Source organism: Burkholderia sp. 22313, assembly GCF_052045245.1.
GTDB lineage: Bacteria > Pseudomonadota > Gammaproteobacteria > Burkholderiales > Burkholderiaceae > Burkholderia.
Map to the genome: position 1 here is coordinate 1 of NZ_JBQEON010000039.1, position 54,619 is coordinate 54,619.

Consider the following 54,619-nt stretch of genomic DNA (forward strand, 5'->3'; position numbering starts at 1 on the left):
AGAGTCAAGTGCAACGTTTTGCTAACCCCTCGGCTGCCAGTTCCATGGCCATGGCTTCCTCGGGCGTTTTCCAACCGAGCGTCTGGCGAGGACGTCCATTGAGCAGCTTGGCGATATCGTTCAATTGCGTCTGCGTGACGCCCGAGAGGTCCATGCCCTTTGGCAAGAACTGGCGTAGCAGGCCGTTTGTGTTCTCGTTGCTGCCGCGCTGCCACGGAGCGTATGGATCCGCGAACCAGATATCGAGGTTCAGTCGCTCGGCAAGCTCGACATGACAGGTCATCTCCGATCCACGGTCGTACGTCAGGCTCTCACGCAGGAAGGCCGGCACCTTCTTCATCTGGCGCGTGAAGCCCTCGAGTGCGTCTTGGGCGGTACAGCCGTCCATGCGGCACAGCACGACGAACCGTGTTTTACGCTCGACCAGCGTTCCAACGCAGGATCGATTGAACGCGCCTTTGACGAGGTCGCCCTCCCAATGTCCCGGCCATTGCCGCGTTTCAATCTGCTCAGGCCGATGAATGATGCGCAATTCATCCGGCACGAAGCTCTTGCGCGCAAGGGTTCGACGGGTGGTGCCGCGCGCAGGCTTCTCTTGGCGAAGCGCCTCGATCATCGCCTGCTTGAGTCCACCTCGGGGATGGGTATAGATCGCGGCGTAAATCGTTTCGTGGCTGACGCGCTGGTCAGGATTGTCTGGATGCATGTCGCGGAGTCTGGCAGCAATTTGCTGCGGCGACCAGCGTCGATAGACCAGTTGATGATGCACATGCCAGTACAGCGTACTGCCTTCGCTCAACTTACGACGCCGTACGCAGCGCCGACGGCGAAGCCGATAGGACGAGGCCGCCTGGGTTGCTTCGTAGCGCGGCGTTGCCGCATTCCGATTACGAGCCAGTTCGCGAGAAACCGTCGAAGCGCTGCGCCCCAATCGCCGTGCGATCTCTCGCATGCTGGTTCCCCGCTGACGTTCGATCATGATTGCCGCGCGGTCCTCCGCGCTCAGATGCTGGTACTTCTTCATCACAACACCTTACTTGATTCAAGGTGTTGCACTTGGAACTAGAGATTAAGTAGTTTGCTCGACCCCAATAGTCCGCTTGCGCGGAATCGGAGCTTGCGTCCTTGGAACGTTGAGGTGTTGCGCTTCAACGGGGCGAATCATTGCACAAATTGGGGTCGGTAGTCAAGCGGGTCTCTTCGCAGCCTGGATACTTAGCCTCTGCTGCTGCGCAACACATCCTAAACAATTCAACGATTTCATCAATTTTCAGAAAATTTTCTCTATCTCTTCTTCTATATAAAAACTTTCTAAAAACAAGAAAAATTGTTTAATCGTTTAAAGAGCCGTTCCCTTCTGTTGGATGTGAAGAAATTTCATCCCCACAACGCGGGGGCGGTCGGCGACGGCGCGAGCACGCGGACCGGCCGGGATGGCCCTACGGCAGAATCTAGGAAAGCTGATGATCTGGGTCTGAAAGATCTGTTAGATCAAAGAGATAGGGGCGGGCCGCTGAGGGTGACGTGAAAACTGTCACTGTTGCTCGTTGAACTGTCGATTTCTTCATCACTCGTCGTCGTCCTCTTCTTCGCACAGTTTTTTTGCGTAACCTTTGATCTGTTCCACGGTGAGTCGTTGTCTCACCACATGGATCGAGGTTGGAGCGACAATTTCCATTGGAGCTTTCAGTTGATCCGCGTGCGCCGTGATTCGAATCTCGGAGAGATTTTCCGGTGGGTGAACGAGAAATAGCTTGGAAGAAAAGCACGTTTCGCCTGCTTGGATTTTGCCGAGGAAGAATGTAGCAGTCTCGGCACCTCGCCCAGATTCAAACGTAATGGTGTCAAACGGGCTCTTATTGCGTGAATGGATGCGCGGCAAGATGAAATTGCGTTTTTTATCCGGCTTATTCGGTAAGCCTTCGGCGTCACAGATGCGAAATCCAGGCGCTGATGGGACGGTCAACTTTACGGTCACGTCCGACGCGTACGCATCGCCGATATTCTGAACCTCCAGTTTGAAGCCAACTGTACCCGCGCTTTCTCGAATAAAGGTGGCGAGCTGCCGATAATAGTTTTCATTCTTGTCAAACAATGGCGACAGAATAGCCGTACCAAAGGGCGACCGGACCGGCTCTGGGTAGTTGGGGATACTCTCTTCGTCTGGGCATTCAACGTCCATTATCTCCCTATCTAGAGACTCAAGAGGCGTTGCATCGGCGTCAAGTTTGACGAGCCTTATTCGGAGCCTCGGGGCGTGCGATGGACCGGCTGCCGCTGCGCCCATTCGTGCGATCTCTTCCGGTTTGGCTTCAGCGGTGGACGAGCCGCGACGTACATACACCGTGTCGGCCTTGACTCTGCCCACATTCTTGGTCGCATAGATCGGCCGCTCCAGTAGAGGGATTGTGTATAGACCGAGGATGCGGCCATCGAACTCTACGGACCGGTAAGAGAAAATCAGCGGTCGGTTGAGCTTGCCGTTGATGAATTGCTGTAATCGCGAATCGTCGATATCCTTGTCGAGGCCAATGATCTCGCGTGTACCATCACGAACTCCGATCAGAATGTATGCTGGCCCGTCACGCCATGCATTTGCAAATGCGAGGATGTCCTTCAGTAGGATGCTTTTTTTATCGTCATCGGCGTTTTCGAACTCGTACTGCTGCAGTTTGAAATCAAGGGTGTCCCCTTCACCTCGATACAGTAGCGTCGCGATTAGATTTTGATCGTCCATATATGGGGGTACGTGCGGAAGTCTGAGATCTAATGAAACCACTGCGATGCCTTTCCATCGCTGATGGCTTCCGGTACTGGATACTTCAGATTGTCCCCAATCTATGGGCGTTCGTCCAACAACTGTTTGTGCGTCTGTTCCGGGAGAGTATGAAATGCGGCGACCTCATCGGAACGGTTCGCGGTTGGGACAAGAATGCCCGCGGGAAGCAGGCCCTACGGCAGAATCCTAGAAAGCTGATGATCTGATTCGGAAATCCCCGACAGATCAAGGGGATAGGAGAGATGCGGACGAGGGTGGCGTGAAAACTGTCACTGTTCCTCCTCGGATTTCATGCTGGTAGCTGTCGTGTCGGCCGTGACTGCTCGTCGCCGTTGCCCCGAAGGTCGATCGGTCGGACCCTGGGCGCACTTTCAACGAACGGAGTGCGATCATGGTCGATCAGAAGCAAGGTGCGACGGGCAAGGACGAGAAAGCTGGCAAGCCGGTTGTTGTTGATCAGAAGCAGGACGCGGCCTCGAACTGGACGGGGAACGATACCGCAGTGAGGGCGGCACGGGCGACGGCGGCCGCGCCGACGAAGATGGAACTGGCGACCGAAATCTACAAGCGGATGCGGACCGTCAAGGATGTGGCCCGGAAGGACATCATCGAAAAGTTCGTCGCCGAGGTGAAACTGACGAAGGCCGGCGCGAGCTCCTACTATCAAATGATCAAGGACAAGCACGAGCCGCAGGGTAAGAAGTGATGCCCTTCGGGCAGCGAAAAGAAGCGGGCTCCGGTGGGAGCCCGAATCGTTTCGTCGTTGATCAGTCGAAGTTGAAACTCAACTGACCGGGTGCCGACCGCCAGTGCGAGCACACATGTTCCAGATGGCCGAAGCGAATCCGGGTGTAGTTACGCACGAAGACGGTCTTTGCCTGCTCGTGAGCGAGGTTGGGCATAAACCCCTCCATGTAAGGAGGTTGAAAGCGATTCTTGCCCTCAGTTCCCTTGTCGCGTAGACTACAAGGGTTATCTAGCCGATAACTGTGGGTGACAGAGGCACGCTCGAACGCGCTGTCTTCTGCTCACTGGCGCCCCCAACGTTTTAATCTCCTGGCCGAGATTGAGATGTTGGGGGCGTTGTTTTTTCCGGCCCGGCTACTGCGAGCTATGTAACCGGGGCCGAGTCAGCTTCTCATCTATTGGGCATCCCTTGCCTATGTTCCGCGGGTCTAGTTGGCAGCAGGTCTCCGAGCCGCCCCCATTATCATGGGTAGCCAATCTACCCATGAGGCATGATTGCACACTTCCTCGGCTAACGCAAATTTATTCCCCGCTAACCCGTAAAAACTTTTCCCCTTATCTGCGCCGCTTTCTTGACGCGGGTGGCCGGTTCGGTTACTTTGAGGGGTTACTAGAGAGGTGTCACTATGGCCAAGGCTCGAAGCCCTAACTACCCGGCGTTAAGTTTGCGCAAGTCGCTGGAGTTCGCGGGAAAGGTTTACGCGAAGAATCACACGCACAAGGCGGAGCCGATTGTGGTGGCTCAGGCGATGGGTTATTCGGGGTTGAATGGGAAGTCGTTGTCGGCTATCTCGGCATTGAAGAAGTTTGGCCTTTTGGAGGATGTCGACAAGCAATTGCGGATTGCGCGATCTGCATTGACGATCCTTGTCGAGCCCAGCACGTCTGCCGAGAGAGCGGAAACGCTGGTCGAGGCGGCGTTCCTGCCTGATCTCTTCGCGGAACTGCGTGCGGAATACGGAGATGTTGCGCCCAGTGATGAACTTCTCCGCTCATACCTGCTTCGGCGCGGCTTCTTGCTTGCAACCGTAGATTTGCCTATCCGTGCTTACCGTGAAACGTTGGAGATGGTGGCCGAGGTGAGGGAGTTGTGTAGGGGGGATGTCGGAAAGACAAATCTAGATTCCTCAATGTCAGATGACTTGGGGACGGTAGGATCGACAGCAGTCAAACCGAACATCGAGGTTGGGGATCTCGTGCAGTGGGAGGTAAATGGCTCTCCGCAGTTCGAGAGGCCGCGATCCGTGAGGGCGCTTCGTGTGTTGGACGGACAGAACTGGGTATTTGTAGATGGTCGAGAATCGGGGTTGCCGCTTCAAGAGGTAATCTTGGAGCGGAAGAATGTCACGGATCTTGGTCCGGAGCGTACTAGCCCGCCAATGATGCCGGATTTCGGGCGTAGTCTTCAGGTCGGAGAAGGTGAGCGGGAGTGGCTTCGCGGGCCGCTCTCGAAAGATGTGAGCTATCGACTCCTTGTATCCGGGGATATGGGGGCGAAAGAAATTGGCAAGCTCATTAAGTTGTTAACCGCGCAAAAATCCGTGCTTGAGGATAGCGACGACGATTAACCGATGCCTGCGCCAAGGGCGCGGGCCGCTTGGCGCACCGATGTTATGTGGCGACCTGTACTCGCAGCTTATTGAGATTATCGCTGGCGTGAAAACTGGCATCGCAGTGAATCCCGCATGAACAACGGTTCTTCAAGGAGCCGGGGGAAATTATGACGTGAGAGCGCGCGTGATTAGTGGTTCTAATTAACGCGCTGGGGCTTGGGAAGCTGAGGTAATGGCCATTATACGACGCCCGCAGAACGCGTAATTCTACAGGGTTTGGCGGCGATGTTGCAAGTGAGGCGTTTTGGGCCGCTGGCAAACGGCTTCGCGTTCCGCGAGGGTGGCCCATCTCGATGCGCCGGCTGCTGCACACACAAGCCCGTGTCGAAATTAGACGAGTCGGTGTCGGAACCATGCAAGCCCCGGTACGGCTTTCGAACTAACGTGACAGACCTCTTACCCGATCGTCAATCTGGAGCCGACATGTCCGATTTCATCACCGTTCTGCGTAAAACCTGCCCGACCCCGGTCGTCGATGCGACCAAGTGGAAGCGTATCGGCGGCGATCCGCACACCGTGAACCTCAACGCCTACCTGTCCAAGGACGGCAGCAAGATCATGGGCACCTGGATCTGCACGCCGGGCAAGTTCGAGGTGAACTACGAGAAGTGGGAGTACTGCCACTTCCTCGACGGCTACTGCATCATCACGCCGGAAGGCGAGGAAGCTGTGCACCTGAAGGCCGGCGACGTGTTCGTGATCGAGCCCGGCATGAAAGGAACGTGGGAAGTGGTGGAGACGGTGCGCAAGTACTTCGTGTTCGCCTGAGCGAATTGATCGGAACGACCCGCGCAAAGGCGCCGGTCGTTCCGGCACGCGTTGCGCCGAAGCTCCCCGATACCGACGAGCAGGGCGTTTCGACCGGGATTGCCAGCAGGGATGCCCGCTCCTCAATAAAACTCGTTCCGATTCGGAAACAGCTCGCCGGGCGTGGTCGCACGTTCGGCCGGTTCCGACATCCCGCCGATCGCGCCGGGCGCCTGACGCTCACGATAGGCGCTCGGCGACATCCCGAACGCCCGCCCGAGATGCGACGCACCGGCAAATCCACACGCCGCAGGCCAGATACTGCTCCATGCGGTTCGACGGCATGAGCATGCAATTCACGTGTCGACGCTCAGCGCCTTTTCGATCGCGGCAATCAACCTGAACGCATCGTCGCGGCCGATCATCAGGCCGCGACTGGTGTACTCGCAGCCGAACGCGTAGAAGCTTGGCAGAAGCGTGATCGCGTCGTTCTTTCGATCGAAATCGACTTCGCATTTCGTCAACGGAAAGAACGGAGGGTCTTCGACGGTCGGCTGGTACACGGCGTTCTCCTAGTACATCTTGCGAGGCGGCAGCATGCGTTTTGCGCGCAGGCGCTGCCTCGCGACGGCGCTGGCTTTCTTGCGCTTGCGCTCGGTCGTCGGTTTTTCATAGCCGGTGCGACTGCGCAATTCGCGGATCAGGCCCGTCTTCTCGATGTTACGCCGGAAGCGCCGGAGCGCGACATCGATGGGTTCGTTGGGCTTGAGGATGATCGTTGTCATGCAGGTCCTGTTTTTAAAGCGTGAAGGAAAGTTAGCCGAGCCGGGTCATGACGGCACTCGCTATCTCGTCGGACTCGAATTCGGAATATCCGGCGCGAATCGACAGTGCGCGCACGGCGGCGAACATCTGCAACTCCGGTTGATGGCGCAACGCAGAACCGGCGAGGCCGTCGTTCGGCACTGCGTCGGTCGGGGAGATCTCGTGCCGTTCGATCAGGCCCATGAATTCATCGATGATCATTTCGTGCTCCGAATCGGGCGGCGACGCTCGTTGCCGCGGCGCGATGCATCAGTGAGAGTCGGCGAAGAGGGGCTGCTTGCCGCGATCGCCGTCGATGATCTCCTCCGCATAGCGAAGGGACGCCCGACGCGCTGCGCCCGCCGATTCGAACGGCGCATGCTCGAGCAGCCGGAATGTTTCGCTGCGGGTCAGTGTGTCGGTGGTGCCGCGCTGGCAGATCTTCACGGCGGCGTCGAAGCCACCGTCGTAGTTGTGCGGATTGCCGTTCTGCGACGGAACGTGCGGGTAAATCAGTGGATAGATTTCGAAGCCGCGATAGAGATGCATGCTCATGATGAACTCCTGGGTCCGGTCGCGACAAGTCGCGTGGACGAACGCATCCAGCCGGTATCGCCGCCGTGCGGCGCGACGGGTGGGGTGAAAAGGGCGGCAATGCGTGCGGATGAAGGCGCGACGCAGCAAAGGGGGGCAGACGGCGGGGCGAGCGGTCAGAGGAATGACGCGTGCTCGGACAAATTCATCATACGCGCTTCGTATCGGATGTCCATCTTATTCTCGGCCGGGCTAGCGGTGGCGATGAACGGATTCGAGATGCACAACGCGTGCCGCACATGACGAAAAATTAGTTTGCACTCCGATTCAGTGCGGCGCGATTCGGGCCATTGTCAATGTTCGGTGCGGCGTGCCGTCACGCGCATCCCGTATTCCCGTCGGCCCACTCGGGCCGGCGTCCGGGCGCATCGAACAGCGCGACGATTTTCGCTTTCACCTTCTGCACTGCATGGCTGACGAGCGCCGTGTCGCGTGCACGCCGACCATCAGCAACGCGCCGATGACGCCGCGTCACGGCGCTCGAACGGGCGTATGATCGCGCGACGCGCCTCGCGCACCGTTCGACGCCACCGCTGCTCCATCATGCCGCTTGCCGATTCGCCCGATTCCGCCGATTCCAGCGCCGCCGGCGCGCAACTGCCGGCTCATCTCGTCGCGTCCGCCGTCGAGGCGCTCGCGCGCGCCGATGCGCTGCTCGTGACGGCCGGCGCCGGCATCGGCGTTGATTCGGGGCTGCCCGATTTCCGCGGCACGGACGGCTTCTGGCGCGCGTATCCGGCGCTGCGCCACGAGCGTTTCGAGTTCCACGAGATCGCATCGCCGCAGGCGTTCCGTGCGCATCCCCAACTCGCGTGGGGCTTCTACGGACACCGTCTCGAACTCTACCGGCAGACGCTGCCGCACGCGGGCTTCGCGATCCTGCGGCGCTGGATGGACGCGATGCCGAACGGCGGCTTCGTGCTGACGAGCAATGTCGACGGCCAGTTCCAGAAGGCCGGTTTCGATCCGGCGCGCGTCGCCGAGATCCACGGTTCGATTCATTCGATGCAGTGCCTGCGGCCCTGTTCGGACGACACATGGGACGCCGCACCGTTCACACCGGACGTCGACGCGGCCGCGTGCCGGCTGGTCGGCGAGTTGCCGCGCTGCCCGCGGTGCGGCGGCCTGGCGCGGCCGAACATCCTGATGTTCGGCGACAACGGCTGGCTCGGTGAACGCTACGACGCGCAGGAGCGGGCGCTGCAGGACTGGATCGCGCAGGCGGGATGGGTGACTGTCGTCGAGATCGGCGCGGGCACCGCGATTCCGACCGTGCGGCTGCTGAGCGAACGGCTCGGCGCCGACGTGATCCGCATCAACGCACGCGAAGCCCATGCGCGCCGCGCGGACGTGATCGGCCTGAAGGGCGGCGCGCTCGCGACGCTCGCCGCGCTCGACCGCGCATGGCGCGGTAGCTGAGCCGCGGTCCGGACCGGCCCGCGGCGGCCGCGCCTGGGTTACGGCCGCGCGACGAGCGCCTGGACCAGCGCCGGCGCGATCGGCGAACCGAGCCCGGTCACATAGTCGTAGCCGCCCGCGGCGTTGCAGATGCTGCCGCAGCTGCCGTTGGAGCCGGTCGTCACGTCGTGATAGTCGCTGCCGTAGGCGCTTTTCCCGACCGTATAGAGCGTGTCGTAGGTGCCGCCCAAGCGGCTCTTGCCGGCCGCCGTGCGCAGCGAATTCGCGATCGCGACGAGCGCCGACCATTGCGGCGCGCCCGCGCTCGTGCCGCCGACCTGGAACCAGCCGGCCTGCCCCTGATAGGTGACCGAGTCGTACACCGCGAAACCGCTGGACGGATTCGCGTCGTAGCTGACGTCGGGTATGCCGCGCTTGCCGGCCACCGGAATCGGCCAGCCGGTCTGGCCGGCCGGCTCGGCCTCGACGCTGCTCACGCCGCCGCCGCTGCCGCTCCACGCGGCCTCGCTGACATAGTTGCCCGACGCATCGCTGGACAGCGTCGTGCCGCCCACCGCGACCACGTACGGCGATGCCGCCGGGTACTCGGTGCCGGTGCCGCTGTCGCCCGACGACGCGACGAACGTGACGCCCGCTACGTTGAAGTGGCTGTCGAAGCTGGTTTCGCTGTTGAACTCGCTGCCGCCGAAACTCATTGACACGACCGACGCGCCGCGCTTGACCGCGACGTCGACCGCGGCGAGCAGGTCGTTGAAGCTGGCCGACGCGGCCTCGACGAGCACGATCTTCGCTTTCGGCGCGATCGCGTGCACCCATTCGACGTCGAGCGACATCTCGAGCGACCAGCCGGAATCGGCCTTCGGCCGTGAGCCGTGTGCATACACCTTGGTGAAGCAGCCGTTCGCCGTCGTGCAGGCTGGCAGCGAGAACGCGTTGCTGAACACGCCGAGATCGGCCTCGATCTTCGGGTCGTCGTATGCGTCGACGATTGCGACGACCATGCCGTCGCCCTGGTTGGCGAGGGTATCGAATCCGTATGCGTGCCGGGTGAGCGCGGGCGTGAGGCCGGCGACCGTCGCCGTGCTCGCGCGCTGCTTCGTATGGAACGGCGGTCGCGCATATCCCTTCGGTGCGCGGTGGCCTTCGACGTAGGACGCGGAGCCGTTGTCGTCGGCGAGCGCGACCGTCGACGCGAGCAGCGACGCGCACAGCGCCGGTATCAACATGGATGACAGGCGGATATTGTTCATTTTCTGAATCTCCATGTCGATGGAGCAGGGGGCGAAACAATTTTACAAAATCGGCCGTGCCGATTGCATCAAATATCGACGGGATTCGGGAATGCCTGATGAGGGAAAGTACGTGGAACCCCGATGAAACGTGGTTGTATGAGGGTTGGCGTGCGACGGAATAAACCTGTTTTTTTGATTTTTAAAAGCTGATCGATAATCGATTTGATTCTGGAAGTATTTGTAATGTCCTGCGTAATGCGCCGGAAAATATCGAATGCGGCACGATCCATGACATGCCGGCCGGACTGCCGACATTGCCGCCCCGGCGAGATTCCGCATACAGTTCGGCGTAGGCCGCATCTGCCGTGCGGCCTCGTCAGCGAGGAGCTCCCTTGTTCTATTCGATCGTCGCGATCTTCGTCGGCGCCGGGCTTGGCGCGTTGCTGCGCTGGTTCCTGAGCCTTGCGCTCAACGCGTACTTTCCCGCCGTGCCGCTCGGCACGCTCGCCGCGAACCTGATCGGCGGCTATGTGATCGGCATCGCCGCCGTCGTCTTCACCACCCGTGTCGGGCTGCCGCCGGAGTGGCGGCTGTTCGTGATCACCGGCTTTCTCGGTGGTCTCACGACGTTCTCGACCTATTCCGTCGAAGTGATGACGCACGCGGTGCAGGGCGAATTCGGATGGGCGTTCGCGGTGGCTGCCCTACACTTGACTGGATCGTTCACGCTGACGGCGCTCGGCATGTGGACCGCGCATGCGTGGTTCGCGGCCGCCTGAGCACGCCGGCACCGGGAGGGCGCGATGGACAGGGTCTTCTTGCGCTTCTACGTGCACGAGCAGCACCGGTTGCACTGGAAGCCGCTATGGGAGTGGTTGCTGGAGGAGGGAAACCGGATGGGTGTCGCGGGCGGTTCCGCGTTCCGGGCGATGGCCGGCTTCGGCCGGCATCGGGTGCTGCACGAGGACCGCTTTTTCGAACTGCAGGGCTCGCTCGCGATCGAGGTCGAGTTCATCGTCACCGAGGACGAGGCGCAGCGGCTGCTCGAACGGCTGTCGCGCGAGAAAGTGCGGGTGTGCTACGCGATGATCCCGGCGCGCTTCGGCGTGATCGACACGCTCGAGGCGCCGCCAGCGCAGGCGCCGCCGGCGTAGCCGCGCATCAGATACCGAACATCGTCAGCGACACGGCGGCGCGCGTGACGATCATCAACAGCACCTGCACGATCACGAACAGCAGGATCGGCGACAGGTCGATACCGCCGAGGTTCGGGATCACGCGGCGCAGCGGATTCAGGAACGGCGCGGTGAGCTGATAGAGGATCGGCATCGCCGGCGAGCGCGGATTGAGCCACGACAGCAGTGCCATCAGGATCGTCATCCAGATCACCAGATTGAGCGCCCACTTCACGACGGTGAGCAGCGCGACCACGACGAGCGTCGCGATCACCGAAGCCGGATCGAAGCCGGCCATCACGACCATCAGCACCACATAGACGAGCGCGGTGAGGAGGGCGGCGACGACGCTGGCCCAGTCGATGCCGCGCACACCCGCGATCACGCGGCGCAGCGGCAGCACGAGCCAGTTGGTCGCCTGCAGCACGGCCTGCGTGACGGGGTTGTACGGCGGCACGCGGACGGCCTGCATCCAGACGCGCAGGATCAGCGCGGCGCCGAACAGCGTGAAGAGGGTATTGAGCAGAAAACGGGCGATCTCGCCGAACATCGTTGGCATCCTTTTTATACAGTCGAGTAGCGTGCGGCCGCCAACGCCGGATGGCGGCGCATCGGCCGACACCTTATCACGCCTCGTCGCGGGACGGGGAGGGGTGCCCGGTCGTGCGCGCGAGCGACGTCTCGACCGCTTGCGCAAGCGCCGGCAGCGCGGCCGGCGGCGCCGTGCGTTGCGCCGCGAGCGCGACCGCACGGCGCGTCATCAGCGCGTAAAGCGTCGCGTGATCGCCGCCGCGCGCCTCGAGCAGCGCGAGCTGGCGTTCGACGATGCCGGTGTCGCCGCGCGACACGGGGCCCGCGAGCGCGTTCGCGAGGCCCTTGTCGCGCGCGGTCTCGATCGTGCCGGCGAGCATCGGCAGCAGCGCGCGCAGCGCGGCTTCCTCGTCGAAGCCGAGGCCGCGCCACAGCTCGACCGCTTCCGACAGCCCGCACAGCGCGAAGCTCGCCGCGTAATGCGCGGCCGCGTGGTAGAGCATCCGGCCGCCGGCCGGAATCGACAGCGGATGGCAGCCGAGTGCGGCAGCGAGTCGCAGCAGCATCGCATGCAGCGCGCCGTCGGCTTCGAGCGTCACCGAGCAGCCTTCGATGCGGGCGAGATCGGCGTCCGTGCCGCCGAACAGGTAGAGCGGATGGAAGCCACCGGTGGCCGCGCCTTGCCGTTGGGCCGGATCGAGCAGCTCGACCGCGGACGCGCCGCTGCAGTGGACGAGCGCCTGGCCGGCCGCGCGCGACGGGTCGAACCGCAGTGCCGCGGCGCTCGATGCGAGATGGTCGTCGGGCACGGTCAGGAAGATCAGGTCGGCGCCATCGACCACCTGCTGCGGCGTGTCGACCGCGCGGCAGCCGTCGATGCGCGCGGCAAGGGTCGCGGCCGATCCGGTCGTGCGGCTCGCGATCGCGACGACCGGAAAGCCGGCCGTGGCGAAACGGCGGGCGAGGCAGCGCGCGAGGCGGCCGGCGCCGATGAAGCCGATGCGGGGAGTGTCGGGAAGGGCCATGACGGGTGATGAGGCGAAAACGGGCAGCCGCCAGTATCGCAGGAATGACGCGGCGGCCGCGGATGCGAGGCGGCGCGCAGGCCGCCGTGGAGGCGGACCTTCGATGCGGGTAACCGGCGGCGTCACGTCACGGTTTCGCTGCGTGGCGAAGGTCGCCGCATCCGGCCCCGAATCGCGCGCGGCCGCGTTCCTCTTGAATCGTCGGCGTCTTGTCTCAAATTTGTAATCATTCATTACGGAAGCGTGCCCGTCGCGCATGCCGGATCCGGTAAGACTGACCGGCCAGCGTGTCGCGATCCGGCTGGTCGGACGGAATCGCGCGATCTGCAACGGGTGCCATGGGTCTGTCGAGCCATGCTGCACGGTCGCCGCAGCCGCGTGGAATTGCAATTTGCAACAAATGCGCAATACACGAGGGGCGGGTTTTCGCTACATTGCTTCCATGCGACGTGCATGCCCGCCGTTGCCGACAGGAGCGCATAAATTACCGCTCCAGCAGGAGAATCGAAGTGAAAAAGTTCATTCCGTTCATCGCCGCCGCCGCGCTGGGCCTGGGTGTCGCAAGCGCTGCACAGGCCCACGTGTCGATCGGGGTCGGCATCGGTATCCCGGTCGCACCTGCGTATCCCGTGTATGCAGCGCCGCCGCCCGTGTACTACGCACCGCCGCCCCCGCCCGTGTATTACGCCCCGGCGCCGGCCTACTATGCACCGCCGCCCGTGGTCGTCGGCGGCTACTACGGCCGTCCGTACTGGCGTCACGGTTACGGCGGCTGGGGGCACCACGGCTACTGGCGTCGTTGACGCGTCCCGCGCGGGCCGACCGCGCGCGCCAACACGGCGCAACGGCGCAACGTCCTTCACGGGACGTTGCGCCGTTTTTCATTGGGGCGGCGGCGCGGCACCTGGCCGGCGCACGGCGCTCACACCGCGTGCACGATCAGGTCGCGATAGCCGCCGACGATCACGCTGTACGAGAAATACGCGAACAGCAGCGCCGACGCGACGTGGCACGCGCGCATCAGCCCCGCGCCCGCGCGCTTGCGGCCCTGGCTCGCGAGCGTGCACATGAAGAGGGTCCACGCGAGGCCGCCGAGGAAGAAGCCCGACAGAAACACCGATGCCGTGGCCGGCGTGGTCGCGCCGGCTTTCGCGATCAGTGCGCCGCCGACCGCCGCGAACCACAGGATCGCGCTCGGCGACGACATCGCCAGCAGCATGCCGCGCAGGAAGCTGCGTCGCGCGCTGGCTCGCGGCTGCGGCGTGTCGTCCGAGTCGCCGTCGCCGGCCGCGCTGGCCGGCACGAGCGCTTCGCGCGCCATCTTCCACGTGAGGAACAGCAGCACCGCACCGCCGCCGATCCACACGATCCAGCGCACGGCCTCGAATTGCAGCAGCACGGCCATTCCCGCGAGCGCGAGCGCCGCGTAGACGAGATCGCCGACGCACGAGCCGACGCCGAGCCAGAAGCCCGGCCGGAAGCCGTGCGACAGCGTCAGCGACAGCATCGCGACGTTGACGAGGCCGATGTCGAGGCACAGCGACAGCGACAGGAAGAATCCGTCGGACAGCATCGAGGCGGGAGGAAAGCTCATCATCGTGGGTGGGGCGGATGCATTCGAAGCGCGGGGCGGCGCTTGCCGGCCGCTTGGGCCTAGAGTCCGATCTCCTGCCAGAGCCGGTCGACGCGCGCCTTCACGGCCGCGTCCATCTCGATCGGGCGGCCCCATTCGCGGTTCGTCTCGCCAGGCCACTTGTTGGTCGCGTCGAGGCCCATCTTCGAGCCGAGACCCGCGACGGGCGACGCGAAATCGAGATAGTCGATCGGCGTGCTGTCGACCATCACGGTGTCGCGCACGGGGTCGACGCGGGTCGTGATCGCCCAGATCACCTCGTTCCAGTCGCGAATGTTCACGTCCTCGTCGACGACCACGATGAACTTCGTATACATGAACTGCCGCAGGAAGCTCCACACGCCGAACATCACGCGCTTCGCATGGCCGGCGTAGCTCTTCTTCATCTGGACGATGGCCATCCGGTAGCTGCAGCCTTCCGGCGGCAGGTAGAAGTCGGTGATCTCGGCGAACTGCTTCTGCAGCAGCGGCACGAACACCTCGTTCAGCGCGACGCCGAGCACGGCCGGCTCGTCGGGCGGCTTGCCCGTATAGGTCGAGTGATAGATCGCGTCGCGGCGCATCGTGATGCGCTCGACGGTGAACACCGGGAACCACTCCTGCTCGTTGTAGTAGCCGGTATGGTCGCCGTACGGGCCTTCGAGCGCGTGCTCGTACGTGGCAGCCGCATTGCCGGCCGGACGCGGCGGCGCGCCGGCCGGGGCAGGGGCGGGCGTGCCCTCCTGCGGGTAAATGAAGCCCTCGAGCACGATCTCCGCGCGCGCGGGCACCTGGAGCGTGTCGACGCCCGGCGTCAGGCACTTCGCGAGCTCGGTGCGGCTGCCGCGCAGCAGGCCGGCGAACTGGTACTCGGACAGCGAATCGGGCACGGGCGTCACCGCGCCGAGCGTCGTGGCCGGATCCGCGCCGAGCACGACCGCGACCGGATACGGCTTGCCCGGGTTCTTTAGCGCGAATTCGCGGAAGTCGAGCGCGCCGCCGCGATGCGCGAGCCAGCGCATGATCAGCTTGTTGCTGCCGATCAGCTGCTGACGGTAGATGCCGAGGTTCTGGCGCGGCTTGTTCGGCCCGCGCGTGACCGTCAGGCCCCACGTGACGAGCGGCCCCGCGTCGCCGGGCCAGCAGGTCTGGATCGGCAGCTTGTTCAGGTCGACGTCCGCGCCTTCCCAGACGATCTCCTGGCACGGCGGCGACGACACCGACTTTGGCGCCATGTCCCACACGGCCTTCGCGAGCGACAGCAGCTTGCCGGCATCCTTGAGGCTCTTCGGCGGATCCGGCTCCTTCAGCGCGGACAGCAGCCGCCCGAGGTCGCGCAGCGAGCCGAGCGCGGCGTCGTCGCCCGCATCGACGCCCATCCCGAGCGCGACGCGGCGCGGCGTGCCGAACAGGTTGCCGAGCACCGGGAACGCATTGCCGGGCGGCGCGTTGAACAGCAGCGCCGGGCCGCCGGCACGCAGCACGCGGTCGCACAGCTCGGTCATTTCGAGCACGGGCGACACGGGTTGCGTGACGCGCCGCAGTTCGCCGAGCGCCTCGAGGCGCTGAATGAAATCGCGTAAGTCTTTGTATTTCATGAAGAAGGTCCGGGCTGCCCGCGGGGCGGGCAGCGATGAGCGGGCGCAGCGGCCGGCTGCGGCCCCGAATCGACCGACGATTTTACCCGGCCCGCCGCGCGCACGCCCGGCTGAGAAAAAGGTCGACCGCGCGCAAAGCCCCTACGGCAGGGGGCTCGCGAACTGAAGGGCGATTCAAAATTACTTTTTGTTATGATTTTGATGTTTTATAGTGTTGACGATCTATAAAACCCTGCTAGAATCCGCTCACATTGGTTGCAGGGTAAAAGGCTTCGAGCCGCCAATCACCGATCTTTGACGCAGCGCGTCACCGTCCGCCGAAACCTGCACGGCGTATTCGACGGCCTTTGTCGTAGTCCCAGCCAGCGCCACGAGACGCTGGTTTTTTGCGTGGGTGCCACCGCGTATGCCCGCCTCGCCCAGTGTGCGAAGGTGCCGGCCCTCTTACACCGTGGCCTCGAACGGTACTTATACCGTTTCCCCGATGCTTGCGCGTCCCAACCAAGGCGTGCGGCGTCGTGATTCCGCGGCGCGTATTCTGTCTCGCCATCGAGCTGAGCGAGCCGCACGAGTCATGTTCATGGGAGATGATCTGAATGAACGCTTGGTTATCGTGGCGTCCCAGTGAGCAGCATGCGCAGTTCGTGCGCGACATGCTGCGTCGCGGGACGCGTGTCAGTCACCATCTATTCAGCGTTGTCGGTTGTTTCGCTGTCGCGGTCGGGCTTGCCCTGTGGCTGTTGCCGACCGTGCGCGGGGACATCGCCGCAAAGCTGATGCCGATCGTATCCGCGGCCGTGCAGGCCGGTCCGGCGCGTCTGTTGACCGGCCATCCGCTGCCGAATTTCGCGCCTGCCGGCGTACAGCCGCAGCAGGAAGACGCCCCCGAAACGGATGCGCTCGCCGTCGGCCTCGACGTCGCACCGGAAGCCGCCGCGCAGAACGATGCGTCCGATCCGGCCCGTAACGGCCCGTCGCCCGTCGCGCTCGCGAAACTGATCCCGACCCAGCGGGTCCCGGCCGATGCGCGCGACGATCGTGCGCTCGCGTCGAACCGCGAACAGGCGCTCGTCGCCACTTACCTGTCGCGCCGTTACCGGGTCGCGCAGGAGCCGCTCGGGCAGCTCGTCAAGGCCGCCTTCCAGACCGGCCGCGACGTCGGCCTCGATCCGCTGCTGCTGCTGTCCGTGATGGCCATCGAGTCGGGTTTCAATCCGTACGCGGAAAGCGGCGTCGGCGCACAAGGCCTGATGCAGGTCATGTCGAAGGTCCATTCCGACAAGTTCGAATATTTCGGCGGCACCGACACCGCGCTGCAACCGATCGCGAACCTGCAGGTCGGCGCGCTGGTGCTGAAGGACTGCATCGCCCGCGGCGGCTCGCTTGCGAACGGCCTGCGCCTGTACAACGGCTCGACGAACCCGGACGACACCGCATACGGCTCGAAGGTCATGGCCGAACGCGGCCGCCTGCGCGACGTCTCGCATGGCCGCAGCGTGCCGGTCAACGCGCCGCAGGCGCCTGCCCAGCCGTCGAAGCCGATCGTCACCGCCGCCGTTACGGCAGCGGCAGGCGGCGCGAAGCGCGTACACGCGACGCTCGACAGCGCACAGCCGATCGCCGCGAAGGCCGCTGCCGCGCCGAAGGGCGCGCCGCAGCAGGACGACGCGAGCGTCGACACCGCGAAGCAGGCGCACGCCGATCATTCGGAACTCGGCGCGTAACACCACGCGGGCCATCCGGTTTCGGCCGGACCCAAGCAAAAAGGCACCCGATCCGGGTGCCTTTTTCGTTTTGCGCGGGGCGCAACGGCCTGGTGTGCCGCCCCGGGGAAGGGCAGACCGGGCGTCAGTGCTGGCCGAACAGCGTCGCGAGCCGCTCGACGGCCTCTTCGAGGCGCGCATAGGCGGTCGCATAGGACAGCCGGATATAGTCGCGCGGGGCATGCACGCCGAAGTCCATGCCCGGCACCAGCACGACACCTGCGTCGTGCAACATCGCCTGCGTGAGTGCTGCGCTGTCGCCGGCCGCCGGATGGGCGACGCCGCGGCACTGCGCATACACGTAGAACGCGCCGTCCGGCATCACGGGCACCGCGAAGCCGAGCTTCTCGAGCGCCGGCGCGATGAAGTCGCGGCGACGCTTGAATTCGAGGCGGCGCGCTTCGTAGATGTCGAGTGCCGCCGGTTCGAAGCAGGCGAGGGCCGCGTGCTGCGCAAGCGCGGACGGGCAGATGAACAGGTTCTGCTGCAGCTTTTCGAAGGTGCCGACGAGCGCGGGCGGCACGACCAGCCAGCCGAGCCGCCAGCCGGTCATGCTGAAGTACTTCGAGAAGCTGTTCACGGTGATGACGTCGTCGCCGTACGACAGCGCCGATACGGGTGCCGCGTCGTAGCTGAGCCCCTGGTAGATCTCGTCGACGATCGTGAAGCCGCCGCGTGCGCGCACGGCCTCGACGATCCGCTTCAGCTCGTCGGGCTCGAGCGACGTGCCGGTCGGGTTCGACGGTGACGCGAGCAGCACACCGCGCGTGCGGTCGCCCCAGCGCGTGCGGACGTCGTCCGCGGTGAGCTGGAAACGGGCTTCCGGGCCGCTCGGCACGAGCACCGGGCGGCCTTCGGCCGCCGCGACGAAGTGCCGGTTGCACGGATACGACGGATCGGGCATCAAGACTTCATCGTCGCGGCCGACGAGCGCCAGGCACGCGAGCAGCAGCGCGGCCGACGCGCCGGCCGTCACGATGATCCGCTCGGGGCTGATCGTGAGGCCGTACGCGCGCGCGTAGTGCGCGGCGATCGCTTCGCGCAGCGGCGCGATGCCGAGCGCGCTCGTGTATTGCGTGACGCCGCGGCGCAATGCGGCCGCGGCCGCCTCGACGACGGGCTCCGGTGCGGTGAAATCCGGCTCGCCGATGCCCATGTGGATAACATCGCGCCCGGAGGACTCGAGCCGCTGTGCCTCCTTCATCAGTTCCATCACGTAGAAGGGCTGGATCGCGTCGACGCGTGCGGCGAGCGTGACGAGCGAATCGGCGGTGGTATTCATCGGTCGGACGGAGTGGAGAGCGGAAGGAAAACGAAAAACGGGCGCTTGCGCGCCCGTCGATACACGTCGATCAGCCGTTGCGGCGCGCCTGCGTTTCAGCGGGGCGCAGCTTCGCGGCGAGCTTGTCGAGTACGCCGTTGACGTACTTGTAGCCGTCGGAGCCGCCGAACGTCTTCGCGAGTTCGACGGCTTCGTTGATGATCACGCGATACGGCGTTTCGACATGATGCGTGAGCTCGAACGTCGCGATCAGCAGCACGGCGCGTTCGACCGGCGACAGCTGGTCGACCGGACGGTCCAGCGACGGCGTGAGAGCTTCGACGAGCGTCGCATGCTCGCGAATCACGCCGTGCAGGATCGCGTCGAGCAGTTCCTTGTCGGCCTTGTCGTAACCGAGCGCGCCGCGCAGTTGCGCGTCGATCTCGCCGGAGGCCGCGTTCGACAGCAGCCACTGATACAGGCCCTGCGTCGCTAGCTCGCGCGATTGTCGGCGGGCGCTCTTCTTCATGCGCGCTCCTCTTCGTCGTCTTCGTCTTCTTCTTCGTCCTCGTCGCCGAGCTGGTCGAGGGCCATCGTCAGGTTGGCCATCTCGACCGCGACGCGTGCGGCGTCACGACCCTTTTCGGTCATGCGCGCGACGGCCTGCTCGTCGTTTTCGGTCGTCAGGACCGCGTTCGCGATCGGCAGGTTGAAGTCGAGGCCGATGCGGGTGATGCCCGCGCCGCTTTCGTTCGACACAAGTTCGAAGTGGTACGTCTCGCCGCGGATCACCGCGCCGAGCGCGATCAGTGCGTCGAACTGGCCGCTTTCCGCGAGCTTTTGCAGCGCGAGCGGGATTTCCAGCGCGCCGGGCACCGACACGAGCAGCACGTCTTCACCGGAGACGCCGAGGCGCTCGAGTTCTTCGACGCATGCATCGGCGAGGCCGTTGCAGACGGGTTCGTTGAAGCGGGATTGCACGATGCCGATACGCAGGCCGTCGCCTTCGAGATTCGGTTGGTATTGTCCGATTTCCATGATCTGGTCCGTGGTGTGGATGAACGGTTATTGGGCGAAAGCGCCGTGGCGGGTTACGCGTGGGGCGCCGGGCAGGACTTGGCTTCTGCGCCGGGCATCGGAATGAAGCCCGTGACTTCGAGGCCGTAGCCGGACATGCTGCCCAGCTTGCGCGGATTCGACAGCACCTGCATCTTGCCGACGCCGACATCGCGCAGGATCTGCGCGCCGATGCCGAACGTCTTGAAATCGACCGGCCGACGCTTCAGCGCAGCGGCCCTTTCTTCCTCGTCGAACGCCTTGAAGACGTCGATCAGATGTTCCTTCGTGTCGCCGCAGTTGAGCAGCACGATCACGCCGAGGTCGCGTTCCGCGATTTCGCGCATCGCCGCGTCGAGCGTCCACGAGTGGGTCGAGATGCTCGTCTCGAGCAGGTCGAGGACCGACAGCGGCTCGTGCACGCGCACCGGCGTATCGACGTCGGGCGACAGCGTGCCGCGTACCAGCGCGATGTGCGGCGAGCCGCTCGGCTGGTCGCGGTACAGCACCGCGCGGAACGTACCGTGCGCAGTCTGCATCGTGCGCTCGGCGATCCGCTCGATGATCGATTCGGTGCGGCTGCGGTACTGGATCAGGTCGGCGATCGTGCCGATCTTCAGATCGTGTTCCTTCGCGAACTCGAGCAGGTCGGGCAGGCGCGCCATCGTGCCGTCGTCCTTGATGACTTCGCAGATCACCGCGGCCGGCGTCAGCCCGGCGAGCGCGGTGAAGTCGCAGCCGGCCTCGGTATGGCCGGCGCGCACGAGCACGCCGCCCGGCTGGGCCATGATCGGGAACACGTGGCCCGGCTGCACGATGTGCTCGGGGCGCACGTCGTGCGCGACCGCCGTGGCGATCGTATGCGCCCGGTCGGCGGCCGAGATGCCGGTCGTCACGCCTTCGGCCGCTTCGATGCTGACCGTGAACGCGGTGCCGTACTGCGTGCCGTTGCGGTGGGTCATCAGCGGCAGGTGCAGCTGCTTGCAGCGTTCCTGCGTCAAGGTCAGACAAATCAGGCCGCGGCCGTACTTGGCCATGAAGTTGATCGCTTCCGGCGTGACGAATTCGGCGGCGATCACGAGGTCGCCTTCGTTTTCGCGGTCTTCTTCGTCGACCAGGATCACCATCCGGCCGGCTTTCAACTCCGCGATGATGTCGAGCGTGGAGGCGAGCGTCATAAGGGGGCGAGAAAGAGGAAAGTGCGTATTTTACGCCAGCCGGACCGCGTTTCGGCTGGCACCGGCCGCGTGCGGCCGGCGAGCCTGCCGGAAGGCGGTGCGGCCGGCCCGTGACGCAGGCCTGCCCGGGCCGCCGCGGCCTGCCCGCGCGCGGGCGGCCACGGGGCGGCCCGAGTCTGGCCGAGCGTCACGCGTGGTCGTTGCGGCCGCCGAGGTAATCGAGCTTGCCGAGTTCGACACCGCTGTGGCGGAGGATGTCGTACGCGGTCGTCACGTGGAAGAAGAAGTTGGGCAGCACGAAGTTCAGCAGGTACGACTGCCCGGTGAACTCGATCGGGCCGACGCGCATCTTGAGCACGATCTGGCGCGCTTCGCTGCCGTCGATCTGCGCGGCGTCGAAGCCCTTCAGATAGTCGATCGTCTTCTGGATGCGCGCATGCAGCTCGTCGAACGTTTGTTCGACGTCGGGGTAGCTCGGGATGTCCGCGCCGGCGAGCCGCGCGGCGCAGCCCTTGGCGGTGTCGGTCGCGATGTAGACCTGGCGGACGAGCGGCAGCATGTCCGGATAGAGGCGTGCGCCGATGAACACCGACGGGTCGATCTGCTTCTCGGCGGCATGCGCCTGCGCCTTGCCGAGGATGTGCTGCAGGTTGGTGAGGCCGCGGATCAGGACCGGCAGCGAAGCCTGGTACATCGAGATGGACATGGGACGACTCCTGGTGGAAAAGAGGGCAGTTGGTACGCGGCGCGCCGTGCGTCGCGGCGCCAAATCCGCCGCCGTTGCATCTTAGCGCGACGGGGCGGCCCGTGCGCATCGTTGGCCGTCAGGCCAGGTGCCGGGCCGCCGGTAGCGATTCCATCCCCAGGGGCGGAGCGGCCGATCAGTCCTGATGCACGCCCTGCGAGGCCGACATCATCCGCTCGACGTACCGCGCAATCATGTCGATTTCGAGGTTGACCTTGTCGCCGGCCTTCACGTGCCGCAGCGTCGTGACCTCGACCGTATGCGGGATCAGGTTGATCGAGAATTCGCAGCCGTCCGCGCGGTCGTCGACCGTGTTGACGGTCAGGCTCACGCCGTTGACCGTGATCGAGCCCTTGTACGCGAGATAGCGGCCGAGTTCGCGCGGCGCGACGACCCGCAACTCGTGCGATTCGCCGACCGGCGCGAAGCGCGTCACGGTGCCGAGACCGTCGACGTGGCCCGACACGATATGCCCGCCGAGGCGGTCGTGCGCGCGCAGCGCCTTCTCGAGGTTGACCTCGCCGGGCTGCGCGAGGCCGACCGTCCGGTTCAGGCTCTCGCGCGACACGTCGACGTCGAAGCCGGTCGCGGTCTTTTCGATGACCGTCATGCACGCGCCCTGGATCGCGATGCTGTCGCCGAGCGCGACATCGGCGAGGTCGAGCCCGCCGGCCTGCACGGTCAGGCGCACGCCCGCGTCGGGCGACGTGCCGAGCGGGTGGATCGATTCGATGCGGCCGACGGCCGCGACAATGCCGGTAAACATCGTGACGATTCCGTTCAGTGGGTGGCGGGGGGCGGCGCGATACGCGCCAGGATCCGCAGATCGTCGCCGATCCGCTCGACGCTGTGGAACGCGAGCCGCGTGCGGGCGTCGAGGCTCGCCGGCGCGGCGAGGTCGAACATGCCGGCCGCGTCGCTGCCGAGCAGGCTCGGCGCGAGATAGACGAGCAGCTCGTCGACGCATTGCTCGCGCAACAGCGAGCCGTTCAGCTTGTGGCCGGCCTCGACGTGCAGCTCGTTGACGCCCCGCGCGCCGAGCTCCGCCAGCATCGCGGGCAGGTCGACCTTGCCGTGCGCATTCGCGAGCGGCACGATTTCCGCGCCGCGCGACTTCAGCACGTTCGCGCGCATTTCGCCGCCGGCGTCGAGCCGGCCGCAGAAGATCAGCAGCGGTGCGCCTTCGAGCAGGCGCGCGTCGAGCGGCAGGTCGAGGCGGCTGTCGATCAGCACGCGCTGCGGCTGGCGCGGCGTGTCGATGCCGCGCACGGTCAGCTGCGGGTTGTCCTCGCGCACCGTGCCGATTCCGGTGAGGATCGCGCATGCGCGCGCACGCCATGCGTGGCCGTCGAGGCGCGCGGCCTCGCCGGTGATCCACTGGCTTTCGCCGGACGGCAGCGCGGTGCGCGCGTCGAGCGACGCGGCCGTCTTCATCCGCACCCACGGGCGGCCGCGCGTCATGCGCGACACGAAGCCGACGTTCAGTTCGCCCGCTTCGTTCGCGAGCAGCCCGCAGCGCACGTCGATGCCCGCATCGCGCAGCATCCCGAGGCCGCGCCCCGACACCTGCGGGTTCGGGTCTTCCATCGCCGCGACGACCTTCGCGACGCGCGCGTCGATCAGCGCGTTCGCGCACGGCGGCGTGCGGCCGAAGTGGCTGCACGGTTCGAGCGTCACGTAGACGGTGGAGCCGGCGACGTCATGGCCGCGCGCGCGCGCGTCCTTCAGCGCCTGCACTTCCGCGTGATCCTGGCCGGCCGGCTGCGTGAAGCCTTCGCCGATCACGTGGCCGTCCTTGACGATCACGCAGCCGACGCGCGGGTTCGGCGCGGTCGTATACATGCCACGCGCCGCGAGCGTGAGCGCGCGCTGCATGTGGGCGAAATCGGTATCCGAGAACATGCGCGCGGACCCGGGTCAGGCGGTCAGCGCCGCGAATGCGCGGCGGGCGGCCGCGAGCGTCGCGTCGATCACCGCGTCGTCGTGCGTGCTCGACACGAAGCCGGCCTCGTACGCGGACGGCGCGAAGTACACGCCTTCGTCGAGCATCAGGTGGAAGAAGCGGTTGAAGCGCTCGGTGTCGCTCTTCGTGACTTCCGCGAAGCTGGTCGGCACGCGCTCGGCGAAGTACAGGCCGAACATCGCGCCGATCGAATCGGCCGCGAACGGCACGCCGGCCGCGCGCGCTTCGGCCGCGAGGCCGTCGGCGAGGCACTTCGTCTGCGCGGTGAGCGCGTCGTAGAAGCCGGGCGCCTGGATCAGCTGCAGCGTTTTCAGGCCCGCGGCGACCGCGATCGGGTTGCCCGACAGCGTGCCGGCCTGGTACACGCCGCCGAGCGGCGCGAGGTGGGCCATGATGTCGCGGCGGCCGCCGAACGCGGCAGCCGGCATCCCGCCGCCGATCACCTTGCCGAGGCAGGTGAGGTCGGCCGCGATCCCGTAGTGCGCCTGCGCGCCGCCGAGGGCAACGCGGAAACCGCACATCACCTCGTCGAAGATCAGCACGGCGCCGTGCTTCGTGCACAGCGCGCGCAGCGCGTTCAGGAATTCCGGCGTGCCGCGCACGAGGTTCATGTTGCCCGCGACGGGCTCGACGATCACGGCGGCGATCTCGTCGCCGAACGCACCGAACGCTTCTTCCAGCGCGGCGACGTTGTTGTATTCGAGGACGGTCGTGTGCTTCGCGATGTCGGCGGGCACGCCGGCCGACGTCGGGTTGCCGAACGTCAGCAGGCCCGAGCCGGCCTTGACCAGCAGGCTGTCCGCGTGGCCGTGGTAGCAGCCCTCGAACTTGACGATGCGGCTGCGGCCCGTGAAGCCGCGCGCGAGACGCAGCGCGCTCATCGTGGCCTCGGTGCCGCTCGACACCATCCGTACCTGTTCGATCGACGGCACGAGCTTGCAGATTTCCTCGGCGATCTCGATCTCGGCCTCGGTCGGCGCGCCGAACGAGAAGCCGTCGGCGAGCACGTTCTGCACGGCCGACAGGACTTCGGGATGGACGTGGCCGACGATCATCGGGCCCCACGAGCCGATGTAGTCGATGTACTGCTTGCCGTCGGCATCCCAGAAATACGGGCCCTGGGCGCGCGACACGAAACGCGGCGTGCCGCCGACGGAACGGAACGCGCGGACCGGCGAGTTGACACCGCCCGGAATGGTCTTCTGGGCGCGTTCGAAAAGGATCTGATTGTTGGACATGAGCGAAACCTGCGAGAGAACGGCGCGGGGGCCTGTGCACGGGCCGCGGCGCCTGGGCGGAGCGATCGTCCGATTGTACAAGAGACGCGCCCGGCGGGCCCGCGGCCGGTTCTGCGGCCTTTCGGCGCGTCGGGGATTGCCCAGGGCCGGGCAGGAAGGGGTGATTCGGCCCCGTTATCGATCCGGCAAGGGCGGCGGCTTGCGCTTGCCGGTCAGCTCGGCCCAGCGCTTCTCCAGCGGGCCCTCGACCATCGGCTTGATCGACGTGCCGGAGGTCTGCGCATCCCAGGTCTGCACCGAGTACGGATGCACGCGCAGCGCGTCGCGCGGGATCACGACGTCCTGGTGGGCGTCGACCAGCCAGTCGTAGACGAAGTCGATGCACAGCCGGTAGCCGCGTTTCGTCGACGGATCGGGCACCTCGTACGGCGCGCGCGTCACGTAGCCGGAGCCGAACACGCCCTTCGGCTCCTTCGCGACGCGATGCAGGAACACACGGTCGCCGGGCAGGATCCCGCGTGCGAAGCCGCAGCCCCATACGTCGTGCACGGCCTCGCCGGCCTTCACGCGCGCGGCGACGTCGGGCAGGTCGGGCCACGGCCATTTCTTGGGGCTCCAGATCAGCAGGAAGGCGGTCATGGGTTCGATCGTGCGTGGAATCGGTTGATTGGTCAGACAAGAAGGCGGCGCGCCAGCAAGCTTAATCGAATCCGCCCGCGACCCCGCGCGACGCGCGGCCGGGAAACGCGAAAAGGTTGCGCGTACAATCATGGGCCTGAGCGTCGTCCGCGGCGCAGCCTCCCGTCTTCACAGCCACACGCGCCCCGATGCGCGCGGGCTTTCCTTTCCGGATACCCATGTCCCACGCCGTCCGGCGCCGGCCCGATGCCCGGCTGATCCTGTTGCTCGGCGCGCTCGCCGCCTGCGGGCCGATCGCCACCGACATGTACCTGCCGAGCCTGCCGTCGATCGCCGCCGGTTTCTCGGTGAGCCCCGGCGCCGCGCAGCGCACGCTGACGAGCTTCATGGCCGGCTTCTCGATCGGCATGCTGCTGTACGGCCCGCTGTCCGACACGTGGGGCCGCCGCCCGGTGCTGCTCGGCGGCATCGCGCTGTTCACGCTCGCGAGCATCGGCTGCTTCGTGGCGAGCTCGATCGACATGCTGATCCTCGTGCGCTTCCTGCAGGCGCTCGGCGCGGGCGCCGCGTCGGTGCTCGCCCGCGCGATCGCGCGCGACGCGCACGAACCGACCGACGCGGCGAAGGTGCTGTCGATGGTCGCGATCGTCACCGCGGTCGGGCCGCTGCTTGCGCCGCTGATCGGCGGCCAGATCCTGCGCTTCGCCGGCTGGCGCGGCGTGTTCGTCGTGCTGGCCGCATTCGGCGCGCTGTGCGCGGCGACCGCGTACCTGCGCGTGCCCGAAACCTGGCCGAAGGAGCGGCGCAAGAGCGCGGCCGTGCTCGCGTCGTTCGCATCGTACGGGCGCATCCTGTCCGATCCGGTCGCGTGGGGGCACATGCTGTGCGGCGGGATGGCGTTCGCGGCCATGTTCTCGTACATCACCGCGACGCCGTTCGTGTACATCGAGTATTTCCACGTGTCGCCGCAACACTACGGGCTGCTGTTCGGCCTGAACGTCGTCGGGATCATGATCGGCAACTTCGCGAACACGCGCCTCGTCGGCCGCATCGGGTCGCTGCGCCTCATCGCGGCCGCGTCGCTCGTGAGCGCCATCGCGTCGCTCGCGGTCGCGCTCGTCGCGCTGACGGGGTGGGGCGGGCTGTGGTCGATCGTCGTATGCCTGTTCTTCGTGGTCGGCGTGGTCGGGATCCTGTCGGCCAACTGCACGACCGACCTGATGCACCGCTATCCGCACAACGCGGGCGCATCGGCGGCCGTGTTCGGCGCGATGCAGCTCGCGCTCGGCGCGCTCGCGAGCGTCGCGATCGGCGCACTCGCTGACGGCACGCCGTTCGCGATGGGCGTGACGATCGGCGTGTCGGGCGTGCTGTGTTTCGCCGGGCGCTACCTCGTGCTGCGCTGGCACGGCCGTCCGGTGAAAGCGGGCGCCTGAACCGCCAGCCGGGTCACGGAATGAACAACGCCACCGGGCGCGATGCGCCGGTGGCGTTTTTCGTTGGGGCACCGAAAGCGGCCGTCGCCGCGCCGCGCGTCAGTCCCGCGCGACATCCTTCGCCGCCGGCGACGCGCCGTGGCTCAGCCAGTCGAGCACGTCGGCCGTTTCGTCGTCGCTCGCCCGCGCGCGCGCCTGCGCGACGGCCTCCGGCAGCTCGCCGTTCGTCGACGCGCGGCGGATCGCGACGCCGACCGCGAGGATGTCGATCATCAGCAGATGCAGGATCCGCGAGATCATCGACAGCTGCGATTCGCGCATCTCGATGTGATCGGTCTCGAGCGCGACGGTCGCGCGCTTCGCGAGCGGCGTGTTGCTCGACGTGATCGCGATCACCTTCGCGCCGGCCTGCATCGCGACATCCAGCACGCGCAGCAGCTCGGGCGCGCGCCCCGACTTCGACACCGCGACGATCACGTCGCCCTTGCCGAGCAGCGCGGCCGAGGCGGCCTGCATGTACAGGTCACCGTACGCGATCGTCGGAATACCGAAGCGGAAGAACTTGTAGTGCGCGTCCTGCGCGACGATGTTCGAGTTGCCGAGCCCGTAGAATTCGATGCGGCGCGCACCGCTCAGGATCTCGATCGCGTTCTCGACGTGCTCGAAGTTCAGGTGTTCGCGCAGCTGCAGGATCGCGGACACGGTGTTGTCGAGCACCTTCGCGCCGAAGTCGGTGGCCGTGTCGCCGAGATGCACCTGGCTGTGGCTCATCGGGATCGTGCCGGTGAGGCCGGTCGCGAGCTTCAGCTTGAAGTCGGACAGCCCCTGGCAGCCGAGCGAGCGGCAGAAGCGGATCACCGTCGGCTGGCTCACGTCCGCCTTGCGCGCGATGTCGACGATCGGGTCGTTGATGATCGAGCGCGGATGGTTCAGCGCGAGATCGGCGACGCGGCGCTCGGCCGGCGTGAGCGCGTCGCGCATCTGGCGGATCCGCTCGAACACGGCCGACGACGCGCCGCCCGAGCGGTTCGACAACTGCTCCGCGAGAATCGCCGACACGCCGAGGAACGCCGGATATTCGGCGGTGATCAGGTAGGTCGGAATGTTCTCCAGATAGTGCGTGAAGCGGCCCTTCGCCTCGAAGCGCGCGCGGAACGACGAGCGTGTGAACAGTTCGCCGAGCTTCAGTGCGACGCCGCCGCCGATGTAGACGCCGCCGAGCGCGCCGAGCGTCAGCGCGACGCTGCCCGCGAACGAACCGAGAATCCCGCAGAAGCATTCGACCGTCTCGAGCGCGAGCGCGTCGCCTGCATGCGCGCGCTCGACGATCTCGACCGTGTCGACGGTCGCGGCGACGCGCTTCTTGTCGCGCGCGGCGAGCGCGCGATAGATGATTTCCATGCCGGGGCCGGCGCACACGCGCTCGAACGATACGTGCGGAACCTTCTTGCGCGCGTACTGCAGCACGAGATCCTCGCGCTCGTCTTGCGGCGCGAACGATGCGTGACCGCCTTCGCTGCCGAGCGCGATCCAGCGGTCGTCCGCCGGAATCAGGCCGGACACGCCGAGCCCGGTGCCGGGCCCGAGCAGCCCGATCACGCTGTTCTGGCGGCGCGCGCCGCCGCCGATCTGCACGCGTTGCGCATCGGTGAGGCCGGGCAGCGCCATCGCGAGCGCGGTGAAGTCGTTGACGACCAGCAGCGTGTCGAAGCCGAGCGCGCGGCGCGTGGCCTCGATCGAGAAGGTCCAGTCGTGATTGGTCATCGTGACCTGGTCGCCGTCGACCGGGTTCGCGATCGCGATCGCCGCGTGATTCACGCGGGCGATCTTCACGTCCTTCAGATATTTGCGGATCGCGTCGGTGAGCGTCGGATAGTCGGCGCCGGGATAAACGCGAATCTGCGTGATCTCGCCGGGGCCGGTTTCCAGCGCGAAACGCGCGTTGGTGCCGCCGACGTCCGCGAGCAGGCGCGGGCCGTCGGCATGCTGGCCCGCGACGACAACCTTACTTTGCGCACCAGTAGACATCGAGCTGGGTCCCCTTGTCGTTGGCCAGTTGGGAAATCGCGTTCTTCTGCAGCGTGGCGGCGGCGGCATCGAGCACGTCGCGTTTGCGGCTGCCCGCGATCAGCAGGAAGAGCCGGTCGACGCGCTTCAACGCATCGAGCGAATAGCTCACGCGCGCATGCGGCGCGGCGCCGGGATGCACGGCGACGAAGCGTTCGGGCGTCGTGATCGCGTGGTCCCATTCGGGCGCGTCCGCGAAGATCGACGCGGTGTGGCCGTCCTCGCCCATGCCGAGCACCGCGACGCTCGGCACGCGGTAGTCGGCGTTCGCGTTCAGCGCGGCGACGTGCGCGTCGAGCGGCACGCGCGTGTCGACGAGCGGCAGGAAGCGGGCAGGGGCCGCCGCGTGTTGCAGCAGCGTGTCGCGCACGAGGTGCGCGTTGCTGGCCGCGTCGTCTTCCGGCACCCAGCGGTCGTCGACCAGCGTGACGTCGACGCCGGCCCAGTCGAGCGCCGCGTGCGACAGCGTGTGCAGGAACGGGCGCGGGCTCGTGCCGCCGGACACCGCGAGCGTCGGGCGCGCGGGGCCGCCGAGCGCGGCGCGCAGCGCATCGCCGACGGCGCGCGCGAGCGCTTCGCTTTGCGCTTCCTGGGTGTCGAAAGCGTGGATCTCGATCACATCTCCTCCGGACTGCTTTGTCTGTTCAATTCGTGCGAATCATGGGGCACGTTGCCGCGCGCGTGGGCGCACGGCAACGGGTTGCATCAGTTTTCTTCTTCGAGCCAGCAGGTGCCGTGCTGCGCGAGCATCGCACTCGCCGCGGCCGGCCCCCACGTGCCCGCCGCATACGGCTTCGCCGGCTTCAGCGAGCGCGCCCATTCGTTCAGGATCGGCTCGACCCAGCGCCATGCGGCTTCCTGCTCGTCGCGGCGCACGAAGAGGGCGAGGCGGCCGTTGATCACGTCGAGCAGCAGGCGCTGGTACGCCTCCATCTGCCCTTCCTTGAAGAACTGGTCGAACGCGAGGTCGAGGTGCACGCTCGCGAGGTTCATCCCTTCGCCGGGTTGCTTCGCGAGGCAGTAGAGGCGAATCGTCTCGTTCGGCTGCAGCCGGATCACGAGGCGGTTCGCACCGGCGCGCAACGCGGAGGCCCCGAGCGCCGAGTGCGGCACCGCGCGGAAGTTGACGACGATCTCCGCGACGCGGTCGGCGAGACGCTTGCCGGTGCGCAGGAAGAACGGCACGCCGGCCCAGCGCCAGTTCTCGATCTCGACCTTCAGCGCGACGAAGGTTTCGGTCTGGCTGTCGGGCTTGACGCCCGGTTCGGTGGCGTAGGCCGGCACCTGCGCGCCCTTGATCACGCCCGCATGATACTGGCCGCGCACCGCGACCTTGCCGATGTCGCGCGGATCGACGGGCTTCAGCGCACGCAGCACGCGCAGCTTTTCGTCGCGCACCGAGTCGGAGTCCATCGAATGCGGCGGCTCCATCGCGACGATCGACAGCAACTGCAGCAGGTGGTTCTGCACCATGTCGCGCAGCGCGCCCGTATTGTCGTAGAAATCGCCGCGCGCCTCGACGCCGAGTTCCTCGGCGATCGTGATCTGGATGCTCTCGACCCATTCGCGGCGCCACAGCGGCTCGAACAGCGCATTGCCGAAGCGCAGCGCGAGCAGGTTCTGTACCGGCTCTTTCCCGAGGTAGTGGTCGATCCGGTAGATCTGGCCTTCGGCGAAGATCTCGCCCACGGCGTCGTTGATCGCATTCGACGACTTCAGGTCGTAGCCGAGCGGCTTTTCGAGCACGATGCGCGCGCCTTCGTTCAGGCCGACCGACGCCAGCGCCTTGCAGATCGGCACGAACAGCGACGGCCCCGTCGCGAGATAGAACACGCGGATGCCGGGCAGTTGCGCGACCGCATCGCGCAGCACGACGTAGTCTTCCGCGCGGCCGAGGTCGAGCTTCACGTATTCGATGCGCTCGAGGAAGGATTTCCACGCGCTTTCGTCGAATGCCTTGCCGGCCGCCTTCGCCGCATGCGGCTTCACGTGCGTGTCGACCCACTCGAGATAGTGGGCCCGATCCGATTCGTGCCGCGCGACGGCCACGATCCTGCCGCTTTCCGCGAGCATGTTGCCGCGGTGCGCTTCGAACAGCGCGGGCAGGATCTTGCGCATCGACAGGTCGCCGGTGCCGCCGAAAAGTACGAAGGTAAAGCTGGAATCGGTATGCATGTGTCTCCGCCGGTTGGGGTGCTGGGAAGCGATCCGTAGTGCGATAAAAATATTTTTGACACTGAATTGTAGTTTAACTACAATCCGCCGCAAGGGGTAGCACCTGGGTGAAGAAAAAAAGAAGTGCGGTCGATGAACTGCGCGAGCTTCGCCTTCGGGAACGCCTTGTGCCGAATGTTATCGGACATTGACGGTGCGCATCGTCCGCGCGCCGTCGCCCCGGGCTCGTGCCGCGGCATCGCGGCGGGCCAGAAACACAAAGAGGAGACACACCGTTGAATCTCGATTCACGCTTTCTGTAAGAGCCCGGCCGGTCATCGGCCCCGTACGCTGCATGCGTCCCGCGGCTCGATTTCCCCGTCGTTTATCAAGAAGCCGGTTCCCTGTCCGGGAACTTAACGAGTTGATTCAGTCTGGAGGAGATAAGTAATGAAAGTTCGCTCGATCATGGGCGCGCTCTGCGCCGCGGGTCTGATGGCTGGCGCCGTGGCGGCGCAGGCGGCCGAGAACGTTACGGTGCTGCACTGGTGGACCTCGGGCGGCGAGTCGAAGGCCGTCGGCGTGCTGAAGGACGACCTGCAGAAGCAGGGCTACGTGTGGAAGGACTTCGCGGTCGCGGGCGGCGCGGGCGCGGCGGCCATGACCGCGCTCAAGACCAAGGTGATCAGCGGCGACGCACCGTCGGCCGCGCAGATCAAGGGCCCGCTGATCCAGGACTGGGCCGACCAGGGCGTGCTCGTCAACGTCGATGCCGTCGCCGGCGACTGGAAGCAGAACCTTCCGCCGGAAATCGACAAGATCATCAAGTACAAGGGCCATACCGTCGCCGCGCCGTTCTCGGTGCATCGCGTGAACTGGCTCTATATCAACAAGGCCGCGCTCGACAAGGTCGGCGCGAAGGTGCCGGCCACCTGGCCCGAATTCTTCGCGGTGGCCGACAAGCTGAAGGCCGCGGGCATCCAGCCGGTCGCGATGGGCGGCCAGCCGTGGCAGGACCTGACGCTGTGGGAAGACGTCGTGCTGTCGCAGGGTCCGGCGTTCTACAAGAAGGCGCTCGTCGATCTCGACCAGGCCACGCTGACGTCGCCGCAGATGCTGTCGGTGTTCGATACCGTGCGCAAGATCCAGGGCTACTTCGACACCGGCCGCAACGGCCGCGACTGGAACCTCGCGACCGCGATGGTGATCAACGGCAAGGCCGGCATGCAGTTCATGGGCGACTGGGCGAAGGGCGAATTCGAGAACGCCGGCAAGAAGTCGGGCAAGGACTACATCTGCGCGCCGGTGCCGGGCACCGCGAATTCGTACACGTTCAACGTCGACTCGTTCGTGTTCTTCCAGCAGAAGGGCAACAAGAATGCGACGCCGGGCCAGCTCGCGCTCGCGAAGACGATCATGACGCCGGACTTCCAGGAGCAGTTCAGCCTGCTGAAGGGCTCGGTGCCCGTGCGCCTCGGCGTGAAGATGGACAAGTTCGACGACTGCGCGAAGAAGTCGTACGCCGACGAGCAGACCGCGATCAAGTCGGGCGGCTTCGTGCCGTCGCTCGCGCACGGGATGGCGCAGGGCGATGCAACGGCCGGCGCGATCACCGACGTCGTGACGAAGTTCATGAACTCGCAGCAGGATTCGAAGAGCGCGGTCGCCGCGCTCGCGAAAGCCGCGAAGGTGAAGTAAAGCGCGACAGGCGCCCGGCCGGACACGCACCATCGGCCGGGCGTTTTTGCATGTGCTGCAAACGGGCTCGCCTGCGGGCCCGCGCCGTACCCGGCGCCGGCCCGGCCTGCGTCGCCCTCGTTCCAGGAGTCGAATCAAGTGGCTGCCCCTCTTAGCGGAAACGGATCCGGCGCTGCCGCCGCACGGCGCACGTCGCCGATGTCGGCCTTCGCCGATCGCTGGATTCCGAAGCTCGTGCTCGCGCCGAGCCTCGCGATCGCCGTGGTGTTCATCTACGGCTTCATCCTGATTACCGGTTATCTGTCGCTGACCAACTCGCGGCTGTTGCCCAACTACGAATTCGACGGCTTCGGCCGTTATTCCGACCTGTTCCAGAACGACGTGTGGTGGACTTCCGCCGCGAACCTCGGCTGGTTCGGGATTCCGTTCATCGTGATCTGTGTCGCGCTCGGCTTGTTCCTGGCGATCCTGCTCGACCAGAAGATCCGCAGCGAAGGCGCGCTGCGCGCGATCTTCCTGTATCCGATGGCGCTGTCGTTCATCGTCACCGGCACCGCGTGGCAGTGGATCCTCAACCCGGGCCTCGGCCTGGAGAAGGTGATGCACGACTGGGGCTGGGCGAGCTTCTCGTTCGGCTGGCTCGACGATCCGGACAAGGCGATCTTCTGTATCGTGATCGCCGCCGTGTGGCAGTCGACCGGCTTCGTGATGGCGCTGTTCCTCGCGGGGCTGCGCGGCGTCGACGGCGAGATCTTCAAGGCCGCGCAGGTCGACGGCGCGACGCTGCCGACCATCTACCGCAAGATCGTGATCCCGAGCATGCGCCCGGTGTTCTTCTCCGTGCTGCTGATTCTCTGCCACATCACGATCAAGACCTTCGACCTGGTCGTCGCACTGACGGCGGGCGGCCCCGGCACGTCGTCGTCGCTGCCGGCCATGTTCATGTACACGTTTTCGTTCAACCGCGGCCAGCTCGGGCTCGGCGCGGCGTCGTCGGTGATGATGCTCGCGACCGTGGTCGCGGTGCTGGTGCCGCTGATGTATATGGAATCGAGGAGCACCCGCAATGCAGCCTAAAGTGACGATCAGCCGGGCAGTGATCTATGCGGCGCTGATCCTGTTCGCGCTGTATTTCCTGTTCCCGATCTACGTGATGCTGTCGACGTCGTTCAAGGACCTCGACCAGCTGCGCACCGGCAACCTGCTGACGCCGCCGACGCATTGGACCTTCGACCCGTGGATCAAGGCGTGGAGCGGCGCGTGTACCGGCGTGCGCTGCGACGGGATGAAGCCGTTCTTCCTGAACTCGCTGCAGATGGTGATTCCGGCGGTGCTGATCTCGTCGCTGATCGGCGCGTTCAACGGCTACGTGCTCACGCACTGGCGCTTTCGCGGCGCGGACGCGCTGTTCACGATGATGCTGGTCGGCTGCTTCATCCCGTTCCAGGTGATCCTGCTGCCGATGGCGCGCCTGCAGGGGATGCTCGGCCTCGCGAACACGATTCCGGGCCTGGTGTTCGTGCACGTCGTGTACGGGATCGCGTTCACGACGATGTTCTTCCGCAACTTCTACGTGAGCGTGCCGGCCGAACTCGTGAAGGCCGCGCGCATCGACGGCGCGGGGTTCTTCACGATCTTCACGAAGATCCTGCTGCCCGTGTCGCTGCCGATCTTCATGGTGTGCCTGATCTGGCAATTCACGCAGATCTGGAACGACTTCCTGTTCGGGATCGTGTTCTCCGGCGTCGACTCGATGCCGATCACGGTCGCGCTGAACAACCTCGTCAACACGTCGACGGGCGTGAAGGAATACAACGTCGACATGGCCGGCGCGATCATCGCCGCGCTGCCGACGCTGCTCGTCTACGTGGTCGCCGGCCGCTACTTCGTGCGCGGGCTCACGGCGGGCGCGGTGAAGGGGTAAGCGCGGCTTCATCCGATACGACGAACCGGCCGCGCTCGACGCGCGGCGCATCGAAACGAACCCGACGCGGCGCCTGCGTGCGCCGCGCGAGACGAGACAGAGGATTCACAGCATGGCAAGCCTTTCCATCCGTGACGTGTACAAGACCTACCCGAACGGGGTGCCGGTCCTGAAGGGTGTCGACATCGAGATCGAGGACGGTCAATTCCTGATCCTGGTCGGCGGGTCGGGCTGCGGGAAGTCGACGCTGCTCAACATGATCGCCGGCCTCGAGACCGTGACGAGCGGCCAGATCTGCATCGACGGCAAGGTCGTCAACGATCTGTCGCCGAAGGATCGCGACATCGCGATGGTGTTCCAGTCGTACGCGCTGTATCCGTCGATGACGGTGCGCGAGAACATCTCGTTCGGCCTGAACATCCGCAAGGTGCCGAAGAGCGAGCAACAGCAGATCGTCGAGCGCGTGTCGTCGATGCTGCAGATCCAGCATCTGCTCGACCGCAAGCCGGGCCAGCTGTCGGGCGGCCAGCGCCAGCGTGTCGCGATGGGCCGCGCACTCGCGCGCGATCCGTCGCTGTTCCTGTTCGACGAGCCGCTGTCGAACCTCGACGCGAAGCTGCGCATCGAGATGCGCGCCGAAATCAAGCTGCTGCACCAGCGCCTCGGCACGACGATCGTCTACGTGACGCACGACCAGATCGAGGCGATGACGCTCGGCGATCGCATCGCGGTGATGAAGGACGGCGTCGTCCAGCAGTTCGGCGCGCCGCAGGAAATCTACGATTCGCCGTCGAACCTGTTCGTGGCCGGCTTCATCGGCGCGCCGCCGATGAACTTCATCAACGGCCGCCTGGTCGAGCAGGGCAGCGGGATCGCGCTCGAGATCGATACGGGGCTTGCGCGCAGCGCGCTGAACCTGCCGTTCGATGCGGCGAAGCTGAAGTCGCACGTGGGCCGCGAGGTGATCCTGGGCTTGCGCCCGGAGCGCATCACCGATGCGCGCAGCGCGCACAACGGCGAGGCGTCGAAGCTGCAGCCGGTCGACGTGCGCGTCGATGTGACCGAGCCGACGGGCCCGGACACCCACGTGTTCGCGCAGGTGAACGGCAAGCGGATCGTGAGCCGCGTGCATCCGGCGGCGAATCCGCAGCCGGGGCAGACGCAGTCGCTGCTGTTCGACGTATCGAAGGCGGTGCTGTTCGATCCGGCGTCGGAAGAGCGGATCGCGTGAGGTAAGGGGATAGAGCATCGATGACGCGTCCGGATTATCGTTCGATCCGGATGCCGTCGATTGCCGCGATTCATGGCATAGCGGATTTGTCCGACCAGGATGCCGTGGCCCGCGCGCGTCGGGATAGTCGACGGAGGCAATCACGGACTCGGCAGTGACAGGAAGTACGAACCGATCGCGTGCATGAGCGGCATGAACAGAAGGCACGCGAAGACTGCCGGAAAATAAAACCTCGAGCGGCGGACGGCGGAGAACAGGCCAGTCACTGCTACGACCAGACAAACGGTCGCGAGTGCGCCGAACAGGTCGCTATCTGCGATTACCGAAAAGAACGCACGCATCCTCGCCTCGGCATTACTGATTGAATGCAGCGAAATTCCAGCGATACAGCTGGAATTGCTTTAGAAAATCCTTCACTTTGGCGCCTGTGGTCTCGTTTCTGTAGTCCCACCCTTCCTCGCCGGGTGTGTAGTACCCGTTTTCGACGCCCATACCTGCATAACTGGCGCTTTGCGGATCTGCACGATTGTGGCCGAATATCCTCATGATCGTCGTGAACGGACGCACGATCATACCGCTCGAATTTCCCTGCATGATCGAAACGGACGAGGGCGAGGTGTTCGTGACCAACTGAACATGATGCCCGATGCCTGCGCGATCATTGGCCTGTACCAGCATGTCTCCAGGGAGGAGCGACTCGGCCGTCGAAAGTCGTACGGTATTCGAATCGGTGCGTTGTGTGTCCGGTGCGCCGAAAGTCAGCGAGACCATCTCGGCGAAACCGTACATCGTCGAATCGTATCGCTGGTGTTCCGATTCGCCGTAAACCTCCACGTTTCGATAACTGCGTACACCGGTGGTCAACTTGAGCGGCAATCCACGCAGGGCGGCGAACTGGACAAGCAACCGTAACGCGAAGTCCTCGCATGTAAATCGATTCGTGCGCGTGCTGCCGTTGCGGTCCCAGTACGTTTCCGTTTGCAGTTGTTTCGCCAGTTGTGGAACTGCGCGCTGGTATTCGGCGACGTCGGCGTCGGTCCATGTGCGGACCGTTTTCCAGAATGTCTTGAAGCGAACGGTGACGGGCTTCGGCGACGGATCGTTTGTCGGCGTGGTCTTGCGTGCCGCGATCCGTTTGTATCGATTGCCTTCAGGAGAAACGTGGACGCGTTCGGGCATGGCTATTCCGCGAGATAGATCGTGATGTTTTCGGCACGTGAGGTGGACGCGAGCAGGTGCGTTTGTCCATGCGCGTCCGTTCGTCCATATTCAAACGCCCCGGTGTCTCGCTGCAATGCATAGGCGACGTCGCTCAGAGGGGCACCCTCGGCGTCCCGAAGAACAAAGCAATCGTTATAGACGAACTGGGGCGCTGCCGTGACCGTATCGGTGACGAGTTCGGATTGCATCCGGGGGGCGCAATTCGAAGCGTCTATTTTCCATTGACGGCCGTATCGGGAAATGATGCGGGGAGGGCGCTCACAGCGACATCGGACCCAATCGTTGCTCAGGGCTTGAACTCGTCCTGTGGAAGTGAAGTCGCGCAGTCGCTTTTTGCTCGGCGCGCCGGGGGCCGCTTCAATTGTCCCGATGCTCTCGCATGTGCTGCACCACGCGCGTTGTCCGACGAACGTGATTTTCCGGCGTTTGCCGTCGACACCTACGATCGTTCCGCACTTACCCCCATCGAGTACGTAGCCGCCGCTGTCCAGCGGATCGTCTTCAACTACCGCGTAAAAAATAGTCATCCCAGTCCACTCGTTCGCGTTTGTTGGGCGGAACGTAACACGGCACTGGGGACTGTGAAAGGGAAATGTAAATAATTGTGTCCGATAGATCGCGTGGTTTGGGATCATCGGCGTGTGGCGACGAGAGCCCGTTTCGACGGCCCCTCGTGACTCAAACGATGCCCGGATTCAATGCGGCAGCCGCACGTCGAACTTGAACGTCGCGAGCCGCGCGACGAGGATGAATCCGGTCGCGAGCAGCACGCTGTACACGGAGTCGAACTGCAGCCACACGAGCAGCAGGTAGAACCAGCAGCCGACGAACGCGCAGGTCGCGTACGGCCGCGAATCGCGCAGGATCAGCGGGATGTCGTTGCACAGCACGTCGCGGATGATCCCGCCGACCACGCCGGTGATCACGCCCATCATCACCGCGATGAAGCGCGGCATCTCGGCATCGAGCGCGATCGCGGTGCCCGAGATGCTGAAGATGCCGAGCCCGATCGCGTCCGCCACCAGCAGCAGCCGCTCGGCCGACAGCCGCGACAGCATCCGCAACACGAACGGCGCGAACAGCGCGAGCACGAAGATCGCGATCACGTAATCGTCGTGCACGACCCAGTAGAACGGCCGGCGTTCGAGCAGGATGTCGCGCAGCGTGCCGCCGCCGAACGCGGTGGCGAGCGCGACGACGAACGTGCCGACCGAGTCGAGACGGTTCTTGCGCGCTTCGATGAAACCCGAGATCGCGAAGGCCAGCGTTGCGATCGCCTCCAGTATCGAGATCGCGAGCGTGAGCCTAGGATGCGGCACGCGGCCCCCGCTCGGCCGGCGCCGCGAGCGGCTGCAGCAGCACGAGCACCGCGCCCGCGCCGCCGTCGTTGCTGCGCGCCTCGCAGAACGCGATCACTTCTTCCTTCTGCACGAGCCACGCACGGACCTTGCCTTTCAGCACCGGTTCCTTGCCGATCGAGCCGAGCCCCTTGCCGTGAATCACGCGCAGGCAGCGCAGCCCTTTCTTGCCGGCTTCGCGGATGAACTCGGCGAGCGCGTCGCGCGCTTCGTCGCGCCGCATGCCGTGCAGGTCGAGCTGCGCCTGCACGATCCACGCGCCGCTCCTCAGCTTGCGCACGACTTCGCGGCTGATGCCGGGGCGGTGGTAGTACAGCGATTCGTCGCTGTCGAGCAGCGTCTCGGGATCGAATTCGTCGGACAGCGTCGCGTTCAGCACATCCTCTTCGTCGCGCTGCGTCTGCTTCGGCACCGGATCGGGCGGCGTGCGGCCGGATTTCGCGCGCGGCGGCGCGCTCAGCGGCTGGATCGCGCCGATTTCGTTGCGGAACAGGTTCGCGTCGGCTTCCGCCTGGCGGGCGGCCTTCGCGGTTTCAACGCGGGTGCGCTCGCGGCGCTCGGCTTCGCCTTGCAGCGACTTGCGCAACGCGCCGAGGCCGGCCAGGCCCTGGCCGCGCAACGCGGCGGCGTCGGGGGCGGGCGGCGGCGCGGCGGGCGCCGGGTTCGCGGGACGGGCGGCGATCTGCCGCTTCGCGGGATCGCTCGGATGGGGCTGGTTCTTCGCCATGATTCGGTAACCGGGCAGGCGCGTGCGGACACGCGGGCACAAAAAAGCCGCTGCGCGGCGGCAGCGGCTTTCCGGTCAAGCCCGCTTCGCGGCAGCGGACGCCATTGTAGCGCCCCGCACGCGAAGGCTTGATGCTTACTTCTTGTCGTGCAGGCTTTCGAGGTAGCGCTGCGCGTCGAGTGCGGCCATGCAGCCCGTGCCGGCACTCGTGATCGCCTGGCGATACACGTTGTCCTGCACGTCGCCGGCGGCGAACACGCCCGGCACGCTGGTCGACGTCGCGTTGCCCTGCAGGCCGCTCTTCGTCAGGATGTAGCCGTCCTTCATCTCGAGCTGGCCCTGGAACAGGTCGGTGTTCGGCTTGTGTCCGATCGCGACGAACACGCCCTGCACGGTGAGGTCCTGCTTCTCGCCGGTCTTCACGTTCTTGATGCGCAGGCCCGTGACACCCGACTCCTCGCCCGTCACTTCGTCGAGCACGTGATCCCACTTGATGTCGACGACGCCTTCCTTTTCCTTCTCCAGCAGGCGGTCGATCAGGATCGGCTCGGCGCGGAACTTGTCGCGGCGATGGATCACCGTGACCTTCTTCGCGATGCCGGTCAGGTAGAGCGCTTCCTCGACAGCCGTATTGCCGCCGCCGATCACCGCGACTTCCTGGTTGCGATAGAAGAAGCCGTCGCAGGTCGCGCAGGCCGACACGCCCTTGCCCATGAATGCTTCTTCGGAAGCCAGGCCGAGATACTGCGCGGACGCGCCGGTCGCGATGATCAGCGAGTCGCACGTGTATTCGCCCGAGTCGCCGATCAGCCGGATCGGCTGTTCGTGCAGTTTGGCGGTGTGGATGTGGTCGAATACGATTTCGGTGTTGAAACGCTCCGCGTGCTCCTGGAAGCGCGCCATCAGTTCCGGGCCCTGCACGCCCTTCGCGTCCGCCGGCCAGTTTTCGACGTCGGTCGTCGTCATCAGCTGGCCGCCCTGCGCGATGCCGGTGATCAGCACCGGGGACAGGTTGGCGCGTGCCGCATAGACGGCAGCCGTGTAGCCGGCGGGGCCGGAACCGAGAATCAGGACTTTGGCGTGTTTGGGCGTGGACATGTGCGAATCCGTAAAAGGCGGCTGCGGCGGGCGGGGTAAGGCTCGCCGGACGGTCCGGGTTGACCGGGGATGCCGTCATAGATGGGTATCAGACGCGCATTATAAAGGCCCCGTTGCTGCGCTGCCGAACGAGAGTTTCAATCGCGGCGATAGCGTTTCGCCGCGGGACGCCCGCTTCGGGCGTGCGTGATGGGGGGGGCGGGCAGGCCGCGGCGGCGGCCCGTCGGTGTGGCGGCGCGTTGCCGCAGGCGGGTGCCAGGGGCCTGGCCGGCGGTCCCGATCGCAGGTACGGCGTCGGCTTCGGCCACCCCGGCCCTGTTATGTAACCGTCATTTACACTTGGCGGCCCGGTGCAGCGTTTACAATAAGCGGGATCGAACGACAGGCGGGCGCGCGGCCCGTCCTCTTTATACGGATTCATGGCAAAAGCTCCTTATTCCGCCCAGGCACAGGCGTTGCCGCACCGGATGTCGAAGCTCCTCACGGAGATCCGCTGGATTCTCCAGGTCGCGCTCTGCGCCTTTCTGGTGATGGCCCTGTTGAGCTACAGCCGGCGCGATCCGAGCTGGACGCACGCCGCGCAGGTGGACCACATCTCGAACTGGGCCGGCCGGGTCGGCGCGTGGACGGCCGACATCATCCTGCTGCTGTTCGGGCTGTCGGCCTATTGGCTGATCGTGCCGCTCGGGCGGCGCATCGCGGTCAACTACCGGCGCATCACGCGTCACGAGGCGGTCGCCGACGAACCCGAGCGGCCGATCGGCTGGCTCACCGAGATCTTCGCGTTCGTGCTCGTCGTGCTCGCGTGCGACGGCATCGAGGCGCTGCGGATGTGGTCGCTGAAGGTGCAACTGCCGCGCGCGCCGGGCGGCGTGATCGGCGAGGCCGTCGCGGGTGCGATGTCGCACGCGTTCGGCTTCACCGGCGGCACGCTGCTGCTGCTGATCCTGCTGGCGATCGGCCTGTCGCTGTATTTCCGCTTCTCGTGGCTGTCGGTCGCCGAGCGCGTCGGCGGCGCGATCCTGTCCGCCGTCAACCTTGCGAAGCTGCGCCGCGAGGCCGAGCGCGACCGCAAGCTCGGCGAGGCCGCGGCCGTGCGCCGCGAAGGCAAGGTCGAGGAAGAGCGCGTGCGCATCGAGGATCACGAGCCCGTGACGATCGTGCCGCCGGTCGTCACGCCGGCCAAGTCCGAGCGCGTCGAGCGCGAGCGCCAGGTGCCGCTCTTCACCGACCTGCCGGGCGATTCGACGCTGCCGCCGGTGTCGCTGCTCGACCCCGCGCCGAAAACGCAGGAAGCGATTTCCGCCGACACGCTCGAGTTCACGTCGCGCCTGATCGAGAAGAAGCTGAAGGATTTCGGCGTCGAGGCGAGCGTCGTCGCCGCGTATCCGGGGCCGGTCGTCACGCGTTACGAGATCGAGCCGGCCACCGGCGTGAAGGGCAGCCAGATCGTGAACCTCGCGAAGGATCTCGCCCGCTCGCTGTCGCTCGTGTCGATCCGCGTGGTCGAGACGATCCCCGGCAAGAACTACATGGCGCTCGAGCTGCCGAACCAGCGCCGCCAGACGGTGCATCTGTCGGAGATCATCGGCTCGGAAGTCTATGCGGCCGCGTCGTCCGCGCTCACGTTGAGCCTCGGCAAGGACATCGGCGGCAAGCCGGTGTGCGCGGATCTCGCGAAGATGCCGCACCTGCTGGTGGCCGGCACGACCGGTTCGGGCAAGTCGGTCGGGATCAACGCGATGATCCTGTCGCTGCTGTACAAGGCCACTGCCGAGCAGGTGCGCCTGATCCTGATCGATCCGAAGATGCTCGAAATGAGCGTCTACGAAGGCATTCCGCACCTGCTGTGCCCGGTCGTCACCGACATGCGCCAGGCCGGCCATGCGCTGAACTGGACCGTCGCGGAGATGGAGCGCCGCTACAAGCTGATGAGCAAGCTCGGCGTGCGCAACCTCGCCGGCTACAACAACAAGATCGACGACGCGGCGAAGCGCGAGGAAAAGATTCCGAATCCGTTCAGCCTGACGCCGGACGATCCTGAACCGCTTGGCCGCCTGCCGAACATCGTCGTCGTGATCGACGAGCTGGCCGACCTGATGATGGTCGTCGGCAAGAAGGTCGAGGAGCTGATCGCGCGGATCGCGCAGAAGGCGCGCGCGGCCGGCATCCACCTGATCCTCGCGACGCAGCGTCCGTCCGTCGACGTGATTACCGGCCTGATCAAGGCGAACGTGCCGACGCGGATCGCGTTCCAGGTGTCGTCGAAGATCGACTCGCGCACGATTCTCGACCAGATGGGCGCTGAATCGCTGCTCGGGATGGGCGACATGCTGTACCTGGCACCCGGCACCGGGCTGCCCGTGCGCGTGCACGGCGCGTTCGTTGCCGACGACGAAGTGCATCGCGTCGTCGAGAAGCTCAAGGAGCAGGGCGAGCCGAACTACGTCGAGGGGCTGCTCGAAGGCGGCACCGCCGACGGCGACGAGGGCTCGGCCGGTGCGGGAACCGGCGAAGGCGGCGGCGAGTCTGATCCGCTGTACGACCAGGCGGTCGAGATCGTCGTCAAGAACCGCCGCGCGTCGATTTCGCTCGTGCAGCGCCATCTGCGGATCGGCTATAACCGCGCGGCGCGGTTGCTCGAACAGATGGAACAGTCGGGGCTCGTGTCGGCGATGTCGTCGAGCGGCAACCGCGAAATTCTTGTGCCGGCGCGCGACGCGGAATGAGTCCGCGGCGCCCGCAGCGCCGGCCACCCAGGGAGAAAACCGCAATATGCAGCAACTTTCGTTCGTCCCTTCCCTTCGTTCGACGCGGCGCTGGCTCGGCGCGGCGTTCGCCGGCGCATCGCTGATGCTCGCGGCGACGCACGCGTTCGCGGGCGGCACCGAGCAATTGAAGGCCTTCGTGTCGCAGGTGCATTCGGCGAAGGGCGATTTCACGCAGCAGATCGTCAAGGCGCCGTCCAAGGGCGCGAGCGCCGCGCAGGCCTTGCCGAAGCCGACCGACAATTCGAGCGGCACGTTCGTGTTCTCGCGCCCGGGCAAGTTCATCTGGACGTACCAGAAGCCGTACCAGCAGGTGCTGCAGGCCGACGGCGACAAGCTCTACGTGTACGACCGCGACCTGAACCAGGTCACCGAGCGCAAGCTGAACGGCGCGCTGGGCGCGAGCCCGGCCGCGATCCTGTTCGGCAGCAACGATCTCGACAAGAACTACACGCTGCGCGATGCCGGCGAGAAGGGGGGCATCGAGTGGCTCGAGATGCTGCCGAAGGCGCAGGACACGCAATTCCAGCGGATCGGCATCGGCTTCCGCAACGGCACGCTCGCCGCGATGGAACTGCACGACGTGTTCGGCAACGTCACGCTGCTCACGTTCACGAACATCCAGACGAACCCGCCGCTGAAGGGGGATGCGTTCAAGTTCGTCGTGCCGAAGGGAGCGGACGTGATCACCGGCTGACCGGCTTCACGCCGTTTTCCCGACACGGGCCTGCCGGCGACGGCAGGCCCGTGTTGTTTGGGGGCGCGGGCACCAGGCGCGGGCACCGGGCGCGGGCACCAGGCACGGCGGCGGGTTCGCACGGCTGTCATAATGTCGGGTCCGGCGGCCGGTTCGGCCGCCATCGTTTGATCTGGAGCGAGGGTTCATGTCCGACCTGTTTCAAGTCGAGCCGCGCCGGCCGCTCGCCGAGGCGCTGCGGCCGAAGACGCTCGCCGAGGTGATCGGCCAGACGCATCTGCTGGGCGAAGGCAAGCCGCTGCGGCTCGCGTTCGAATCCGGCAAGCCGCATTCGATGATCCTGTGGGGGCCACCCGGCGTTGGCAAGACGACGCTCGCGCGGCTGACCGCGCTCGCGTTCGACTGCGAGTTCATCGCGCTGTCCGCGGTGCTCGGTGGCGTGAAGGACATCCGCGAGTCGATGGAGCAGGCGAAGGACACGCTGAACCGCACCGGCCGCCACACGATCCTGTTCGTCGACGAAATCCACCGTTTCAACAAGGGGCAGCAGGATGCGCTGCTGCCGTTCGTCGAGTCGGGGCTGGTGACCTTCATCGGCGCAACGACCGAGAACCCGAGTTTCGAAGTCAACTCGGCGCTGCTGTCGCGGGCGCAGGTGTACGTGCTGCAGTCGCTGAACGACGACGAGATGCGCCAGTTGCTCAAGCGCGCGCAGGAAATTGCGCTCGACGGCCTGGCGTTCGACGACAAGGCGATCGATACGCTGATCGGTTACGCGGACGGCGACGCGCGGCGCTTCCTGAACCTGCTCGAGCAGGCGCAGACGGCCGCGGCATCCGCGAAGGTCACGACCATCGATGCCGGGTTCGTCAGCAGCGCGATGACGCTGAACGCGCGGCGCTTCGACAAGGGCGGCGACAACTTCTACGACCAGATCTCGGCACTGCACAAGTCGGTGCGCGGGTCGAGCCCGGACGGCGCGCTGTACTGGTTCTGCCGGATGATCGACGGCGGCGCGGATCCGAAGTATCTCGCGCGGCGCATCGTGCGGATGGCGTGGGAAGACATCGGCCTCGCCGATCCGCGCGCGCTGCAGATGGCGAACGACGCGGCCGAGACCTACGAGCGCCTGGGTTCCCCCGAAGGCGAACTGGCGCTCGGGCAGGCCGTGATCTATCTCGCGTGCGCGGCCAAGAGCAACGCGGGCTACAACGCGTTCAACCAGGCGATGGCGTTCGTGAAGCAGGACAAGTCGCGCGAGGTGCCCGTGCATCTGCGCAATGCGCCGACCAAGCTGATGAAGGAACTCGGCTACGGCCATGCGTACCGCTACGCGCACGACGAGCCGAACGCCTATGCGGCCGGCGAGACATACCTGCCGGAAGGAATGCGCGAGCCGCACTGGTACAAGCCGGTGCCGCGCGGGCTCGAATCGAAGATCGCCGACAAGCTTGCGTGGCTGCGCGAGCTCGACCGCGAGGCCGGCAAGAAGGTCTGACGGCCGCCTGTGGCACGGCGGCCGGCGCTGCGCCGCGGGGCGTCAGCGCTTGCGGCCCGGCGCGGGTTTGCCGCATTGTCCGTCCGGCCAGTGCCGTGGCGGCCTCGCGGTGCGTTAGAATTCCCGTCTTACACAACGATTTCCCAAGTCCTCCCATGCTCGACATCCAGTTGCTGCGCAAAGACCTCGACGGCGTCGCGAAGCGCCTCGCCGATCGCGGCTACACCCTCGACGTCGCCGCGTTCTCCGCTCTCGAAGCGGAACGCCGCGCGATCCAGACCCGTACCGAAGAGCTTCAGGCGCGCCGCAACAGCCTGTCGAAGCAGATCGGCGCGCTGAAGGGGAAGGGTGAGGACACGTCGGCCGTGATGGCCGAAGTCGGCGGGATCGGCGACGAAATGAAGGCGTCGGAAGCCAAGCTCGGCGAGATCCAGACGCGTCTGTCCGACCTGATGCTGGGCATGCCGAACATCGCGCACGAAAGCGTGCCGGTCGGCAAGGACGAGGCCGACAACGTCGAAGTGCGCCGCTGGGGCACGCCGCGCCAGTTCGACTTCGCGGTGAAGGATCACGTCGACGTCGGCACGCCGCTCGGCCTCGATTTCGAAACCGGCGCGAAGCTCGCCGGCGCGCGCTTCACGATGCTGCGCGGTTCGATCGCACGCCTGCACCGCGCGCTCGCGCAGTTCATGATCGACACGCACACGCTGCAGCACGGCTACAGCGAGACGTACACGCCGTACATCGTGAACCCCGAGATCCTGTACGGCACGGGCCAGTTGCCGAAGTTCGCGGACGACATGTTCCGCGTCGAGAAGGGCGGTGCGGAAAACACGATCACGCAATACCTGATTTCGACGTCCGAGATTTCGCTGACGAACACCGTGCGCGAATCGATCGTCGAAGGCTCCGCACTGCCGATCAAGCTGACCGCGCATTCGCCGTGCTTCCGTTCGGAAGCCGGCTCGTACGGCCGCGACACGCGTGGGATGATCCGCCAGCACCAGTTCGACAAGGTCGAGATGGTGCAGGTCGTCGCACCGGACGCGTCGTACGCGGCGCTCGACGAGATGGTCGGTCATGCGGAGGCGATCCTGCAGAAGCTCGGCCTGCCGTACCGCGTGATCACGCTGTGCACGGGCGACATGGGCTTCTCGGCCGCGAAGACGTTCGATCTCGAAGTGTGGCTGCCCGCGCAGAACACCTATCGCGAGATCTCGAGCTGCTCGAACACAGAGGCGTTCCAGGCGCGCCGGATGCAGGCGCGTTTCCGCAACGCGCAGGGCAAGCCGGAACTCGTGCATACGCTGAACGGCTCCGGCCTCGCGGTCGGCCGCACGCTCGTCGCGGTACTCGAGAACTATCAGAATGCCGATGGTTCGGTCACGGTGCCGGAAGCGCTGCGTCCGTACATGGGCGGCATGGAGCGGATCGACGCGCCTGCACCGGCAGCGTGACGCTGCCGGACGATCGGCTTTCGAGGGTCCCGCAAAAAATTTGCAAAAAGGGCTTGTGAGTTTCGAAGAGATCGTTCTATAATCTTTCCTTTCCCGGACACGACCAATCGGGAAATGAAGCAGCAAGGAAGGAGAGGTGGCAGAGTGGTCGAATGTACCTGACTCGAAATCAGGCGTACGGTTTCCCCGTACCGTGGGTTCGAATCCCACCCTCTCCGCCAAAATACGAAGCCCCGTGATTCGAAAGGATCACGGGGTTTTTCGTTTGGGTCGCAGGGTGGCGCCGTTGCCGTATCGATGCCGGTGTGCGACTGCGCACAAACGGGCCGTCCGTTCGGCACTCGCTTGCCGTCGATCCAAGGTCCCATGAAGCCGAGCTACAAGATTCCCCTCGCATTCGCCGTTGCGCTGCTGCTGCTGATGTTCTGCGGCGCGCTGTATGGCATCCGCATCCTCAATCGGTCGATCGATACGTTCGCGAACGATGGGCAGACGCACGTCGCCGACGAGCGGCTCGTGTCGGCGCAAGCGAGCCGCGACGCGAGCCACGCGCCCGCGGCAAGCGTCGTGCTGATGCTGATCGTGCTCGGCATCGCGATGATCTCGCCGACCTTCGCCGCGCTGGCGGCAATCCCGCTCATCGTGTCGACGGCGTCGCATTCCAGACCAACATCCTCGTGCTGAACTCGGCCGTCGAGGCAGCGCGAGCGGGCGAGCGGCCGAGCAGGCCAGCGCGCTGCGGCACGCGGTCGCCGTGTTCAGGCTCTCGCAGGCCGCGTAACGCGACTGCCGGCGAGCGCGGCCGCGTTGTCCTGCATCACGCCGCGGCCGGATACTGCGCGAGCACGCGCGCGCGGATCGACGGCTTGATGTTCGATTGCGCCATGTTGCCGCCGTAGTGCGCAACGACACGCGGGTTCATCACGCGATACCAGAGCGGCGGCACGTACGCGAACAGGATCATCGTCGCGTAGCCGGCCGGCAGTTGCGGCGAGTCGTCGAAGTGGCGCAGCGCCTGGTACGAGCGCGTCGGGTTCGCGTGATGGTCGGCGTGCCGCTGCAACTGGTACAGGAACAGGTTGGTGACGACGTGATTGCTGTTCCACGAATGCTGCGGCGTGCAGCGCTCGTAGCGGCCGCTCGGCAGCTTGCGGCGGCCGAGCCCGTAGTGCTCGACGTAGTTCACGACTTCGAGCAGCGATGCGCCGTACGCGGCCTGGATCACGAGGAACGGAATCACGACCTTGCCGGCCAGCGCGATCGCGATGCCCCACACGACGACAGTCATCGCCCACGCGTGCAGCACCTCGTTGCGCCAGGTCCACGGCGAATGCCCGAGCCGCTCGAGGCGCGCCGTTTCGAGCCGCCAGGCCGAACGGATGCTGCCCGTCACCGTGCGCGGCAGGAATGCCCAGAACGATTCGCCGAAGCGCGCGCTCGCCGGATCCTCGGCCGTCGCGACGCGCACATGATGGCCGCGATTGTGTTCGACGAAGAAGTGCCCGTATGCGACCGGCGCCAGCGTGACTTTCGCGAGCCAGCGCTCGAAGCGGCTGGTCTTGTGCCCGAGTTCGTGCGCGGTGTTGATCGAGATGCCCGTCGCGGCGCCGAGCGACAGCGCGAAGCCGACGTAGTCGTACCACGCGAGCGCATGCGTGCCGACGATCCAGACGCACATGAAGAACGCGAAGTATTCGATCAGCGTCGCGAGATAGACGATGTAGCGGTAGTAGCGCTCGCGTTCGAGGTGCGGGACGACGGCTTCGGGCGGATTGTCGCGATCGTCGCCGATCAGCGTGTCGAGGATCGGGATCACGCCGAACGCGAACAGCGGACCGAACCACCAGAACACGTGAAAGCCGGTCGACAGCGCGAGCTGGGCCGACAGGATCGGTAGCGTGATCGTCACCGCGCCGAGCAACCATAGATAACGCTTGCCGTCCGACCAGCCCGAGGCCGATCCGTCGCTGATCGCCATTGTCTCCCTCCTGGTTGGGGCCGGCTCTGGCGCGTGCGGGCGCGGCGGCCCTGTGTACACGCTTGTCTGCGTTCGGATCGTTCGTGGGGCCGCGGCACCGGATCGCGGGGCCGGTTGTGCCAGTTATACGACCGTCGCGCATGCTTTCCAAACTCCGCGGCTAGGCGTGAAACTCCAAACGGCGGGCCATCCATCGCGCGGGTCGGGAAGGGCCGGCACGGGGGTGATTGAAACAGGCCGCGAGGCGCCCGAGCCACACTTGCGACCGGTGTTTTGTCGGAGGAATGCGGGGTGCGACGCGCATCTGCATGCGGCGACGACGACCGCAGCGAATGCTGCATCGCAATAGACGTGGCGCGACCGCGCGCGCCGGGCATTCGTTTTACATACAACTATTACGAACCATTACGACCGCGACGACGAAATGCCGGACGCTCGTCGCGTGACTGCCATGCAAGACAAGGCCATCGGGGTGACGTGTCCGACAGCGACGTTCGGATGGTCATGCGCCGCTGCGCATCGATGCGCCGATGCTGCAACTGCACACCCGCGCCTGCGCGCCCATCACGCACGTTGCTGCCGCCTTTCGATTCGCGCGACCATTTGAAAATAACGATTTGACTCATGCCCCGCTTTCGGTTGAAGCTAGTGACTTGCTGTCCGAAGGGGGCTGTGCCTGCATGAGTTCGACCTTGACCGTTCGTCGTATCGCTGCCGACCAGGGCGGCGTGTATCGCGAACTCCGCGCCGCATCGCTGCGTGAACCCTACGCGCCCGGTGAAGCGCCGGAGGCCGAATTGCTGAACGTCGATTCCGACGCGGCGGCGGCCATCGCCGCGCTGCGTGCCGGGTCCGACGAGTCGACGACTTTCCTGTTGTACACCGAAGGCCATCCGGCCGGCATGATCGGCGCGTATTTCGACAATACGCACGAGCGGCGCGCGTTCGTCAGCGAGCTGTGGGTTGCGCACGCGGTTCGCCACCTGCGCGGCGGCGTGCTGCTGCTCGAAACGGCCACCGCCTGGCTCGGCGAGCGCGGTGCACAGGACGTCTACGCGTGGATCGCCGACGCGAACCGCAACGCGATCCGTTTCTACGAACGCGCGGGTTTCGGCAACACGGGCGAGCACGCGCCGATCGCGCGAATGCCCGGCGCGATGAAGTCGCTGTTCGTGTCGCACGTCAACACGCCCTGACGCATGAACGCGCGGGCCGCACGGGGCGAAGAAAGCCCGGTCGACTGCCCGCCTGCCGGTTGCGCGTCCGCCGCGCTCGTCGCAACCCGGATTCCCAAAAATAATGGCTGCACGCGTGGACGCCTGTAAAATACGCAAAAATTTTTTGCAGAGTGTCCATGTCGCTTAAAAAATCGCCATTCTTCGAGCTGCGCAGCGGATCGGTCGATACGTTGCTGTTCACCGTGAAGACGACCGATCTCGATGCGTTGCGTACCGAACTGGTCAAGCGCTTCGAAGCGACTCCCGAATTTTTTGCCGATGATGTCGTCGCGATCGACGTCCGTCGCCTGGCGGACGGCGAACGCGTCGCGCTCGCCGACATCCGCCAGATGCTGAACGACGTGCGGATGCGCCCGGTGGGCGTCGTCGCGCTGGCCACGCAGGGCTGGGCGGGGGAAGCCGGCCTGCCGTTGCTCGAGGCGCGCGATCGCCGCGTGTCGGGTGCGTCGGCCGCGAAGCCGGCCGACGAAGCGGAGCCGGCACCGGTCGCTGTCGTTGCCGCGGCCGCTGCTGCGGCAGCCGAACCGGCGCCCGAGCCTGCGCCGACGCCGATTCCGGCGGGCGGCCAGACGCTGGTGATCGATCGGCCGCTGCGTTCGGGGCAGCAGATTTACGCGAAAGGAGACCTCGTGGTGCTTGCGCCGGTCAGTCACGGCGCCGAGATCATCGCGGAAGGCAATATCCACATCTACGCGCCGTTGCGCGGCCGCGCACTCGCGGGCGTGCACGGCAATCACGACGCGCGCATTTTCTGCACGTGTCTCGAGCCGGAACTGATTTCGATCGCGGGTATCTATCGAACGACCGAGAACCCGCTGCCCGCCGACATACTGGGCAAATCGGTGCAGATCCGGCTCGAAGAGGAAAAACTGATGATCGAACCGCTGCGCCTGACGTGATCCACGCGGTGCGCTCCGGATCGATCGGCTCTCATTGACGAACACAGGGTATTGGGTAAATGGCAAAAATCATCGTGGTGACCTCGGGCAAGGGCGGCGTGGGCAAGACGACGACGAGCGCGAGCTTCGCGTCCGGTATCGCGCTGCGCGGCCACAAGACGGCCGTGATCGACTTCGACGTCGGCCTGCGTAACCTCGATCTCATCATGGGCTGCGAGCGCCGCGTGGTGTACGACCTCGTCAACGTGATCCAGGGCGAAGCGAACCTGAACCAGGCGCTGATCAAGGACAAGAAGTGCGAGAACCTGTTCATCCTGCCGGCGTCGCAGACGCGCGACAAGGATGCGCTCACGCGTGACGGCGTCGAGAAGGTGCTGAACGACCTGGTCGCGATGGACTTCGAATACATCGTCTGCGATTCGCCGGCCGGTATCGAGGCGGGTGCGCTGCACGCGATGTACTTCGCGGACGAAGCGCTGATCGTCACGAACCCGGAAGTGTCGTCGGTGCGCGACTCGGACCGCATTCTCGGCATCCTGTCGTCGAAGACGAAGCGCGCGACCGAAGGCAAGGATCCGATCAAGGAACACCTGCTGATCACGCGTTACAGCCCGAAGCGTGTGAGCGAAGGCGAGATGCTGTCGCTCGAGGACATCAGCGAGATCCTGCGCATCAAGCTGATCGGCGTGGTGCCCGAATCCGAAGCCGTGCTGCACGCATCGAACCAGGGTCTGCCGGCCGTGCATATCGACGGCACCGACGTTGCGGAAGCGTACAAGGACGTCGTCGCCCGTTTCCTCGGCGAAGACAAGCCGCTGCGTTTCACCGATTACCAGAAGCCGGGCCTGCTGCAGCGCCTCTTCGGCAGCAAGTAACGGAGGCCGCCCATGTCCATCCTTTCGTTTCTCCTCGGCGAGAAGAAGAAGTCCGCATCGGTCGCGAAGGAGCGCCTGCAGCTCATCATCGCGCACGAGCGGGTCGGCGGCCGGCCGCCGGCCGATTACCTGCCGGCGCTGCAGAAGGAGCTGGTCGCGGTCATCTCGAAGTACGTCCATATCTCGAACGATGACATCCGCGTGAGCCTCGAGCGCCAGGACGATCTTGAAGTCCTCGAAGTGAAGATCGAGATCCCGCAAGCCTGACCTTTGGTCGTGCCTCTCCGCACGGCGGTGCATGCCGCCGTGCGCGTCTTACGCCCTGTTGCACTTTCGGGCTCGCCGTAACACGGCGTCTGTCGGCCGCTGGTCGACCTCCCGCATTGAACGAATACGCTCGCGTCATTTGTCAATCAGGAGGTTGTGATGGCTGTCTCTGCTGTTCAACGCCGTATCGTTTCGCTCGCGCTGTTTGCCGCGGGCCTGTCAGCCGTCGCCGCGCCGCTCGCCGCACGGGCGGATGAAATCCTCGTCGGTGCGCCCGTGATGGTGCCGTCGGGCCGGATGGTCGTCGCCGAACCGGTGGCCGTGCCCGCCGAGGAAATCGTCGTCGTCGCGCCGAATGCGCCGCCGCCGGTGCGCTACGAGGTCGTGCCCGACGCGCGCGTCGGCTATGTGTGGGCGCGCGGTCACTGGCGCTGGGATCATGGCCGCTACGTCTGGATCGGCGGCCACTGGGAAACCGAGCGTATCGGCATGCAGTGGGTGCCGGGTCACTGGGATCAGCGTGGCCCGAACTGGTTCTGGACCCGCGGCCACTGGGCTTGACGAAGGCGTGCGATGAAGAGAACCGCCATTGCCATCGCGCTCGTCTCGATCACGCTCGCCGGCTGCATCCTTTGGGGTCGGGCAGGCCCGATGGACAACTACTGAGTATTGCGCGGGCCCGGCTGCGCCGGGCCGCCGTCGTGCGGCGTCGCCGGCGGGTGCACGGCGCCGTGGTCGTCCGCCGGGGCGTCCGGCTTGCTGGCGTCCTGTTCGAGCAGCGTGTCGAGCGGATCGGCGGGCGCGGCGGCCGCGTCCTGCGGCTCGGTGACGTCGGCCGCGGCGGCCGGTGCCGGTGTCGCCCCGGATCCCGCGGGTTGAGCGGCGGCCACGGGCGGCGCGAGATAGCGCTGTGCGAGCGTTTCGTACAGCGGCGGCGCGAAGAAGCGCGCCACGCGGCTCGATACTAGCGCGGTCGCCATCAGCGAAATCACGAGCGCGTGGCCGTTGATCATCTCCATCACGATCACGAACGACGTGATCGGCGACTGCGTGACCGCCGCGAGGTAGCCGACCATCGCGAGCGCGATCAGCATCGGCAGGCTCATGTCGCCGAACACGACGTGCAGCAGGTTGCCGAACCCGGCGCCGATCGACAGCGACGGCGCGAAGATCCCGCCCGGGATGCCCGGCAGGTAGGACGCGACCATCGACACCATCTTCAGGAACGGGTAGAGCACCGACAGCTGTTCATGGCCGTCGAGCAGGCCGCGTGCCTCGGCATAGCCGCTGCCGAATGTCGTGCCGCCCGACACGAGGCCAACGACGGCGATCACGAAGCCGCACAGCGCGGCAAACGCGATCGGGCGCTCGCGATACAGGCCGAGCATGCGCGCGGGCAGCCAGCGCCCCGTATTGAGCAGCAGCCAGCTGAAGAGGCCGCCCGCGATGCCCGTCACGAGTGCGGTGACGAGCACGGCGACCGCGAGCATTTTCGGGAAATGCTGGCCGGCGTCGATCGTGCCGAAGTACGTGTAATTGCCGTTCAGGCCGAGCGCGACGACACCGGCGAGGATGATCGCGGTGATCAGCACGCCGCTCGCACGCGCGGAAAAGCTGCGCGTCAGTTCCTCGATCGCGAACACGATCCCGGCGAGTGGCGTATTGAACGCGGCCGACAGCCCGGCCGCGGCGCCGGCGAGCACGAGTTGGCGCTCGATCTGCGCGTTCGAGCGCGGGTAGAAGCGCCGCAGGTTGAACATCAGGGCCGCACCGACCTGCACGGTCGGGCCTTCGCGACCGATCGTGAAGCCGCCGAGGATCCCCATGAACGAGATCAGGACCTTGCCGAACAGGATGCGCAGCGTCAGCAGCCGCGCGCCGAAGGCGCCCGGGCTCGCATGCAGCGTCGCGATCACCTGCGGAATACCGCTGCCCTCGGCGCCGCGGAAGAAGCGGCGCGTGAGCCATGCGGACGCCGCGGCGATCGACGGTGTCAGCAGTAACGGCAGCCATGCGGCGTGGTCGCGCATCGTGCGGAAGGTGTCGTAGCCCCAGTCGATCAGCCGCGCATACAGCACGGCCGCGAGACCCACGGCGATCGCGCCGAGCCAGAACACGCCGTACTGGCGCCAGATTCTCACCGAGCGGCGGGTGAAGGCGGGAAACAAGCCGGAAAGCAGGGTGGGAGGCGCGGGGCGTTGCATCGGCGGCAGGCCGGGAGGGCAAAGAATGCATTATAAAAAGAACCGGATGCGGTGGGGGCACGATAAACTTTCACAAAATCGATGCAATTTGTTGCAAATGTAATG

55 protein-coding genes, 1 tRNA gene and 2 pseudogenes are annotated in these 54,619 nt (G+C 65.6%); 24 read left to right on the forward strand and 34 right to left on the reverse strand.

Features of this window, described 5'->3' with window-relative positions; genetic code table 11:
- Positions 1-4: 4 nt before the first annotated feature.
- Positions 5-1,024, reverse strand: a complete 1,020-nt coding sequence (locus tag ACTJKF_RS26185) for an IS30 family transposase (RefSeq protein ID WP_440624553.1) — start codon at positions 1,022-1,024, stop codon at positions 5-7.
- Between the two features lie 543 nt (positions 1,025-1,567).
- Positions 1,568-2,737, reverse strand: coding sequence for an AlbA family DNA-binding domain-containing protein (locus ACTJKF_RS26190; RefSeq protein ID WP_440627413.1), 1,170 nt, complete (start codon positions 2,735-2,737; stop codon positions 1,568-1,570).
- Positions 2,738-3,170: 433 nt separating this feature from the next.
- On the opposite strand from ACTJKF_RS26190, the gene ACTJKF_RS26195 reads away from it, so the two are divergent.
- Positions 3,171-3,485 (forward strand): hypothetical protein, encoded by a 315-nt coding sequence (locus ACTJKF_RS26195; RefSeq protein ID WP_440627415.1) that lies wholly within the window; start codon positions 3,171-3,173, stop codon positions 3,483-3,485.
- Between the two features lie 61 nt (positions 3,486-3,546).
- On the opposite strand, the gene ACTJKF_RS26200 is transcribed toward ACTJKF_RS26195, so the two are convergent.
- Positions 3,547-3,681, reverse strand: coding sequence for a hypothetical protein (locus ACTJKF_RS26200; protein WP_260404680.1), 135 nt, complete (start codon positions 3,679-3,681; stop codon positions 3,547-3,549).
- A 471-nt stretch (positions 3,682-4,152) separates the two neighbouring features.
- Between ACTJKF_RS26200 and ACTJKF_RS26205 the strand changes: the two genes are divergently transcribed.
- Together ACTJKF_RS26205 and ACTJKF_RS26210 are read left to right on the forward strand one after the other, a co-directional pair.
- On the forward strand, positions 4,153-5,094 hold the full coding sequence (locus tag ACTJKF_RS26205) for a hypothetical protein (RefSeq protein WP_440627416.1): 942 nt from the start codon (positions 4,153-4,155) through the stop codon (positions 5,092-5,094).
- A gap of 468 nt (positions 5,095-5,562) precedes the next feature.
- The gene (locus ACTJKF_RS26210; RefSeq protein ID WP_006758755.1) at positions 5,563-5,907 is read left to right on the forward strand and encodes a cupin domain-containing protein; all 345 of its coding nucleotides are present in this window, start codon (positions 5,563-5,565) and stop codon (positions 5,905-5,907) included.
- Between the two features lie 335 nt (positions 5,908-6,242).
- On the opposite strand, the gene ACTJKF_RS26215 is transcribed toward ACTJKF_RS26210, so the two are convergent.
- From ACTJKF_RS26215 to ACTJKF_RS26235, 5 genes and pseudogenes are all read right to left on the reverse strand, one after another.
- A complete protein-coding gene (locus tag ACTJKF_RS26215; protein WP_440627417.1) occupies positions 6,243-6,449 on the reverse strand; it encodes a hypothetical protein in 207 nt (68 codons plus the stop codon).
- Positions 6,450-6,458: 9 nt separating this feature from the next.
- Positions 6,459-6,671, reverse strand: a complete 213-nt coding sequence (gene rpsU, locus ACTJKF_RS26220) for a 30S ribosomal protein S21 (protein ID WP_440627418.1) — start codon at positions 6,669-6,671, stop codon at positions 6,459-6,461.
- Between the two features lie 31 nt (positions 6,672-6,702).
- Positions 6,703-6,912, reverse strand: coding sequence for a hypothetical protein (locus ACTJKF_RS26225; protein ID WP_440627420.1), 210 nt, complete (start codon positions 6,910-6,912; stop codon positions 6,703-6,705).
- Between the two features lie 48 nt (positions 6,913-6,960).
- Positions 6,961-7,245 carry a hypothetical protein gene (locus ACTJKF_RS26230; protein WP_440627421.1) on the reverse strand — a complete coding sequence of 95 codons (285 nt, stop codon included), beginning with the start codon at positions 7,243-7,245 and terminating at the stop codon, positions 6,961-6,963.
- A gap of 355 nt (positions 7,246-7,600) precedes the next feature.
- Positions 7,601-7,714 (reverse strand): annotated as a pseudogene (locus tag ACTJKF_RS26235) (LysR substrate-binding domain-containing protein); the annotation flags it as partial.
- Positions 7,715-7,827: 113 nt separating this feature from the next.
- Here ACTJKF_RS26235 and ACTJKF_RS26240 point away from each other — a divergent pair.
- On the forward strand, positions 7,828-8,703 hold the full coding sequence (locus ACTJKF_RS26240) for an SIR2 family NAD-dependent protein deacylase (protein WP_440627423.1): 876 nt from the start codon (positions 7,828-7,830) through the stop codon (positions 8,701-8,703).
- A 38-nt stretch (positions 8,704-8,741) separates the two neighbouring features.
- Here the strand turns inward: ACTJKF_RS26240 and ACTJKF_RS26245 are convergent, their stop codons facing one another.
- Both ACTJKF_RS26245 and ACTJKF_RS26250 read right to left on the reverse strand, forming a co-directional pair.
- Entirely contained in the window at positions 8,742-9,953 is a 1,212-nt protein-coding gene (locus tag ACTJKF_RS26245) for a S53 family peptidase (protein WP_440627425.1), read from the reverse strand.
- Between the two features lie 68 nt (positions 9,954-10,021).
- Positions 10,022-10,225 (reverse strand): hypothetical protein, encoded by a 204-nt coding sequence (locus ACTJKF_RS26250; protein ID WP_440627427.1) that lies wholly within the window; start codon positions 10,223-10,225, stop codon positions 10,022-10,024.
- A 102-nt stretch (positions 10,226-10,327) separates the two neighbouring features.
- On the opposite strand from ACTJKF_RS26250, the gene crcB reads away from it, so the two are divergent.
- Both crcB and ACTJKF_RS26260 read left to right on the forward strand, forming a co-directional pair.
- Complete coding sequence (gene crcB, locus ACTJKF_RS26255) at positions 10,328-10,714, forward strand: fluoride efflux transporter CrcB (protein ID WP_440627429.1); 387 nt, start codon at positions 10,328-10,330, stop codon at positions 10,712-10,714.
- A gap of 24 nt (positions 10,715-10,738) precedes the next feature.
- Positions 10,739-11,089: a DUF190 domain-containing protein gene (locus ACTJKF_RS26260; RefSeq protein WP_440627430.1), complete on the forward strand. Its 351-nt coding sequence runs from the start codon at positions 10,739-10,741 to the stop codon at positions 11,087-11,089.
- Positions 11,090-11,096: 7 nt separating this feature from the next.
- Here the strand turns inward: ACTJKF_RS26260 and ACTJKF_RS26265 are convergent, their stop codons facing one another.
- Together ACTJKF_RS26265 and ACTJKF_RS26270 are read right to left on the reverse strand one after the other, a co-directional pair.
- Positions 11,097-11,660: a YggT family protein gene (locus tag ACTJKF_RS26265; RefSeq protein ID WP_124496850.1), complete on the reverse strand. Its 564-nt coding sequence runs from the start codon at positions 11,658-11,660 to the stop codon at positions 11,097-11,099.
- A gap of 76 nt (positions 11,661-11,736) precedes the next feature.
- Positions 11,737-12,666, reverse strand: coding sequence for a Rossmann-like and DUF2520 domain-containing protein (locus ACTJKF_RS26270; RefSeq protein WP_440627432.1), 930 nt, complete (start codon positions 12,664-12,666; stop codon positions 11,737-11,739).
- 509 nt (positions 12,667-13,175) lie between these two features.
- On the opposite strand from ACTJKF_RS26270, the gene ACTJKF_RS26275 reads away from it, so the two are divergent.
- Positions 13,176-13,469: a hypothetical protein gene (locus ACTJKF_RS26275; RefSeq protein WP_440627433.1), complete on the forward strand. Its 294-nt coding sequence runs from the start codon at positions 13,176-13,178 to the stop codon at positions 13,467-13,469.
- Positions 13,470-13,588: 119 nt separating this feature from the next.
- Here ACTJKF_RS26275 and ACTJKF_RS26280 read toward each other — a convergent pair whose 3' ends face one another.
- Positions 13,589-14,260 carry a LysE family translocator gene (locus ACTJKF_RS26280; protein ID WP_440627435.1) on the reverse strand — a complete coding sequence of 224 codons (672 nt, stop codon included), beginning with the start codon at positions 14,258-14,260 and terminating at the stop codon, positions 13,589-13,591.
- A gap of 59 nt (positions 14,261-14,319) precedes the next feature.
- On the reverse strand, positions 14,320-15,876 hold the full coding sequence (locus tag ACTJKF_RS26285; protein ID WP_440627436.1) for a UbiD family decarboxylase: 1,557 nt from the start codon (positions 15,874-15,876) through the stop codon (positions 14,320-14,322).
- 596 nt (positions 15,877-16,472) lie between these two features.
- On the opposite strand from ACTJKF_RS26285, the gene ACTJKF_RS26290 reads away from it, so the two are divergent.
- A complete protein-coding gene (locus ACTJKF_RS26290) occupies positions 16,473-17,600 on the forward strand; it encodes a transglycosylase SLT domain-containing protein (RefSeq protein ID WP_440627438.1) in 1,128 nt (375 codons plus the stop codon).
- Between the two features lie 124 nt (positions 17,601-17,724).
- Here the strand turns inward: ACTJKF_RS26290 and ACTJKF_RS26295 are convergent, their stop codons facing one another.
- The 9 genes from ACTJKF_RS26295 to ACTJKF_RS26335 form a co-directional block, all read right to left on the reverse strand.
- Complete coding sequence (locus ACTJKF_RS26295; protein WP_440627440.1) at positions 17,725-18,921, reverse strand: pyridoxal phosphate-dependent aminotransferase; 1,197 nt, start codon at positions 18,919-18,921, stop codon at positions 17,725-17,727.
- Positions 18,922-18,991: 70 nt separating this feature from the next.
- A complete protein-coding gene (gene nusB / locus ACTJKF_RS26300; protein WP_059530215.1) occupies positions 18,992-19,429 on the reverse strand; it encodes a transcription antitermination factor NusB in 438 nt (145 codons plus the stop codon).
- The gene (ribH, locus tag ACTJKF_RS26305) at positions 19,426-19,938 is read right to left on the reverse strand and encodes a 6,7-dimethyl-8-ribityllumazine synthase (RefSeq protein WP_440627443.1); all 513 of its coding nucleotides are present in this window, start codon (positions 19,936-19,938) and stop codon (positions 19,426-19,428) included. Before ribH ends, nusB begins: the two co-directional genes overlap by 4 nt.
- 53 nt (positions 19,939-19,991) lie before the next feature.
- A complete protein-coding gene (gene ribBA / locus ACTJKF_RS26310) occupies positions 19,992-21,134 on the reverse strand; it encodes a bifunctional 3,4-dihydroxy-2-butanone-4-phosphate synthase/GTP cyclohydrolase II (RefSeq protein WP_440627445.1) in 1,143 nt (380 codons plus the stop codon).
- 187 nt (positions 21,135-21,321) lie between these two features.
- Entirely contained in the window at positions 21,322-21,840 is a 519-nt protein-coding gene (locus ACTJKF_RS26315) for a DUF1993 domain-containing protein (RefSeq protein ID WP_440627446.1), read from the reverse strand.
- A gap of 175 nt (positions 21,841-22,015) precedes the next feature.
- Positions 22,016-22,645, reverse strand: coding sequence for a riboflavin synthase (locus tag ACTJKF_RS26320; RefSeq protein ID WP_440627448.1), 630 nt, complete (start codon positions 22,643-22,645; stop codon positions 22,016-22,018).
- A gap of 14 nt (positions 22,646-22,659) precedes the next feature.
- Positions 22,660-23,781: a bifunctional diaminohydroxyphosphoribosylaminopyrimidine deaminase/5-amino-6-(5-phosphoribosylamino)uracil reductase RibD gene (gene ribD, locus ACTJKF_RS26325; RefSeq protein WP_440627450.1), complete on the reverse strand. Its 1,122-nt coding sequence runs from the start codon at positions 23,779-23,781 to the stop codon at positions 22,660-22,662.
- Between the two features lie 15 nt (positions 23,782-23,796).
- Positions 23,797-25,080: a glutamate-1-semialdehyde 2,1-aminomutase gene (gene hemL, locus ACTJKF_RS26330; RefSeq protein ID WP_440627452.1), complete on the reverse strand. Its 1,284-nt coding sequence runs from the start codon at positions 25,078-25,080 to the stop codon at positions 23,797-23,799.
- Between the two features lie 174 nt (positions 25,081-25,254).
- Positions 25,255-25,719 carry a hypothetical protein gene (locus tag ACTJKF_RS26335; RefSeq protein ID WP_440627454.1) on the reverse strand — a complete coding sequence of 155 codons (465 nt, stop codon included), beginning with the start codon at positions 25,717-25,719 and terminating at the stop codon, positions 25,255-25,257.
- A 218-nt stretch (positions 25,720-25,937) separates the two neighbouring features.
- Here ACTJKF_RS26335 and ACTJKF_RS26340 point away from each other — a divergent pair, with 218 nt between their 5' ends.
- Complete coding sequence (locus ACTJKF_RS26340) at positions 25,938-27,155, forward strand: Bcr/CflA family multidrug efflux MFS transporter (protein ID WP_440627456.1); 1,218 nt, start codon at positions 25,938-25,940, stop codon at positions 27,153-27,155.
- 99 nt (positions 27,156-27,254) lie between these two features.
- Here ACTJKF_RS26340 and ACTJKF_RS26345 read toward each other — a convergent pair whose 3' ends face one another.
- From ACTJKF_RS26345 to zwf, 3 genes are all read right to left on the reverse strand, one after another.
- The gene (locus tag ACTJKF_RS26345; protein WP_440627458.1) at positions 27,255-29,183 is read right to left on the reverse strand and encodes a bifunctional transcriptional regulator/glucokinase; all 1,929 of its coding nucleotides are present in this window, start codon (positions 29,181-29,183) and stop codon (positions 27,255-27,257) included.
- A complete protein-coding gene (pgl, locus tag ACTJKF_RS26350) occupies positions 29,161-29,841 on the reverse strand; it encodes a 6-phosphogluconolactonase (RefSeq protein WP_440627460.1) in 681 nt (226 codons plus the stop codon). The genes ACTJKF_RS26345 and pgl overlap by 23 nt, the downstream gene beginning before the upstream one ends.
- A gap of 86 nt (positions 29,842-29,927) precedes the next feature.
- On the reverse strand, positions 29,928-31,397 hold the full coding sequence (gene zwf / locus ACTJKF_RS26355) for a glucose-6-phosphate dehydrogenase (protein ID WP_440627461.1): 1,470 nt from the start codon (positions 31,395-31,397) through the stop codon (positions 29,928-29,930).
- A gap of 429 nt (positions 31,398-31,826) precedes the next feature.
- Between zwf and ACTJKF_RS26360 the strand changes: the two genes are divergently transcribed.
- From ACTJKF_RS26360 to ACTJKF_RS26375, 4 genes are all read left to right on the forward strand, one after another.
- On the forward strand, positions 31,827-33,074 hold the full coding sequence (locus ACTJKF_RS26360) for an ABC transporter substrate-binding protein (RefSeq protein WP_440627463.1): 1,248 nt from the start codon (positions 31,827-31,829) through the stop codon (positions 33,072-33,074).
- 138 nt (positions 33,075-33,212) lie between these two features.
- Positions 33,213-34,151 (forward strand): carbohydrate ABC transporter permease, encoded by a 939-nt coding sequence (locus tag ACTJKF_RS26365; RefSeq protein WP_440627465.1) that lies wholly within the window; start codon positions 33,213-33,215, stop codon positions 34,149-34,151.
- Positions 34,141-34,998, forward strand: a complete 858-nt coding sequence (locus ACTJKF_RS26370) for a carbohydrate ABC transporter permease (RefSeq protein ID WP_440627467.1) — start codon at positions 34,141-34,143, stop codon at positions 34,996-34,998. Before ACTJKF_RS26365 ends, ACTJKF_RS26370 begins: the two co-directional genes overlap by 11 nt.
- A gap of 112 nt (positions 34,999-35,110) precedes the next feature.
- Positions 35,111-36,229 carry an ABC transporter ATP-binding protein gene (locus ACTJKF_RS26375; RefSeq protein ID WP_440627469.1) on the forward strand — a complete coding sequence of 373 codons (1,119 nt, stop codon included), beginning with the start codon at positions 35,111-35,113 and terminating at the stop codon, positions 36,227-36,229.
- Between the two features lie 354 nt (positions 36,230-36,583).
- Here the strand turns inward: ACTJKF_RS26375 and ACTJKF_RS26380 are convergent, their stop codons facing one another.
- The 5 genes from ACTJKF_RS26380 to trxB all read right to left on the reverse strand — a co-directional run bounded on the left by ACTJKF_RS26380 (position 36,584) and on the right by trxB (position 40,633).
- Positions 36,584-37,408 carry a hypothetical protein gene (locus ACTJKF_RS26380; protein ID WP_440627471.1) on the reverse strand — a complete coding sequence of 275 codons (825 nt, stop codon included), beginning with the start codon at positions 37,406-37,408 and terminating at the stop codon, positions 36,584-36,586.
- A gap of 2 nt (positions 37,409-37,410) precedes the next feature.
- Entirely contained in the window at positions 37,411-37,977 is a 567-nt protein-coding gene (locus tag ACTJKF_RS26385) for a hypothetical protein (protein WP_440627472.1), read from the reverse strand.
- 168 nt (positions 37,978-38,145) lie between these two features.
- Positions 38,146-38,769, reverse strand: coding sequence for a trimeric intracellular cation channel family protein (locus tag ACTJKF_RS26390; RefSeq protein ID WP_440627474.1), 624 nt, complete (start codon positions 38,767-38,769; stop codon positions 38,146-38,148).
- The gene (locus ACTJKF_RS26395) at positions 38,756-39,535 is read right to left on the reverse strand and encodes a Smr/MutS family protein (protein ID WP_440627476.1); all 780 of its coding nucleotides are present in this window, start codon (positions 39,533-39,535) and stop codon (positions 38,756-38,758) included. The genes ACTJKF_RS26390 and ACTJKF_RS26395 overlap by 14 nt, the downstream gene beginning before the upstream one ends.
- Before the next feature lie 135 nt (positions 39,536-39,670).
- A complete protein-coding gene (gene trxB, locus ACTJKF_RS26400; protein WP_440627478.1) occupies positions 39,671-40,633 on the reverse strand; it encodes a thioredoxin-disulfide reductase in 963 nt (320 codons plus the stop codon).
- Positions 40,634-41,052: 419 nt separating this feature from the next.
- Between trxB and ACTJKF_RS26405 the strand changes: the two genes are divergently transcribed.
- The 6 genes and pseudogenes from ACTJKF_RS26405 to ACTJKF_RS26430 all read left to right on the forward strand — a co-directional run.
- On the forward strand, positions 41,053-43,362 hold the full coding sequence (locus ACTJKF_RS26405) for a DNA translocase FtsK (RefSeq protein ID WP_440627479.1): 2,310 nt from the start codon (positions 41,053-41,055) through the stop codon (positions 43,360-43,362).
- A gap of 46 nt (positions 43,363-43,408) precedes the next feature.
- On the forward strand, positions 43,409-44,098 hold the full coding sequence (gene lolA, locus ACTJKF_RS26410; RefSeq protein WP_440627481.1) for an outer membrane lipoprotein chaperone LolA: 690 nt from the start codon (positions 43,409-43,411) through the stop codon (positions 44,096-44,098).
- 187 nt (positions 44,099-44,285) lie between these two features.
- Entirely contained in the window at positions 44,286-45,596 is a 1,311-nt protein-coding gene (locus ACTJKF_RS26415) for a replication-associated recombination protein A (protein ID WP_440627483.1), read from the forward strand.
- A gap of 155 nt (positions 45,597-45,751) precedes the next feature.
- Positions 45,752-47,053, forward strand: a complete 1,302-nt coding sequence (serS, locus tag ACTJKF_RS26420) for a serine--tRNA ligase (protein ID WP_440627485.1) — start codon at positions 45,752-45,754, stop codon at positions 47,051-47,053.
- Between the two features lie 130 nt (positions 47,054-47,183).
- Positions 47,184-47,274, forward strand: a tRNA-Ser gene (locus tag ACTJKF_RS26425).
- 426 nt (positions 47,275-47,700) lie between these two features.
- Positions 47,701-47,772, forward strand: a pseudogene (locus tag ACTJKF_RS26430) (methyl-accepting chemotaxis protein); the annotation flags it as partial.
- 98 nt (positions 47,773-47,870) lie between these two features.
- Here ACTJKF_RS26430 and ACTJKF_RS26435 read toward each other — a convergent pair.
- Together ACTJKF_RS26435 and ACTJKF_RS26440 are read right to left on the reverse strand one after the other, a co-directional pair.
- Positions 47,871-49,031: an alkane 1-monooxygenase gene (locus ACTJKF_RS26435; RefSeq protein ID WP_440627487.1), complete on the reverse strand. Its 1,161-nt coding sequence runs from the start codon at positions 49,029-49,031 to the stop codon at positions 47,871-47,873.
- 395 nt (positions 49,032-49,426) lie between these two features.
- Positions 49,427-49,657, reverse strand: coding sequence for a hypothetical protein (locus tag ACTJKF_RS26440; RefSeq protein ID WP_440627515.1), 231 nt, complete (start codon positions 49,655-49,657; stop codon positions 49,427-49,429).
- Between ACTJKF_RS26440 and ACTJKF_RS26445 the strand changes: the two genes are divergently transcribed.
- From ACTJKF_RS26445 to ACTJKF_RS26465, 5 genes are all read left to right on the forward strand, one after another.
- On the forward strand, positions 49,562-50,227 hold the full coding sequence (locus tag ACTJKF_RS26445; protein ID WP_440627489.1) for a GNAT family N-acetyltransferase: 666 nt from the start codon (positions 49,562-49,564) through the stop codon (positions 50,225-50,227). The genes ACTJKF_RS26440 and ACTJKF_RS26445 overlap by 96 nt on opposite strands.
- A gap of 158 nt (positions 50,228-50,385) precedes the next feature.
- A complete protein-coding gene (gene minC / locus ACTJKF_RS26450) occupies positions 50,386-51,168 on the forward strand; it encodes a septum site-determining protein MinC (protein WP_440627490.1) in 783 nt (260 codons plus the stop codon).
- A 59-nt stretch (positions 51,169-51,227) separates the two neighbouring features.
- The gene (gene minD / locus ACTJKF_RS26455) at positions 51,228-52,043 is read left to right on the forward strand and encodes a septum site-determining protein MinD (protein WP_034182973.1); all 816 of its coding nucleotides are present in this window, start codon (positions 51,228-51,230) and stop codon (positions 52,041-52,043) included.
- Positions 52,044-52,055: 12 nt separating this feature from the next.
- The gene (minE, locus tag ACTJKF_RS26460) at positions 52,056-52,310 is read left to right on the forward strand and encodes a cell division topological specificity factor MinE (RefSeq protein ID WP_006486661.1); all 255 of its coding nucleotides are present in this window, start codon (positions 52,056-52,058) and stop codon (positions 52,308-52,310) included.
- 159 nt (positions 52,311-52,469) lie between these two features.
- Complete coding sequence (locus tag ACTJKF_RS26465) at positions 52,470-52,871, forward strand: YXWGXW repeat-containing protein (protein WP_440627492.1); 402 nt, start codon at positions 52,470-52,472, stop codon at positions 52,869-52,871.
- 98 nt (positions 52,872-52,969) lie between these two features.
- Here ACTJKF_RS26465 and ACTJKF_RS26470 read toward each other — a convergent pair whose 3' ends face one another.
- On the reverse strand, positions 52,970-54,514 hold the full coding sequence (locus tag ACTJKF_RS26470) for a chloride channel protein (RefSeq protein ID WP_440627494.1): 1,545 nt from the start codon (positions 54,512-54,514) through the stop codon (positions 52,970-52,972).
- Positions 54,515-54,619 lie beyond the last annotated feature (105 nt).

Bases quoted from the DNA above. Each gene is read 5' to 3' on its own strand.
- rpsU (WP_440627418.1), bottom strand. From the start codon at position 6,671: ATGACAACGATCATCCTCAAGCCCAACGAACCCATCGATGTCGCGCTC.
- ACTJKF_RS26295 (WP_440627440.1), bottom strand. From the start codon at position 18,921: ATGAATACCACCGCCGATTCGCTCGTCACGCTCGCCGCACGCGTCGAC.
- ACTJKF_RS26195 (WP_440627415.1), top strand. From the start codon at position 3,171: ATGGTCGATCAGAAGCAAGGTGCGACGGGCAAGGACGAGAAAGCTGGC.
- minD (WP_034182973.1), top strand. From the start codon at position 51,228: ATGGCAAAAATCATCGTGGTGACCTCGGGCAAGGGCGGCGTGGGCAAG.
- ACTJKF_RS26265 (WP_124496850.1), bottom strand. From the start codon at position 11,660: ATGTTCGGCGAGATCGCCCGTTTTCTGCTCAATACCCTCTTCACGCTG.
- ACTJKF_RS26230 (WP_440627421.1), bottom strand. From the start codon at position 7,245: ATGAGCATGCATCTCTATCGCGGCTTCGAAATCTATCCACTGATTTAC.
- ACTJKF_RS26345 (WP_440627458.1), bottom strand. From the start codon at position 29,183: ATGTCTACTGGTGCGCAAAGTAAGGTTGTCGTCGCGGGCCAGCATGCC.
- ACTJKF_RS26395 (WP_440627476.1), bottom strand. From the start codon at position 39,535: ATGGCGAAGAACCAGCCCCATCCGAGCGATCCCGCGAAGCGGCAGATC.
- ACTJKF_RS26445 (WP_440627489.1), top strand. From the start codon at position 49,562: ATGCTGCAACTGCACACCCGCGCCTGCGCGCCCATCACGCACGTTGCT.
- ACTJKF_RS26200 (WP_260404680.1), bottom strand. From the start codon at position 3,681: ATGCCCAACCTCGCTCACGAGCAGGCAAAGACCGTCTTCGTGCGTAAC.
- ACTJKF_RS26205 (WP_440627416.1), top strand. From the start codon at position 4,153: ATGGCCAAGGCTCGAAGCCCTAACTACCCGGCGTTAAGTTTGCGCAAG.
- serS (WP_440627485.1), top strand. From the start codon at position 45,752: ATGCTCGACATCCAGTTGCTGCGCAAAGACCTCGACGGCGTCGCGAAG.
- ACTJKF_RS26240 (WP_440627423.1), top strand. From the start codon at position 7,828: ATGCCGCTTGCCGATTCGCCCGATTCCGCCGATTCCAGCGCCGCCGGC.
- lolA (WP_440627481.1), top strand. From the start codon at position 43,409: ATGCAGCAACTTTCGTTCGTCCCTTCCCTTCGTTCGACGCGGCGCTGG.
- ACTJKF_RS26360 (WP_440627463.1), top strand. From the start codon at position 31,827: ATGAAAGTTCGCTCGATCATGGGCGCGCTCTGCGCCGCGGGTCTGATG.
- ACTJKF_RS26335 (WP_440627454.1), bottom strand. From the start codon at position 25,719: ATGACCGCCTTCCTGCTGATCTGGAGCCCCAAGAAATGGCCGTGGCCC.
- ACTJKF_RS26385 (WP_440627472.1), bottom strand. From the start codon at position 37,977: ATGACTATTTTTTACGCGGTAGTTGAAGACGATCCGCTGGACAGCGGC.
- ribH (WP_440627443.1), bottom strand. From the start codon at position 19,938: ATGGAAATCGGACAATACCAACCGAATCTCGAAGGCGACGGCCTGCGT.
- ACTJKF_RS26225 (WP_440627420.1), bottom strand. From the start codon at position 6,912: ATGATCATCGATGAATTCATGGGCCTGATCGAACGGCACGAGATCTCC.
- ACTJKF_RS26340 (WP_440627456.1), top strand. From the start codon at position 25,938: ATGTCCCACGCCGTCCGGCGCCGGCCCGATGCCCGGCTGATCCTGTTG.
- ACTJKF_RS26250 (WP_440627427.1), bottom strand. From the start codon at position 10,225: ATGGATCGTGCCGCATTCGATATTTTCCGGCGCATTACGCAGGACATT.
- ACTJKF_RS26285 (WP_440627436.1), bottom strand. From the start codon at position 15,876: ATGAAATACAAAGACTTACGCGATTTCATTCAGCGCCTCGAGGCGCTC.
- ACTJKF_RS26375 (WP_440627469.1), top strand. From the start codon at position 35,111: ATGGCAAGCCTTTCCATCCGTGACGTGTACAAGACCTACCCGAACGGG.
- ACTJKF_RS26415 (WP_440627483.1), top strand. From the start codon at position 44,286: ATGTCCGACCTGTTTCAAGTCGAGCCGCGCCGGCCGCTCGCCGAGGCG.
- ribD (WP_440627450.1), bottom strand. From the start codon at position 23,781: ATGTTCTCGGATACCGATTTCGCCCACATGCAGCGCGCGCTCACGCTC.
- ACTJKF_RS26280 (WP_440627435.1), bottom strand. From the start codon at position 14,260: ATGAGCTTTCCTCCCGCCTCGATGCTGTCCGACGGATTCTTCCTGTCG.
- ACTJKF_RS26245 (WP_440627425.1), bottom strand. From the start codon at position 9,953: ATGAACAATATCCGCCTGTCATCCATGTTGATACCGGCGCTGTGCGCG.
- ACTJKF_RS26270 (WP_440627432.1), bottom strand. From the start codon at position 12,666: ATGGCCCTTCCCGACACTCCCCGCATCGGCTTCATCGGCGCCGGCCGC.
- minC (WP_440627490.1), top strand. From the start codon at position 50,386: ATGTCGCTTAAAAAATCGCCATTCTTCGAGCTGCGCAGCGGATCGGTC.
- ACTJKF_RS26405 (WP_440627479.1), top strand. From the start codon at position 41,053: ATGGCAAAAGCTCCTTATTCCGCCCAGGCACAGGCGTTGCCGCACCGG.
- ACTJKF_RS26190 (WP_440627413.1), bottom strand. From the start codon at position 2,737: ATGGACGATCAAAATCTAATCGCGACGCTACTGTATCGAGGTGAAGGG.
- ACTJKF_RS26465 (WP_440627492.1), top strand. From the start codon at position 52,470: ATGGCTGTCTCTGCTGTTCAACGCCGTATCGTTTCGCTCGCGCTGTTT.
- ACTJKF_RS26320 (WP_440627448.1), bottom strand. From the start codon at position 22,645: ATGTTTACCGGCATTGTCGCGGCCGTCGGCCGCATCGAATCGATCCAC.
- minE (WP_006486661.1), top strand. From the start codon at position 52,056: ATGTCCATCCTTTCGTTTCTCCTCGGCGAGAAGAAGAAGTCCGCATCG.
- trxB (WP_440627478.1), bottom strand. From the start codon at position 40,633: ATGTCCACGCCCAAACACGCCAAAGTCCTGATTCTCGGTTCCGGCCCC.
- ACTJKF_RS26290 (WP_440627438.1), top strand. From the start codon at position 16,473: ATGAACGCTTGGTTATCGTGGCGTCCCAGTGAGCAGCATGCGCAGTTC.
- ACTJKF_RS26315 (WP_440627446.1), bottom strand. From the start codon at position 21,840: ATGTCCATCTCGATGTACCAGGCTTCGCTGCCGGTCCTGATCCGCGGC.
- ribBA (WP_440627445.1), bottom strand. From the start codon at position 21,134: ATGACGCTCGCCTCCACGCTCGACATCATCGCGGAGTTGAAAGCCGGC.
- ACTJKF_RS26440 (WP_440627515.1), bottom strand. From the start codon at position 49,657: ATGAGTCAAATCGTTATTTTCAAATGGTCGCGCGAATCGAAAGGCGGC.
- ACTJKF_RS26210 (WP_006758755.1), top strand. From the start codon at position 5,563: ATGTCCGATTTCATCACCGTTCTGCGTAAAACCTGCCCGACCCCGGTC.
- ACTJKF_RS26380 (WP_440627471.1), bottom strand. From the start codon at position 37,408: ATGCCCGAACGCGTCCACGTTTCTCCTGAAGGCAATCGATACAAACGG.
- hemL (WP_440627452.1), bottom strand. From the start codon at position 25,080: ATGTCCAACAATCAGATCCTTTTCGAACGCGCCCAGAAGACCATTCCG.
- ACTJKF_RS26435 (WP_440627487.1), bottom strand. From the start codon at position 49,031: ATGGCGATCAGCGACGGATCGGCCTCGGGCTGGTCGGACGGCAAGCGT.
- ACTJKF_RS26185 (WP_440624553.1), bottom strand. From the start codon at position 1,024: ATGAAGAAGTACCAGCATCTGAGCGCGGAGGACCGCGCGGCAATCATG.
- ACTJKF_RS26260 (WP_440627430.1), top strand. From the start codon at position 10,739: ATGGACAGGGTCTTCTTGCGCTTCTACGTGCACGAGCAGCACCGGTTG.
- zwf (WP_440627461.1), bottom strand. From the start codon at position 31,397: ATGCATACCGATTCCAGCTTTACCTTCGTACTTTTCGGCGGCACCGGC.
- ACTJKF_RS26370 (WP_440627467.1), top strand. From the start codon at position 34,141: ATGCAGCCTAAAGTGACGATCAGCCGGGCAGTGATCTATGCGGCGCTG.
- ACTJKF_RS26470 (WP_440627494.1), bottom strand. From the start codon at position 54,514: ATGCAACGCCCCGCGCCTCCCACCCTGCTTTCCGGCTTGTTTCCCGCC.
- nusB (WP_059530215.1), bottom strand. From the start codon at position 19,429: ATGAAGAAGAGCGCCCGCCGACAATCGCGCGAGCTAGCGACGCAGGGC.